The organism is Macrococcus sp. S115 (assembly GCF_030067655.1).
Lineage (GTDB): Bacteria > Bacillota > Bacilli > Staphylococcales > Staphylococcaceae > Macrococcoides > Macrococcoides psychrotolerans.
Genome location: NZ_JASJES010000010.1, coordinates 1 through 57,671, shown reverse-complemented (window position 1 = coordinate 57,671; position 57,671 = coordinate 1). Strand labels below are relative to the sequence as shown.

At 30.6% G+C, this 57,671-nt stretch carries 62 protein-coding genes and 1 pseudogene (1 of these 63 running past the window's edge); 7 read left to right on the top strand and 56 right to left on the bottom strand.

The genetic code is table 11. The features are described 5' to 3' along the window. Positions 1 to 401, top strand: partial view of a hypothetical protein gene (locus QNJ52_RS10550; protein WP_283722558.1) — the 3' portion only. The gene continues 160 nt to the left of window position 1, outside the view; only the last 401 of its 561 coding nucleotides appear in the window; the start codon falls outside the window, past its left edge; its stop codon occupies positions 399 to 401. Here the strand turns inward: QNJ52_RS10550 and QNJ52_RS10545 are convergent. From QNJ52_RS10545 to QNJ52_RS10470, 16 genes are all read right to left on the bottom strand, one after another. Continuing rightward, positions 398 to 646, bottom strand: coding sequence for a hypothetical protein (locus QNJ52_RS10545; protein WP_103214524.1), 249 nt, complete (start codon positions 644 to 646; stop codon positions 398 to 400). The genes QNJ52_RS10550 and QNJ52_RS10545 overlap by 4 nt on opposite strands. Before the next feature lie 62 nt (positions 647 to 708). Beyond that, positions 709 to 1,632, bottom strand: a complete 924-nt coding sequence (locus QNJ52_RS10540) for a hypothetical protein (protein ID WP_159372541.1) — start codon at positions 1,630 to 1,632, stop codon at positions 709 to 711. 25 nt (positions 1,633 to 1,657) lie between these two features. Then, the gene (locus QNJ52_RS10535) at positions 1,658 to 1,915 is read right to left on the bottom strand and encodes a hypothetical protein (protein WP_283722557.1); all 258 of its coding nucleotides are present in this window, start codon (positions 1,913 to 1,915) and stop codon (positions 1,658 to 1,660) included. 191 nt (positions 1,916 to 2,106) lie between these two features. After that, entirely contained in the window at positions 2,107 to 2,763 is a 657-nt protein-coding gene (locus QNJ52_RS10530) for a hypothetical protein (RefSeq protein WP_283722556.1), read from the bottom strand. A 424-nt stretch (positions 2,764 to 3,187) separates the two neighbouring features. Then, positions 3,188 to 3,535 carry a hypothetical protein gene (locus QNJ52_RS10525; protein ID WP_159372551.1) on the bottom strand — a complete coding sequence of 116 codons (348 nt, stop codon included), beginning with the start codon at positions 3,533 to 3,535 and terminating at the stop codon, positions 3,188 to 3,190. 562 nt (positions 3,536 to 4,097) lie between these two features. Next, positions 4,098 to 4,577 carry a hypothetical protein gene (locus tag QNJ52_RS10520; protein WP_159372552.1) on the bottom strand — a complete coding sequence of 160 codons (480 nt, stop codon included), beginning with the start codon at positions 4,575 to 4,577 and terminating at the stop codon, positions 4,098 to 4,100. A gap of 301 nt (positions 4,578 to 4,878) precedes the next feature. Next, positions 4,879 to 6,369, bottom strand: a complete 1,491-nt coding sequence (locus QNJ52_RS10515) for a primase C-terminal domain-containing protein (protein ID WP_283722554.1) — start codon at positions 6,367 to 6,369, stop codon at positions 4,879 to 4,881. 494 nt (positions 6,370 to 6,863) lie between these two features. Continuing rightward, on the bottom strand, positions 6,864 to 7,166 hold the full coding sequence (locus QNJ52_RS10510; RefSeq protein WP_133421404.1) for a hypothetical protein: 303 nt from the start codon (positions 7,164 to 7,166) through the stop codon (positions 6,864 to 6,866). 1 nt (position 7,167) lies between these two features. After that, positions 7,168 to 7,983 (bottom strand): ParA family protein, encoded by an 816-nt coding sequence (locus QNJ52_RS10505; protein ID WP_237052239.1) that lies wholly within the window; start codon positions 7,981 to 7,983, stop codon positions 7,168 to 7,170. 76 nt (positions 7,984 to 8,059) lie between these two features. After that, the gene (locus QNJ52_RS10500; RefSeq protein ID WP_283722553.1) at positions 8,060 to 8,290 is read right to left on the bottom strand and encodes a hypothetical protein; all 231 of its coding nucleotides are present in this window, start codon (positions 8,288 to 8,290) and stop codon (positions 8,060 to 8,062) included. 63 nt (positions 8,291 to 8,353) lie between these two features. After that, positions 8,354 to 8,602 (bottom strand): hypothetical protein, encoded by a 249-nt coding sequence (locus QNJ52_RS10495; RefSeq protein ID WP_101040725.1) that lies wholly within the window; start codon positions 8,600 to 8,602, stop codon positions 8,354 to 8,356. Between the two features lie 342 nt (positions 8,603 to 8,944). Then, entirely contained in the window at positions 8,945 to 9,232 is a 288-nt protein-coding gene (locus QNJ52_RS10490; protein ID WP_159372544.1) for a hypothetical protein, read from the bottom strand. Then, on the bottom strand, positions 9,222 to 9,611 hold the full coding sequence (locus QNJ52_RS10485; RefSeq protein WP_283722552.1) for a hypothetical protein: 390 nt from the start codon (positions 9,609 to 9,611) through the stop codon (positions 9,222 to 9,224). Before QNJ52_RS10485 ends, QNJ52_RS10490 begins: the two co-directional genes overlap by 11 nt. 582 nt (positions 9,612 to 10,193) lie before the next feature. Then, entirely contained in the window at positions 10,194 to 10,550 is a 357-nt protein-coding gene (locus QNJ52_RS10480) for a hypothetical protein (protein ID WP_283722551.1), read from the bottom strand. Positions 10,551 to 10,622: 72 nt separating this feature from the next. Next, complete coding sequence (locus QNJ52_RS10475; protein WP_012655892.1) at positions 10,623 to 11,075, bottom strand: JAB domain-containing protein; 453 nt, start codon at positions 11,073 to 11,075, stop codon at positions 10,623 to 10,625. 629 nt (positions 11,076 to 11,704) lie between these two features. Beyond that, entirely contained in the window at positions 11,705 to 12,577 is an 873-nt protein-coding gene (locus QNJ52_RS10470; protein ID WP_283722550.1) for a LysR family transcriptional regulator, read from the bottom strand. A gap of 127 nt (positions 12,578 to 12,704) precedes the next feature. Here QNJ52_RS10470 and QNJ52_RS10465 point away from each other — a divergent pair, with 127 nt between their 5' ends. Next, the gene (locus QNJ52_RS10465) at positions 12,705 to 14,147 is read left to right on the top strand and encodes an SLC13 family permease (RefSeq protein WP_283722548.1); all 1,443 of its coding nucleotides are present in this window, start codon (positions 12,705 to 12,707) and stop codon (positions 14,145 to 14,147) included. A 13-nt stretch (positions 14,148 to 14,160) separates the two neighbouring features. Beyond that, positions 14,161 to 15,396 (top strand): 2,3-bisphosphoglycerate-independent phosphoglycerate mutase, encoded by a 1,236-nt coding sequence (locus tag QNJ52_RS10460; protein ID WP_101040713.1) that lies wholly within the window; start codon positions 14,161 to 14,163, stop codon positions 15,394 to 15,396. 348 nt (positions 15,397 to 15,744) lie between these two features. Here the strand turns inward: QNJ52_RS10460 and QNJ52_RS10455 are convergent, their stop codons facing one another. From QNJ52_RS10455 to QNJ52_RS10350, 22 genes are all read right to left on the bottom strand, one after another. Further along, on the bottom strand, positions 15,745 to 15,948 hold the full coding sequence (locus tag QNJ52_RS10455; protein WP_283722547.1) for a hypothetical protein: 204 nt from the start codon (positions 15,946 to 15,948) through the stop codon (positions 15,745 to 15,747). A gap of 248 nt (positions 15,949 to 16,196) precedes the next feature. Continuing rightward, entirely contained in the window at positions 16,197 to 16,637 is a 441-nt protein-coding gene (locus tag QNJ52_RS10450; RefSeq protein WP_232751419.1) for a YolD-like family protein, read from the bottom strand. After that, positions 16,615 to 16,911, bottom strand: a complete 297-nt coding sequence (locus QNJ52_RS10445) for a hypothetical protein (RefSeq protein WP_232751418.1) — start codon at positions 16,909 to 16,911, stop codon at positions 16,615 to 16,617. The genes QNJ52_RS10450 and QNJ52_RS10445 overlap by 23 nt, the downstream gene beginning before the upstream one ends. A 444-nt stretch (positions 16,912 to 17,355) precedes the next feature. After that, positions 17,356 to 18,156: a DUF5677 domain-containing protein gene (locus QNJ52_RS10440; RefSeq protein WP_283722546.1), complete on the bottom strand. Its 801-nt coding sequence runs from the start codon at positions 18,154 to 18,156 to the stop codon at positions 17,356 to 17,358. Between the two features lie 13 nt (positions 18,157 to 18,169). Further along, positions 18,170 to 18,736 carry a recombinase family protein gene (locus tag QNJ52_RS10435; protein ID WP_101041043.1) on the bottom strand — a complete coding sequence of 189 codons (567 nt, stop codon included), beginning with the start codon at positions 18,734 to 18,736 and terminating at the stop codon, positions 18,170 to 18,172. Positions 18,737 to 19,232: 496 nt separating this feature from the next. Continuing rightward, complete coding sequence (locus tag QNJ52_RS10430; RefSeq protein ID WP_283722545.1) at positions 19,233 to 20,606, bottom strand: SEC-C metal-binding domain-containing protein; 1,374 nt, start codon at positions 20,604 to 20,606, stop codon at positions 19,233 to 19,235. A 46-nt stretch (positions 20,607 to 20,652) separates the two neighbouring features. Then, entirely contained in the window at positions 20,653 to 21,690 is a 1,038-nt protein-coding gene (locus QNJ52_RS10425) for a restriction endonuclease subunit S (RefSeq protein ID WP_283722543.1), read from the bottom strand. Beyond that, complete coding sequence (locus QNJ52_RS10420; RefSeq protein ID WP_283722542.1) at positions 21,683 to 23,695, bottom strand: HsdM family class I SAM-dependent methyltransferase; 2,013 nt, start codon at positions 23,693 to 23,695, stop codon at positions 21,683 to 21,685. The genes QNJ52_RS10425 and QNJ52_RS10420 overlap by 8 nt, the downstream gene beginning before the upstream one ends. Before the next feature lie 131 nt (positions 23,696 to 23,826). Next, positions 23,827 to 24,471, bottom strand: a complete 645-nt coding sequence (locus QNJ52_RS10415) for a class A sortase (RefSeq protein WP_283722541.1) — start codon at positions 24,469 to 24,471, stop codon at positions 23,827 to 23,829. Positions 24,472 to 24,777: 306 nt separating this feature from the next. Then, positions 24,778 to 24,996 carry a hypothetical protein gene (locus QNJ52_RS10410; RefSeq protein WP_143935715.1) on the bottom strand — a complete coding sequence of 73 codons (219 nt, stop codon included), beginning with the start codon at positions 24,994 to 24,996 and terminating at the stop codon, positions 24,778 to 24,780. An 82-nt stretch (positions 24,997 to 25,078) separates the two neighbouring features. Then, a complete protein-coding gene (locus QNJ52_RS10405; protein WP_101140997.1) occupies positions 25,079 to 25,402 on the bottom strand; it encodes a hypothetical protein in 324 nt (107 codons plus the stop codon). Between the two features lie 60 nt (positions 25,403 to 25,462). Continuing rightward, on the bottom strand, positions 25,463 to 25,921 hold the full coding sequence (locus QNJ52_RS10400; protein ID WP_283708261.1) for a restriction endonuclease: 459 nt from the start codon (positions 25,919 to 25,921) through the stop codon (positions 25,463 to 25,465). Beyond that, on the bottom strand, positions 25,918 to 27,216 hold the full coding sequence (locus QNJ52_RS10395) for a DUF3991 and TOPRIM domain-containing protein (RefSeq protein ID WP_283722539.1): 1,299 nt from the start codon (positions 27,214 to 27,216) through the stop codon (positions 25,918 to 25,920). The genes QNJ52_RS10400 and QNJ52_RS10395 overlap by 4 nt, the downstream gene beginning before the upstream one ends. Positions 27,217 to 27,362: 146 nt before the next feature. Continuing rightward, positions 27,363 to 27,803 carry a CPBP family intramembrane glutamic endopeptidase gene (locus QNJ52_RS10390; RefSeq protein WP_012655858.1) on the bottom strand — a complete coding sequence of 147 codons (441 nt, stop codon included), beginning with the start codon at positions 27,801 to 27,803 and terminating at the stop codon, positions 27,363 to 27,365. A gap of 48 nt (positions 27,804 to 27,851) precedes the next feature. After that, a complete protein-coding gene (locus QNJ52_RS10385) occupies positions 27,852 to 29,990 on the bottom strand; it encodes a type IA DNA topoisomerase (protein WP_283722538.1) in 2,139 nt (712 codons plus the stop codon). An 86-nt stretch (positions 29,991 to 30,076) separates the two neighbouring features. Beyond that, on the bottom strand, positions 30,077 to 30,808 hold the full coding sequence (locus tag QNJ52_RS10380; RefSeq protein WP_025785303.1) for a hypothetical protein: 732 nt from the start codon (positions 30,806 to 30,808) through the stop codon (positions 30,077 to 30,079). After that, entirely contained in the window at positions 30,801 to 32,648 is a 1,848-nt protein-coding gene (locus QNJ52_RS10375; RefSeq protein ID WP_283722537.1) for a site-specific integrase, read from the bottom strand. The genes QNJ52_RS10380 and QNJ52_RS10375 overlap by 8 nt, the downstream gene beginning before the upstream one ends. A gap of 5 nt (positions 32,649 to 32,653) precedes the next feature. After that, positions 32,654 to 35,284, bottom strand: coding sequence for a helix-turn-helix domain-containing protein (locus tag QNJ52_RS10370; protein WP_025785301.1), 2,631 nt, complete (start codon positions 35,282 to 35,284; stop codon positions 32,654 to 32,656). Further along, positions 35,262 to 36,617, bottom strand: coding sequence for a hypothetical protein (locus QNJ52_RS10365; RefSeq protein ID WP_025785300.1), 1,356 nt, complete (start codon positions 36,615 to 36,617; stop codon positions 35,262 to 35,264). Before QNJ52_RS10365 ends, QNJ52_RS10370 begins: the two co-directional genes overlap by 23 nt. 388 nt (positions 36,618 to 37,005) lie before the next feature. Then, positions 37,006 to 37,914 carry an Mph(B) family macrolide 2'-phosphotransferase gene (locus tag QNJ52_RS10360; RefSeq protein WP_104844537.1) on the bottom strand — a complete coding sequence of 303 codons (909 nt, stop codon included), beginning with the start codon at positions 37,912 to 37,914 and terminating at the stop codon, positions 37,006 to 37,008. Positions 37,915 to 37,925: 11 nt separating this feature from the next. Next, positions 37,926 to 38,789, bottom strand: a complete 864-nt coding sequence (gene mle / locus QNJ52_RS10355; RefSeq protein WP_025785298.1) for an alpha/beta fold macrolide esterase — start codon at positions 38,787 to 38,789, stop codon at positions 37,926 to 37,928. Between the two features lie 43 nt (positions 38,790 to 38,832). After that, entirely contained in the window at positions 38,833 to 39,441 is a 609-nt protein-coding gene (locus tag QNJ52_RS10350) for a TetR/AcrR family transcriptional regulator (RefSeq protein ID WP_025785297.1), read from the bottom strand. 503 nt (positions 39,442 to 39,944) lie between these two features. On the opposite strand from QNJ52_RS10350, the gene QNJ52_RS10345 reads away from it, so the two are divergent. Together QNJ52_RS10345 and QNJ52_RS10340 are read left to right on the top strand one after the other, a co-directional pair. After that, positions 39,945 to 40,691 carry an ABC transporter ATP-binding protein gene (locus QNJ52_RS10345; RefSeq protein WP_025785296.1) on the top strand — a complete coding sequence of 249 codons (747 nt, stop codon included), beginning with the start codon at positions 39,945 to 39,947 and terminating at the stop codon, positions 40,689 to 40,691. Further along, on the top strand, positions 40,688 to 41,995 hold the full coding sequence (locus QNJ52_RS10340) for an ABC transporter permease (RefSeq protein ID WP_025785295.1): 1,308 nt from the start codon (positions 40,688 to 40,690) through the stop codon (positions 41,993 to 41,995). The genes QNJ52_RS10345 and QNJ52_RS10340 overlap by 4 nt, the downstream gene beginning before the upstream one ends. Before the next feature lie 30 nt (positions 41,996 to 42,025). Here the strand turns inward: QNJ52_RS10340 and QNJ52_RS10335 are convergent, their stop codons facing one another. The 17 genes from QNJ52_RS10335 to QNJ52_RS10255 form a co-directional block, all read right to left on the bottom strand. Continuing rightward, positions 42,026 to 42,949 (bottom strand): sensor histidine kinase, encoded by a 924-nt coding sequence (locus tag QNJ52_RS10335; protein ID WP_283722532.1) that lies wholly within the window; start codon positions 42,947 to 42,949, stop codon positions 42,026 to 42,028. Positions 42,950 to 43,014: 65 nt separating this feature from the next. Then, the gene (locus QNJ52_RS10330; RefSeq protein ID WP_101152101.1) at positions 43,015 to 43,689 is read right to left on the bottom strand and encodes a response regulator transcription factor; all 675 of its coding nucleotides are present in this window, start codon (positions 43,687 to 43,689) and stop codon (positions 43,015 to 43,017) included. A gap of 403 nt (positions 43,690 to 44,092) precedes the next feature. Further along, positions 44,093 to 44,896 (bottom strand): lincosamide nucleotidyltransferase Lnu(G), encoded by an 804-nt coding sequence (gene lnu(G), locus QNJ52_RS10325; protein WP_025785293.1) that lies wholly within the window; start codon positions 44,894 to 44,896, stop codon positions 44,093 to 44,095. A gap of 590 nt (positions 44,897 to 45,486) precedes the next feature. Further along, entirely contained in the window at positions 45,487 to 46,977 is a 1,491-nt protein-coding gene (locus QNJ52_RS10320; RefSeq protein WP_101040780.1) for an ImmA/IrrE family metallo-endopeptidase, read from the bottom strand. Between the two features lie 2 nt (positions 46,978 to 46,979). Continuing rightward, a complete protein-coding gene (locus QNJ52_RS10315; RefSeq protein WP_041636563.1) occupies positions 46,980 to 47,168 on the bottom strand; it encodes a hypothetical protein in 189 nt (62 codons plus the stop codon). A gap of 32 nt (positions 47,169 to 47,200) precedes the next feature. Further along, complete coding sequence (locus QNJ52_RS10310; RefSeq protein WP_012655855.1) at positions 47,201 to 47,494, bottom strand: hypothetical protein; 294 nt, start codon at positions 47,492 to 47,494, stop codon at positions 47,201 to 47,203. 59 nt (positions 47,495 to 47,553) lie between these two features. Further along, positions 47,554 to 48,969: a MobP2 family relaxase gene (gene mobP2 / locus QNJ52_RS10305; RefSeq protein ID WP_283722530.1), complete on the bottom strand. Its 1,416-nt coding sequence runs from the start codon at positions 48,967 to 48,969 to the stop codon at positions 47,554 to 47,556. Positions 48,970 to 48,986: 17 nt separating this feature from the next. Continuing rightward, positions 48,987 to 49,337 carry a hypothetical protein gene (locus QNJ52_RS10300; protein ID WP_012655853.1) on the bottom strand — a complete coding sequence of 117 codons (351 nt, stop codon included), beginning with the start codon at positions 49,335 to 49,337 and terminating at the stop codon, positions 48,987 to 48,989. A gap of 24 nt (positions 49,338 to 49,361) precedes the next feature. Next, entirely contained in the window at positions 49,362 to 49,628 is a 267-nt protein-coding gene (locus QNJ52_RS10295) for a hypothetical protein (RefSeq protein ID WP_041636562.1), read from the bottom strand. A gap of 320 nt (positions 49,629 to 49,948) precedes the next feature. Further along, entirely contained in the window at positions 49,949 to 50,791 is an 843-nt protein-coding gene (locus QNJ52_RS10290; protein ID WP_101143434.1) for a hypothetical protein, read from the bottom strand. Positions 50,792 to 50,812: 21 nt separating this feature from the next. After that, a complete protein-coding gene (locus QNJ52_RS10285) occupies positions 50,813 to 51,487 on the bottom strand; it encodes a hypothetical protein (RefSeq protein ID WP_101143433.1) in 675 nt (224 codons plus the stop codon). Between the two features lie 17 nt (positions 51,488 to 51,504). Continuing rightward, the gene (locus QNJ52_RS10280; RefSeq protein WP_101143432.1) at positions 51,505 to 52,656 is read right to left on the bottom strand and encodes a lysozyme family protein; all 1,152 of its coding nucleotides are present in this window, start codon (positions 52,654 to 52,656) and stop codon (positions 51,505 to 51,507) included. Positions 52,657 to 52,710: 54 nt separating this feature from the next. Then, complete coding sequence (locus tag QNJ52_RS10275) at positions 52,711 to 54,684, bottom strand: VirB4 family type IV secretion system protein (protein WP_159372549.1); 1,974 nt, start codon at positions 54,682 to 54,684, stop codon at positions 52,711 to 52,713. Between the two features lie 88 nt (positions 54,685 to 54,772). Then, complete coding sequence (locus QNJ52_RS10270) at positions 54,773 to 55,492, bottom strand: hypothetical protein (protein ID WP_159372528.1); 720 nt, start codon at positions 55,490 to 55,492, stop codon at positions 54,773 to 54,775. Between the two features lie 31 nt (positions 55,493 to 55,523). Further along, entirely contained in the window at positions 55,524 to 55,667 is a 144-nt protein-coding gene (locus tag QNJ52_RS10265; RefSeq protein WP_159372529.1) for a hypothetical protein, read from the bottom strand. A gap of 17 nt (positions 55,668 to 55,684) precedes the next feature. Further along, on the bottom strand, positions 55,685 to 56,272 hold the full coding sequence (locus QNJ52_RS10260) for a hypothetical protein (RefSeq protein ID WP_159372530.1): 588 nt from the start codon (positions 56,270 to 56,272) through the stop codon (positions 55,685 to 55,687). A gap of 3 nt (positions 56,273 to 56,275) precedes the next feature. Next, positions 56,276 to 56,608, bottom strand: coding sequence for a DUF5592 family protein (locus QNJ52_RS10255; RefSeq protein WP_101143429.1), 333 nt, complete (start codon positions 56,606 to 56,608; stop codon positions 56,276 to 56,278). A gap of 143 nt (positions 56,609 to 56,751) precedes the next feature. On the opposite strand from QNJ52_RS10255, the gene QNJ52_RS10250 reads away from it, so the two are divergent. After that, a complete protein-coding gene (locus QNJ52_RS10250) occupies positions 56,752 to 56,844 on the top strand; it encodes a type I toxin-antitoxin system Fst family toxin (RefSeq protein ID WP_159372531.1) in 93 nt (30 codons plus the stop codon). Between the two features lie 132 nt (positions 56,845 to 56,976). Continuing rightward, positions 56,977 to 57,069 (top strand): type I toxin-antitoxin system Fst family toxin, encoded by a 93-nt coding sequence (locus tag QNJ52_RS10245; protein WP_133453477.1) that lies wholly within the window; start codon positions 56,977 to 56,979, stop codon positions 57,067 to 57,069. 219 nt (positions 57,070 to 57,288) lie between these two features. On the opposite strand, the pseudogene QNJ52_RS10240 reads toward QNJ52_RS10245, so the two are convergent. Continuing rightward, positions 57,289 to 57,671: pseudogene (locus QNJ52_RS10240) on the bottom strand (pLS20_p028 family conjugation system transmembrane protein); the annotation flags it as partial.

The window sequence follows — 57,671 nt, the reverse complement described above, 5'->3', positions numbered from 1 at the left end:
TGAAAGACATTATATATAGACAGTACTCAAATGGTGACATTTATATTAATAAACAATGGAATCCTGATATGCTTTCCCATGCTATGTTATTAATTGAAGGTATTGGTAATAGTAGATCATTTGACCCTTTTTATGAACGATTAAAAGAATATATCTTACAAGAACAATTATATATAAGTAATAAACGAAATATATTAGCTGAAACTAATTCTACAGTTAGAAACAAAGATAACTATATTTACTACAAAACACACCGAAGAACTAACATGTCTTCTAAACAAGAAGCAAAATGTTTAGATATATTAGGTAGTTCAGCTACTAATTATTTAAAATCAAGACGATGTACTGCTGTATTTACAGATAATATATTTGATAAGAAAGATTTTAAATTTGATTTCTAATTAAAATTAACCGGTCTTTCCAGTTCGTAAAATAATTGTGTTTCATCATCAATTAAAATTAGTGAATCACTTGTTTTTTTAGTCACTTTATCTTTAGATATATTTTTAAACCAAAAATTATTATCTTCTCCAAACGAGACAGCTATTTTCATATTTTTATCTTCTTCTGTCCTGGTTAATATATTATATCTATTGATACTTTCATATTTTATTGCATCATTTGTTTTTTCGTTGATATTTTCCAATACCACCACTCCTTTCAATAGTAATAGCCCTTAGAATCTATAATAATTATCCTAAGGGCTTTTTATTCAAATATTGGTACCATACTTATAAGCTTATGACTAAGTTCACGATGATTAACCTTGTATATCTGTTCTTCATAATTAAAAAACTCTAAATCATTATGATTAATTGGTATTAGAATCATCTCTTGAATCATAACTTCATCATCATATATGTTTACACTTGTTGTTAGTTTATCTTGATAAACATGACCCAAAATTGTATTTTTAACATTTGATTGATATGAATCACTTGCTGTTGCTACTTCTAAAATAGGTTTACTGGAAATAAAATTTTGTATATATTCTCTTTTATATCTAAGTACATAAATAAAATAATTAATTTCTAACCCATTTGATACTAATTCATCATATTGTTCATATCTACCTTTAAGTTTCCAGCACTCTGTTATTTTATATCGAGCTATTTCATATTTTTCTTTTAATTCTTTATTATAATCATCAACCCTATTCTTTCTATCATCATCATCTTTTTTAGAAACAAAAATATTATCATATAATGAAGATTTGCTTCTTTCTATAACATTAAATTCTTTGCAGTTAATTCTATTAATAAAGTCATCATATGGTGAAAAATCTTCATCATCTGGTACAAATGATATACCTTCTTTTACTTTACGATTAATTAATGTTCCAACACATAAATATCTTTTATTTGGATAAGGCGTAATAATTTTAACCTTATTTGCACTTAGACACTCTTTTTGTGTTTTTAAAGAAGTAACTTTAATTTCAAAATGACTTGATCTTGATTTTATCTTCAAGTCAAATGTTAAATGATTGATATATAAACGAGGACAAAGCGTTATAATTTTATTAATATCTTCATTATCTGATATATTTAGTTGTCTCATTCTTCGTTCTAAAGGTGGATCAAAATAAAATGTAGTATTTTCATCAATGAACTTCGCTTTATTGATATTCATTTACTGCACCTCCCATTTCTATTATTTATAATTTCTTCTTATTATTAAATCCACTTGTATTCCATAAATAATTCGCATAGTCGCTGCGCTGACACGTATGTCTCTTATACATCTGATCTACAACGATATGTATATCTTTTCTACTTCTACTACAGACCATCACAATTTCAAAACGATTCCATGTAGTCATACTAACAGCCATTTTTTCAGTAAACATCTTGTTTGACCTTATACTCTGGAATCGTTCTTGCAAATCAATATTTGCAACTCCATTTAGCTTCATACCATATATTCACCTCCTAATAAAAAAAGGGATTTAAAATCATTAATTGATTTTAAATCCCTTTTTTACTGCTTTATCTATAATATTCATTGTTCTTTCTAATTCATATCGACACGTTAAAAGTTTTTCCTGAAGACGATAATTTTTATATAGCAAGTAAAATATGATTAATATAAGCACTATAATGATTATCATGCATAACTCAACCTGTAATCATTATTACTTTTAGCATTTAGTATTTTGTCATTTAACATGTCATAAACAATAATCTTACTCGTAAAAAGATTAAACAATAATTCTGAATCAGGCATCTTCGTTAATCCTCTAATAAAACGATAAGTATTATCTGTCGCCTTACACTTTGTCCCACAACTCAAATCAATATCATAATCAGTACAACATATGATATCTCTATCTTTTTGTATCAAGAAACCAGCATTATTTACATGATCAACCATATAATCTTTGATATCCTCCTTTATTTCTTCACTGATACCAGGTATTTCATTCTCTAAAACAGCTATATCATTTAATACAACAATATAACTTGTTGTCACTGAAAAAGTTAATGACAACTCACCATAATACACTTTATTCAAATACTTAAATTTGTTCCCTTTATTTTCTGCACATCCATATTTAATTGCAGCTTCAAATAATGACATTACTGTAGTAATTGATACATCGTCTAATGATAATGTATTAAACTTCAATCTTTCTAATAGTTCTATCGCTACATTTGTTTCATTTTCAAGAATATATAAATTATCAAATCTATCTAGTAAAGTTGATACAGCATTTTTAATTTCAGATATATCTTCTAAATACATGTCTTTCATGATTATCATTTCCTTTCCCTTAGATTTTTTATTGTTATTTCTAGCAGATTGATTTGTGAACACTTATAAGTCTCATTATGATAAAAAATTATTTTACTTTATTAGGTCTGTTCTATAGAATTTATGGCTTTGAATTCTAAACCTTACATATCAACATCGCTACTTTTGATTATCGCAATGACGAGATTTGCTCCCTTTTCAGATCCTGGCAAACTAATATGAGGATGAACGCTTTTTAGATAAACGATAACTGTTACCCTAATGAGTAACTAAATTTATAGACCTTCTTCTACACTAGCATTTTCGCTTTTATGTGGCTGTTTCCAGCTCATCATCCTTAGAAGTTAAAGAATGAACACAGAGTCATGTTATTTAGTTGTCAAAGTACTATATTGTGTCTACATCACATTGAAAGTATTCACAAATCAATCTGCTAGAATTGATTCTTATGAATTTTCAATCTATCTTTTCTTACATAGTTCACTTTTCTAATATGTCTATCACGATTCGGTCTCTTATAAATAATCTGACCTTGTAAATTTCTTACTGTCTTGATCTGACTGAGTAACTCAGCGAGTGGTAACATTCTTACAGTATTATTTAAAAAGTTGTTGTTATCTCTATGTCTTCTAATCACAATACCATTTCCAACGTTTACATAATCCTCATTACTAAAAGTTCTGAACATATAACCGTTTTCTTCTAATTCTGTAATATCGACAATATGATTAAAGTTATACATCAATCTAAATTTTCTTGTATTAATATTTGCTGTTTTCATAATCAACAACTCCTTTTTATTAATCACTTTGGGAATGATTAATTGACTGTATGGGAATAACGCTGCCTGGTTTGACAACTAAAAAAGAGGACCCACCAACAGCTATTTTCAGCTATCAGCAAGTCCTCTATCCTCTAAATTCATCTTTATCATAAACTAATAACCCCTCCCCTCTATTTCTTATTAACAACGTAAAGAAAGAAGTAAGGTTTATAACTCTATAATTGTAGACAGAACGTCATACAATACAGATTTACTGTATTGAATAAAACACAGTTATAGTTTATTATTGAGATACTGTGCATAACAAATATATAGCTGGTATCTATATATTTGTAGCACAGGATTTAGAGGGGATAAGCCAATAGCTATTTCCAGTAGCTGTTGGTGATCAGGATAGATAAGTGTTGGAGCACTTATCCGTCCGTCCCCTTTTTAATTGTCAAAAAACAGGTTTTGTTATATTCGATAATAAGTTACATTTATCTTTAAGTCAACATAATACACCAAAGTTTTTCCACAATTAAAAAATTTATATAAAATTAAATTTATATAACACAACTTATTTTTCTTTTAAATACACATCTTCTGAATCATCTAATTCATCATATTCTACCTTTTCTTTTGACGGTAAATAGTTTACACAATCATCATCACTTTTATCAGTTACATCTTTGCAATAAGTATTAACTGATCTTAAAACTAGATTTCCTTCTTTATCCTTATCTAAAGCCCAATATCCTGCATCAGGTGTCTGATCTACATATCCTGCTTTTAATTTATCAAAAGTAACATGGTAATAACCATCTTTTGATTTCTCCTCAGAAACCTTGTATTCACCTTCATCTGTTCTACCTAAGTTACCGTTCTCTTTTACCTGCAATGTACCATCATCTCTGAAAGTTAAGAGATATTCATTATCTCCTCCTTGTGTTGCTTCAAAAGTTTTACCCTTCAATGCAGCATCACCTTCCTGATTAGATCCACATGCAGTTAATATTAATGACAATCCTAATAGACCACCAATAACACTCTTTTTCATGGACATTTCCTCCATCAGTTATAATACTATTATACCAATAAGCTATATATATGAATAGCATAATGTATAATTTTATTCTAAAAAGTTTTTTATGGTAACTATGATACTAGAATATACTGGGAATACAACTATTTTCTTTACATTAACAATATTAACATAAATGCTCCCAAAACACAAACGTATGTTCGTACAAACAAATGTTCGTATAAAGTCGAAAATATTTATATATATTTCATAATATATAACTACACAAGTCTATATAAATATATATTTATGTAAGGGACAACGGACAAAATGTATTTTATTCTAATTTTACACCTAAATCGTTGATTTCATCGTGTTTCAACCCATCACTGGCGATTGTAAAATGTCTGATGATCTGTTCTTTTTCTTGCAGGTTTAAATAAGGCATCACCTTTGTTAAATACATACGATATTGAGCCTTCAGGTTCTTATTCTGTTCGATTAATGTCTGAATATAGTTGTATAGGGATGCTTTTGTTGCAAGTACAACCTTACTTCCTTCTTTGCCTATTAATACTGTTTTAGTTAGCTTCAGGACATCATAATACGTTGATCTTGGTATGTTTAACGCACTTATAACCTCTTTAGGACGCATTACAACCTTACCTTTTTCCGCATTCTCATTGATAAAACGAATCATATCCCCTTCCCACTCATACCAATGGGATCTTTCACGCTCTTCTCTTGGTTTTGCATGGTGTCTGAAGAAGTAATTGTTCTTGTCATTGTCTGTAATTTCGCACCAAGTATACAATAATAGGTCAATAAATTGCTTTTTAGCACCTTTATATTGCCCTGAATAAGCGCTGTTTACTTTCTGTACAACAATATTTTCGTCTAATGGTTCTTCAAGATTACTGTTAAATTTCTGCATCATTAACAGAGCCTCCTCTTTTTCAACTTTTCCAGCATAGAGTTGAAGGCTCATAGTAAATATTGCATTGTCACGTCCGATTTGTCCGTTACTACCCTTAATGTGGGTACAGTTAATAAGCATGTGGAACCATGGTTCATGAATGCTTCTTAGAGATGTGAAATCATAGACCTTTGCTGTATCTTTAGTCAATTTTCTACTCTCGATATTTAATTTTTCAAACTCCATAGAGAACTCAATAAATTGGTCTAATGAATGAATTGAGTTCGGGCTGTATGACAAAATATTTTCCTCTTTTGGGCATCTGAAGAATCCAAAGTGATTACATGCCATGTCAACTTCTTCAAACACCTGTCTGTAGTGTTCTCTGAGGTTCATGCTGATTCTCTTTGCCATCTTTACTGCTTTATTATCATTCTTTTTAATAAAGATTGGGTTTTTAAGATAATACTGTACCTGGTAACCGTTAGGCGTATCTAGAATGATTGTTGGCTGTAAACCTGCTTCCATCCCTCTGAATACGATATCCGTACGTTTTACCTTGTTTTTATCAATCCCATCAATATCAATTACAAATGCATTTATCTGTTTTAAGTTATCTTCTCTATGACCTATTACCTTATCATCACCAATATATTTCGCTGAACGAAATACATTTGGCGTAATATGAGTAAACGTCTTATGATTATCTACTAATGCCTCTACTGAGCCGATGATTAAGCCTTTTGCCCCTTTCAGACCGGACTTTGTATTGATACCAATCACTTTTCCAGGTCTGAAGACAGAAACAGGTTCACTGAATGCGAACTTTGACCCTTTAGGACGCTTTACAGATAGTCCCCCATTCGTCATCTTCTCAAAGATCTCTAGCATATTCAGTTTTTCTACATACATAAAAAGCTACCTATCCTTTCCTCGAATATTGTCATGAAAGAAACATATGATCAATATTCCAGAGGAAAAGACGGTAGCATAAATCAGGGTAGGTCAAAGAAAATACACTAATCCCTATAAAATTTGTGCAAACATCTTGTCAGTCTGCCCAAACAATTATATAATAAAGTTAACAAAATTAATTATAAATAGTTTGCTTGTTTTTTGTTTTTGGGCAGGCTGACTATTGAACACTATTTTCGATAAAGAGAGGATTCCCAAAATCCTCTCTTTTTCTTATGGTCTAAAGTTTGGTTACCAAGCAAACTTTAGATTTCTTCCTGGATTCCCAGGCCCAAGAAGCTATAAGAAGAAAATTGTTTCAATCGCTATGAAGTTGTTATATTGCTTATATTTAGAATACACAAATATACAAGCGTTGTAAAACGTTAATTTTTATTAGCATAAAACATAAAACATAAATAATATTTTATGTTTATATTCTTTGAAACCCTCTAGAATAAGCCTTTTCTACGAGCTGAATCTATCTTCTGGTCTATGCTGTTTTCATAAACTTTTTCGTATGTTTCCTTATCTTCACCTTTTAGCTTGTCTGCAAGCTTCGATAATGCGAAATCTACAAGCTCTGCTTTATTCATATCTACATAGATTTGATCTAATGCCGTAAGTTTTGCATGTGTATCTCCAGTTACTTTAATAGAAGTAGCTGCAATCTTTTTTATCTGCATCTCTCTGTTTGCGAGTGGATTCTCTCTTAAATGTTCCTTGTTATTCTTTAAATCATCTAATAAACTCATATTATTTGGCCTCCATTTTTTCTAAACGTTCTAAGAATTCGTCTGTAAGATTCTCATATTCTTGAATCGTCTTTCTGTCCCAGTGATCTTCTTCAGTAATGCCATATTCATCCCAGTACTTCACGCGTTCCATATGTTTGATGATATGTTCAAAAACATGTTCCTTATATGTAGCAGTCGCGTCTTCTAATGTCGTCATATCTGTTTTTGTCTGCTTTGAGAACATAACAGGTACAATTCCTAGAATTTCAAATTTATTTTTATAAGCATCTCTGAATTTTACTAAGTGCTCTGCAAACTTATCAACCGCTCTGAACGATCTTCTGTGTGTCTGCATCACAATTAATGAATAGTCACATGCGTAAATAGCATTATTGCTAAAATCTGAAATTGTTGGTGGTGTATCGATAATGATTAAATCATACTCTTTTCTAACACCTTTTAAAAATTCATCTAGAATTTTTACCTTCTGATAGCTATCTAGCTGAATTAAATGATATGGTAAGCCTACCAGGTTAAAATCTGCTGGAATCAGATCCATATTATCACTCAATTTAATAGTGATTGCTTTTCTATTTGTTTCAGTGATACCTTTATAAATAGATAATTTCTCTAAACCAGCAACATCCTCTAACATATCTTTTCTGAATGTTCTAAGTAGAAGTTCTGTTGCATCTGCCTGGGGATCAAAATCAACGACTAATACTTTTTTATTTCTTTTTTCAGATAAGACATAAGCGAGTAAACATGCTGTTGAAGTCTTACTGACACCACCTTTAAAGTTATTGATGCTAATTACTTTACCCAATACTATCACTCCTTATAGTTACTTGATTTTATTATAGCATAAAGCATAAAATATAAAACATAATTTATTAAACATAAAACATATTTTAAAACATCATAAATGTGCGTAAAAGTACAATGAATATAATAAATACTACGATCCACACTAAGCATCCTGAAAACAATAACCATATCAATCTTAATGCAGCTACGATGACACCTGGCAATAATATAACCATCACACCTATTATTAATATACCTAGAACACCTGAAGGACCAATCGTTATAAATGCTAATATACTTAGAACCATCATTATTCCAAAAAAAATTAATCTCATTTTTTCACATCCAGTCAATAGATAAGGGATATCTATCTATATTATTTACTTCATAACAATACACTACCATCCTTTAAGCTGAAGCTCCTTCATCTGATATTCAACTAAAGCGTCTTTTAATGTTTCAAACGGAGGTGTACATGATTTATGCGTATATCCTTGTCCTTTCTCATAAGTATATACATAGTATTCACCTTCAATTTCACTAACTATCAGATAAGTGAACACGATTTCTTTCCCTCTCACAAAATTTCCTGGAATCATCTCTTGGGGTATCTCTTTTCTTAAATTCTTTAAACTAATTTTTGTCATTGTGGTACGCTCCTTTTTTCAAATACACGAACTTGTGCAGTTATATATTTATGTTATTAATTTTTATAGTTCAGAAATAACAGTAAGGTACTGATGATGCAAGGGCAACTTGTTGAACGTAGTGATCCCTTGCATCATTAGGCTAGTTGAACATTAGCTTCAGCTGATAGTGAAACTTTATTGTTAGTCTGAAAACTAAAAAATTATATAAATATATAAATGCAATTTGTGTTTTAATCTTTAATTTAATCAATAAATCGAGTGAGCTTATGCGAGATTTATTCCATGCACTTATCACGCCACTAATATAAACGCTTTTCTTATATTAGTGGCGTGATGCAGTCAATAATTTTCAATGACTGCACACGCATTAATTAAATTTTTATATGTTTTAACTCCTATCTGTTCATAGGCACTTTCAATTGTTTCATAGCTATAATCCGTATGTGTATAAGCTAGTGCTTGTATTTCACTAGAAAACACTTCTACAAAACATTCTCCTGAACGGTTATCAATAGCTACATATTCTTTTTCATCTAAATAATAATATCTGTCTTGATGAGATACATTTCGAGATGGCTCTTTATAATTATCGATAATAGACTTACCAAATTCAGAACTAACTTTCATTGAATACCTCCCAACTCACGATAATTTCACCTATGTTATATATCCAGGTATCTTTCCATATCACCTTATATCCTAATGGCTCCAAATCGTGACGCAATATCGCAATTAAATTGGGTACATATATTGGTTTAGATTTTAATGATTCACCAAAACGCTTTGTGTTTTCGTTTAAGTATCCATCAGCAAAGAATCCTTTACCAAAATCCCACGTAACTGTATTTTCGATATTAAGAGAAGTTGTTGAAAATAATACAAAGTGCGATTTACCTTTTTCTACTGCATTATTTAACTTGTATTTTAACAAATACTGTACAAATTTCTGTTGAAACTCTGTTAATTCGGGTTTTGCGATACTCTCTGTAGCTTTCAATTCAAACATCACTAATCTCTCCTTTTTTCAAATACACGAACTTGTGCTTTTGAATTTATGTATTTAATTTTTACGGATTAGAAATAGCATTGACTGAAAAATAATACAAGGGCAATGGAGCGTAGCGGAATTGCAGCGTTTACCCTTGTATTACTTTTTCTAGTTGAACACCAGTTGGATCTTTAACTGGTAGTGAAACTTCGGTGCTAGTCTAAGTAGTTAAAAATTATATAAATTCGGTAAAAGCACGTGAGTGTTTGAAAAAACCTTAATTAAAAAGGAACTTATCTTCAGATAAGTTCCTTCAATGCCTTTACAACGATTGATTCATCAATCGTTACTCAATCAGTTAAGATTGTGCAGATTTAGATTTCATTAGACAATCACTGCAGAACAGCAGAAGATTGCAAGGGCAACTTGTTGAACGGAGTGATCCCTTGCAATCTTCTGTTAGTAGAACGTCTGCTTTAGCTGACAGTGATACTGTTCTGCTAGATTGTAGAATGATAAATCTGCACAATTCCAAACACGCTAGTGTTTGTTCCTTGCACTGTAAGCCGACAGAAGCCCCCTGGGCTTTGTCGGCTTACTTTAATAATCTGCCATATAATAGTAGTTTTCCTTATCAACATCTATCTGTTTTAATTTATGAAATGTCTCAAATGCTTCTGCTATATAATGATAATATATATCATCATAATCATAACCACCAAAAAATGGTCCCATGTAAGTTGGTAACAAATTACTAGCTTTTTCAGGTACCTCTATTATTTTTATCAATCTATCGTATACATCTTCTACCATATAATTATCAAGTTTAACTCTGCCAGGATTACCTAGATAATATCTTTCATCAAAATAACCATGTAATGCATTGAACTTTCTAAAATATGCTATTTCATCTAATCTGCCATCTTCTTCTTTTACAATATACATATCTAATCCCATTATATACCCCACCTTTTTTAATTTTGCATAAAGAATATAATATGTTTTATATTATATTCTTTATGTTTTATGCTAAAATAGATTGTTTTCTCTAAAACTAAAATAACTACTTTCTGTAACAATAATATGGTCTAATACAGGTATTCCTAATAGTTCTCCACATTCTTCAAAACGTTTGGTTGCCTCTCTATCTTCACTGCTTGGTGTTGGGTCATCAGATGGATGACAATGTGCTAAAATAATACTTGCACATGAATTTAAAATTGCTACCTGGAAAACTTCTCTTGGATGTATAGGCGACATATTTATTGTTCCGATAAATACTGTATAGACAAAAGTAATTTCGTTTTTTGTATTTAAACCTACTAACAAAAACTTTTCTCTTACTGAGTTGCCAATCAACTTTTTACAGAAGTCTGCCACATTGTCAGGACTTTTCACTTTAATGCGTTCATCACGTGTTTTTCTGTAATACTGTTTCACATCCTTAATCTCATAAATATAATTTGTTTTGTCAAAATTCATACTAATCTACTCCTTTTTTTCAAATACACGAACTTGTGCTTTTGAATTTATGTATTTAATTTTTACGGATTAGAAATAGCACTGACCGAAAAATAATACAAGGGCAATGGAACGTAGTGGAATTGCAGCGTTTACCCTTGTATTACTTTTTCTAGTTGAACACCAGTTGGATCTTTAACTGGTAGTGAAGCTTCGGTGCTAGTCTAAGTAGTTAAAAATTATATAAATTCGGTAAAAGCACGTGAGTGTTTGAAAAAACCTTAATTAAAAAGGAACTTATCTTCAGATAAGTTCCTTCAATGCCTTTACAACGATTGATTCATCAATCGTTACTCAATCAGTTAAGATTGTGCAGATTTAGATTTCATTAGACAATCACTGCAGAACAGCAGAAGATTGCAAGGGCAACTTGTTGAACGGAGTGATCCCTTGCAATCTTCTGTTAGTAGAACGTCTGCTTCAGCTGACAGTGATACTGTTCTGATAGATTGTAGAATGATAAATCTGCACAATTCCAAACACGCTAGTGTTTGTTCCATAATTTGAAATATTTAAGACTTCTAACTATATAACTATTTTCTTAAACTATTTCAATAAAGATCTTCTACGTTTTTTAACTAAGAATTATCTCATATAACGAAGTTAAAAGATTTTGTTATATGAGATAATTGATTACTTCTTGACTTTTTATATACACACAGAACTTGTCTAGATAAAGAAATTTTGTCTAATTCAAAAACTACTATGCTATCTAGTGTTTCTATCAGTAACTCCGAAACTATCGACACACCTTGTCCATATTTAACACTTTCTAAAATACTTTTTTGGGACCCTATTTCTAGTATATCTTCAAATTCAAAAGTGCTTTGAATTTGTTTTAGTTCTTTTAAAATAAAGTGATATAAAGATGAGTGCTCTGATTTTATAATAAATGTTTCTTTCTTTAACTCATTTAATGCAACAGGTGATTGTGGCCAATATGCTTTTGGCGCCACGAGTTGTAATTGATCTTTATATATGACTTTTTTTATAAAATAGTGGGCATCTATCTTGATGTAGTTAGATACAAAAGCAATATCAATTTGATCTGCTGATAACTTGCTCATAATTTCACTTGAGCTGCCTATAATTAATTTAATCTTTAGTTTATTATTTCTTTGATAAATATCATTGATTAACTTTGGTAATAATCTTTCTCCATACAAAGGGGTTGCCCCAATAACAACTTTTGTAGTTTGTTGTGCTTCTTTTTGACCTAGTGTTTCGATTGCTTGATCATACAAAATAACAATTTCTTTTGCATATTTATAAAATAGTTCCCCCTCATCCGTCAGTTCGGTGCCCTTTTGTTTTCTTTCAAACAGCTGTTTATTTACATGTTTTTCAACATAATCCACATGCTTTGAAATTGTAGATTGATTTAAAAATAAACTTTCTGCAGCTTGAGAAAAGTTATGATGCTCTGCTACTTTTATGAAACTTCTTAACTTATTAATTTGCATACGAAACATCACCTCAATTATTATTCCAATTTGGAATATCTTTGATTTTAAGTTGAATTGCTCTATATATGCTATTATATTACGCTTTAAGTAAGTTATCGATAACAAATAGAAAGGACGGACAATTATGAATGACAAAAAAATGAGCAAAAATGAAAAAATAGGTTTAATTATTGCCGTTATTGCACTTATCCTTTTATTCTTTATGCCTACACCACAAGGTATGTCACCACAAGCACAAAAAAGTTTAGCGATATTCGTATTCTCGCTAATCATGTGGATTTCAAAACCTATTCCTATTTATTTAACCTCTATTATCGCTATCTTATTACTCCCTTTAACAGGTGCTGTAGAAGATCAAGAAGTCGCTTTTGGTACTTTAGGATTTGATATTATTTGGTTGATGATTGCTGCATTTGTATTGACTTCCGCGATGAGTGAAACAAATCTTGGTAAACGTATTGCTTTAAAATTGATTACGAAATATGGGAAAACGCCTAGAAACACTTTAGCAGTATTAATCATCATTAACTTTATATTAGCGTTCTTCGTACCATCAACAACTGCACGTGCATCTTTACTTGTTCCAATATTACTTGTATTGCTTGAAGTATATAATGCTACACCTGGAGAAAGTAAGTTTGGTAAATTTATGATGCTTCAGGGCGTTGTTAATAATGCACTTTCTACAACAATGGTTTTAACCGCAACTTCTGCTCAAGTAATTGCCATTGGTTTTATCAATCAACAAACACATGCAAAATTAGGGTATATGGATTGGTTGTTAGGTTCATTACCACAAGCAGTATTTTCAGCAATCATTATGTTTTTAATTGGTCTTAAATTGTATAACTTTGAATCAGAATTACCTAGTGGTGAAAAAGCAGATAAAATTAGAGATATTTTCAAGAAACAACTAGAAACACTCGGTTCAATGAGTATAGAAGAAAAGAAAGCTGCATTCATCTTTTTTATTACATTAATTTTATGGGGTACTGGGGATTATCAAAAGCAATGGTTTGGCTTTGAAATCACTACTGAACAAACTGCAGTCCTTGCCATGCTATTATGTTTCTTACCCCGCATTGGTGTCCTAAAATGGAAAGAAGCAAATATTAAATGGGATTTAATGATTTTCTCTGCAGGTGCGTATGCCGTTGGTAATGCATTAAATGATTCTGAAGGTGCAAGTTATTTAATTAATCATTTAGTAAAAGCAATGCATTTAGATCAATTTAACCATGCACTTGTTGCAGTCATTCTTATATTCATTACTGTTTTTAGTCATTTAATCTTTACAAGTAAAACAGTAAGAACAACAATATTAATTCCTTCAATTATTACATTAACAACACAACTTGGTATGAACCCTGTTCCAATCGCATTAGCATGTTCATACGGTATTGCTTATACAATCACATTACCACCACATTCTAAAGTCAATACATTATATTTTGGTACTGGTTATTTTTCAGTATTAGATGAATTAAAATACGGATTGATTGGTTGTACAGTAGGTTCAATCATGATATCTATCATATATTTTGGTTGGTTAAATATTGTTATTTAAGGAGTGACATTACATGGCTAATAAATTATTAATCGCAATCGCCGATGGACTTGGTGACCGTCCAATCAATGCATTACAAAACAAAACACCATTACAATTTGCAAAAACACCTTACCTTGATCAACTCGCAAAAGAAGGCGTCACAGGCATGATGTATCCGATAGGTCCAGGTATTCCAGTAGGTACAGATATGGGGCATTTAGTTTTATTTGGAAACCATCCATCAGTATATCCTGGTAGAGGTCCGATTGAAGCTGCCGGAGAAGGCATGGACCTACAAGAAGGTGATATCGCATTTCGATGTAATTTTTCTACACGTATAGACAATAATGTTATATTAGATAGACGCGCAGGACGTATTCGTGAAGGTACTAAACTTTTAGAGCAAGCCATTCATAACATGCATATTGAAGATGTTACCGTTTTATTTAAAGCAGCAACAGAACATCGTGCTGTGCTCATTTTAAGAGGTGAAGGTTTAAGTGAGCAAGTCAGTGATACAGATCCTCATGCACCAAATGATGGTCATCCATTTCACGAAGCAAAACCACTAGATAACTCTAAAGAAGCAATGAAAACGGCAAGAATTTTAAACATTTTGCTAGAGAAAATTTATCAAACATTAAAGGTACATCCAGTAAATATAGAAAGACAAAATAATAATTTATTACCAGCAAACTTTATTATTACAAGAGGTGCAGGTAAGATGACAAACCTGAAACCTTTTACCGAACAATTAAATTTTAAAGGGGCTATTATCGCTGGTGAGAGCACTGTACTTGGCATTGGGCGAATGTCTGGACTGACACCTATTACAAAGTCGTCATTGACAGGGAATATGGATACGAATATAAAAGAAAAGGCACAACTAGCAATCGATGCATTAAAAGAAAATGATGTTGTATATGTACATATAAAAGCACCAGATATACAAGGGCATGATAATCAACCACATCAAAAAGCAAAAGCAATTGAACTTTTTGATACATTAGTACATGATATACACAAGAAAACACGAGAACAAGTGTATATTGCATTAGCAGCAGACCATTCAACACCTTGTGCTAGAAGAGAACATAGTGGAGAAGCTGTACCTGTGTTGATTCATGGTTCTGGAATTCGAACCGATCACGTTACAACATTCGATGAAATTGCTTGCGCTACTGGTGGACTAAGCACATTAACCGGCAATGAATTCATATCACTCCTATTAGATTATATTGAAAAAACTGTAAAGTTAGGTAATTGATACAATAAGTAGACACCCTCCACGTTTTTCAACGTGGAGGGTTCTGATGTCATGATAATATTGTTATACTCACTAATATAATCATGACATATTTTTATATACTGTTACAATTATACTTTATAATCATATTAATACTTATTAGAAGTAGTATTATTCAATTTTTTTATTTTTATTGCAACCTTTAAATATACAACGACAAACATTATTTTCAAATGATCCAAATAATGTAATTATGTTTAAACCAAAGTACTTGCTTGTAGCACTTAATGATTTTACTCCATGACCTACTTTTAAGTGGTTATACATTGCGCCGATTTTTGAAAACTTTTTATTAAATACTGATAACATCTAGAAGATTGAACCGATTAATTCAAAGTATACTGCGATTTTCATCATACTCGGAGATAGGTTGAATCCTTCTTTAAATTGCTGAACCATCGCCCTTTCATTTTTCACTTTCAGTAAACTACTTTTAAGAATGTCTTTTGCTACGTATCCATTTACAATATGTTTATGCAGTCTATTGCCTCCTAAAACTAATATAATTAACATACTAGAATATACTTAGTGCACCAGAAATCCATTAGACTGATTTTCACTTTGAGGATAGCGTAAAGATAAAACTAATCCAAATAATGAAAATAAGAACATACTTATATAAGTAATATTCATTTGAAATCCCGATTGTACTGACAAATTCATTATCGTAATAAATATTGCAGTTCCGATAGCAGCCGATATTTGTCGTATCATATCTTTCATTGACTTATAGATTTAAAAATTCGACTTAATAACCAAATTTATATAATCTCTATAATCTTATTAAATTCTAAATCTTTAAACTCTTGCTGCACGACTAGAAAGACATTTACCCTCATATTATATTCATCTAATTTATTTATAACTGTCTGAAGTAAATGAATTTTTTCATCTTCATAGTAATATATAAAACATGCTGATGGCTTATTACTGTAATGATTTAGTTTATTGTTGATATCGTCTATTTGTTCCTGAGATAAATCAGGCATAAACTCTTTAGTTTGTTGTTCAATTTGTTTTCTTATGTCTTCGAATTGTTGTGGCATCGTTGCAAATGGGGCCCATTTTATCATTTTTCGACCTTCTGGAATGTTCCTGGATAAATATTCTCTTGGTATCTCTTTATAATTTGTCACTGTCTCTAACTCAACCGGGACTTTTGGATGCAGTGGATTTAGATTATGGGCTTTCAAGTGATTCACCTGCTTTATATACGATACAGTATGATATATCTGAACTATCAAATCCATCTGATTCAAATAAAGTTCCTACAGGAACCATCGTAGCTTCAGCTAAAACTTGTTCGTCTGATATATCAAAATTGCATAGCATATTTACGATATGTCCCTTCTTAGTCTGAAGATCCTCTAGTCCAAATTTACGTTCATGATATAAATCTTTTAGAATCTCAAATGTTATTTCATCAATTATTACACATTCGTATTTTTCCATAATGTCTTTATGGCTAATCATCATAAACCACCTCTTTCGCCTAATTATAGAACATACGTTCGCTATTTTCAAGCATTTTCAATGCTGAGAAAGCGATTTTAACGCCTCGAAATTGATTTTTGTGGACCGTAGTAAGTTAAATGTCTTAAAATCTACTTTAGAATTATAACTTAAATAATCTTTCTATTTATATTAATAAAAATTCTAATAATTTTATAATTTAATGTATAGCACCATACTTTTCATATGGAAAGGAGGTGCTGGTGTCATGCTTGAAGTTGTTATATCCGTTTTAACAGTACTGATTTGTCTTATTATCACAGGTCTAGCAGTAAACTACATCTATGTTAAGATAAAAGGATAGACAAAACCCCACGTCGGCCAACGTGGGGTTTTCTGATGTCATGATGATATTTGTTATATTCGTTAATACAATTCTAACATATTTTTATATAATGTTAGAATTATTCATTTTCTTTTTTTAATTATATCATCAGCTTTATATTTAAGATTTATATTAAATAATGCGAGTTCATTTTTCATTTTATATTTTAAATATATCATCCTTACTATATCTATAGTTAACCTTTGTACAGATTTAATTATTAAATCTGTTTCTATTGGATCATATTCTATTAATTCTAAATATGCGTTATTGGAGTCAATATTTGTAAGATTAAAGTTCTTATTACCTCTAACATGAACGTCTAAAGACCATGACTGATAAAGAATTTCATATAATATTGATTCGTTTAGGTATTCACATAGTTTAGCAAAATTATTTATATTACCGTTATGATTATACCAGTTCCTTTTATTTTGTAGTATTTTTTTGTATTCAATAATAAATTCTTCTTTTTCTTGCATGTAGTTTGTTTCTTTAACAAATTTTTGTATTTTTTCGTAATCTAAATTAAATTCTTTCCTTATTTCACTGCCTCTATCATTATCAAGATAGATATTCTCATATATCTTTCCACGCTCATATCGAGCATGAAATAAAAATTTTTTTGCTCTTGTTTCTGTATCAGCTTCTAGTAGATATTTAATATATATATAATGTTCAAATAAAACTCTAGTAATAATACTAATTGAACTATAAGTGTTATTTTTGATTAACACTTCTATACATTTATAATGTGAAGCATAAGAATCAATCAGCTGGATAAATGCGAGATCTTGACTACTAAGTTCCCTTGGTTGAACTTTTTCTATTAATTGTAAAGGAATTTTGTTTAGATATTTACATTTAACAATTATTTCATTCATACATTGTCCTTTCCTACTTATCATTGTGTTTCATTTCTTTTATAATATTATAAATTGTGCCTCTACTCACACCAGCCATTCTTGCTATTTCTTCCCCAGTATAGTCTTTACTATTATATAATCTTATAATTAAATCTTTTTTCTCTTCCGAAATAGATGGTCGGCCGCCCAATCGCCCTCTTGATCTTGCAGCTGCTAAACCTTTTTTTGTCCTTTCACTTAGTAGATTTGCTTCTAATTCTGCAAAAGCTGACATCATAGTAAAAAACATTTTGCCCATCGCATCTTTGGTATTAATATTATTATCTATTATAAATAATTCAATTCCTTCATTTTCTAGATACTGTGCTAGTTCGATTAGTTGTTTGGTTGTTCTGCCTAGTCTGTCTAGTTTCGTGATTACCAGCATATCTCCTTCTCTCATATAATCTAAACAATTATCAAGCTCAGTTCTATTTATTTTTCTACCACTGGCTTTCTCTGAAAATATTCGGTCACATCCGAACTGTTCCAATGCATCTAACTGATGATCTAACGACTGATCCTTAGTACTTACTCTTGCATATCCAATTTTGGCCATATTTATACGCTCCTTATTTTGTCTTTAAAAGACTATCTATCACGAAATCATTTAAAGTGTGCTTAAAATCGACTACGATATGTAAAAAAACTCAAACACTTTTTTAATAATATACATAGATTATTATACAAAGTTTTTATACAAAATGAATATAAAAATATCCAGAAATTTTTATATTCCTGGATTGTATAAATAACGGTCGTTTATTGAACTTTCATAATAAAATTATTTAGAAGACTTTTAATATATTATTCATTAATATCTGCAAACCTACGAATATCTATAATGTAATCGTTAAATTTTACTAAATGGTACTTTTCCAATTCATCCAAGAATTCTTTGATTAAGTTTTCATATACTAATACTCTAATTGATTTATAATTATCGAGTTTTTTTATAATCAGTGTGATTTTTGAATTCAATATAGTATAATATTATACTATCATAGATTTATAAGTTTTTTAAATTTCATTTCGTAGGTGTAAATAGAAATACGCTAACTTTTTATACCACAACATTTTTTATATTTAATATTGCTACCACATGGGCATAATGTGTTTCTACCTATTTTATTAGATTTAACAGGATCCTTACTATTTAAAAACTTATTAATCTCTTTTGTTGTAGTTGCATATATTTTATTTTCTACTAATTCCATTTTCCTAAAAGTATATATAATTTCTAATATATATAGAATCAATTTTATATTCTCAATACATAATTTAGCAAAATCCATTAATGAAATATTTAAATTCCGAGTCCTACCTCCATAATTGTCTTCAAAGTGGATAATTTGATTACGATAGTCAATAGACTTACTAAAATGTTGAATTGCGTTTCTTTGAATATTATCAATATTATCCATTGGAAGACTAAAATGTTCATCAAAATTAATGAACATTTCCATTTTTTTATACTTACTTCTGATTTTTTCAACATGTTCCTGGTAGTTTTTATCTTGAATACAATCTTTAAAATTTCCTCTATGATAAATATTATTTAATCCAATTATTAAGTTAATATTATCTAATATCCATTCATAACTTTTAGCATACAAATTTGTTAATTGTTCGTAATTTGCAGTAGTGATTCCATAATTTTCTTGATTAATATTCTCATAAGAATTATCAATAAGCAAAGATGCAACGGGGATAAATTGGTAATAAATATCACCAAATTCTTTAATTATATTTAAAGCCTGTTTTTCTATTTTATCAATATCTTCTTTTATATAATTAATATATTCTTTAATAGCTTCTTTATTTTTAGTATCTATTATATCTCTAGCAAGATCTGAATATCTCTTTAACTCATCTTTACCGAGAATATAACTTATACCAGTAGTTGTTATCAACAACTGATGTAAAGCCATAGCTGCATCTGTTCTATTATTAATTTTTTGAATATACATATATGGTTGATATTCTTTACAAAATTGTTCTAACTTAGTAAATAAATAGTCATGTTTTTTGTTCCAGAAAAGATTATATAATTTTAACAATTCAATCATATATCCCTTATTATTATACAGTGCAAATTTCATCGCCTTTGGAACAGAATTAGAATCTGAAAAATGAATTGAAGATTGTATATAGGGAGTAAGATTAATCGCACTAGTTTTTTTATAAAATTTGCGTGTAGGAAATTCAGCAGATAATTCTATACACCATTTATTTTTGTTTTCATATTCTGAAACTAGTGATGCATTTTCCAAATCAATTCTAAAATCATCAAAATTTACTACTCCACTTATATGTGTCTCACATTTAGGACAATTTATATTAAATGGCGTTTTAAATTCTCCCATTTGTATCCTTAGATTTATTATTTCTTCACATGTGCTACATTTAATAAATTTGTTATCAACCATTTAGTCACCTCTTTCAATTATATATTCAGTCTCTAATTACACATGTTCATTTATTTAACAAATAAGATTTTAAATATTTTATTTTTTTTAATTCTAATTGCATTGTATATTGCTCCATAAAATCCCAATCAGGTGTCAAATCATTTTTTACTGGCAATTTTAGCTTAGCTTTTCTTAATCTATCTCCATTTAATTGAATCGCATAAGATGTCTTTGATAAAGTTGCGTGTTCAAGCATTTTTACAATAAATAATCCAGTATATTTATTTAAATATTTAGAATGTAATTCATTTATGGATGAACCAGCATTTCCTCGTCCAACATACTCATAGGTTTGATAGAATACAGCATTAGTGATTGGATTAACTGTTAAAGTATTTGATTCACTAATATCTTCGTCATTAGCGTCTATAAAACCAATAACACCATTATTACTTGCTGAAGTGGATACATAAGGTATATTACCTTTATTGTATTTTTTTATAGACTTTCCTTTTACTCTTCGACATTTAAATAAATCTTCAATTTTAAATTCTTTCCACTGTACATTTTCTAATGTTATTAACTTATTAGATAGTAATTCCTCAATACTATCAATTCTTTTTCCCAAGTATTCAATCAATCTTTTTTCTTTTGTATATATAATATTTCTACCTTCAGATTCTAAAGTATTCCAATCTATTTCCTGTCTATCTGTTACAGGAAGCATTATTTTTTGATACTTTAATCTATTTGAAAATGCTTTTCTATTAAATCCATATTTTGTCGCATTTTGTGTAATTAGTTTCGTAATTATTAAAGCATTGTATCTATTTAAATTCTTATGACTAATCAATGTCATTTCATCACTTGCAGAAAATTCATTTTCTGCCCAAAAAGCATGACAAAATGTAGATATTACTATGCAGTTTTTTTCTATAAACGATGGATTAGATACATAATCTGTAACACCATTGTTTGTTTGTGAAGCTGAATAATAGGGAATGTTCCCTTTTTTCCTAGATACTTCAGTTTGTCTTTCTCCTCTTCTCATATTAAACACTTCTGCTAATTCGAACTCTTTCCATTCGCGATTTTTAATCATGAATGTTCCCACCCTTATTTATTTCCATTTCATTACGTATCTCTTCAATAATTTCTTCTTTTTCATTTATCACTTTTGGATGTTCTCCCGTAAATAAATATTCTCGGTTATGCAAAACCATATCCAATTCAAATGTAAGATAATCTGAGATAGTTTTTTCAAAATCTTCTTCAGCAGGAATTGTATCATTAAAATAATAAAACGAGTGTAACCACTCATCATCATGTCTTACAGTTGTTTCGACACAAAAATCAGTTGTAGCCTCAACACGGTTATACCATACATTTAAAAGATTTTCTTTTTTATCAACTGCTGAAACAGTTTCTACTAAGCCTATATGTTTATGTACTACAAAACCATCATCCTCAAAATTGATGAACTTTGCTCTATGATTTCTTGAATGAGGTATACCTGCCGTAAATACCGCAATACATGGATTTACTCCCACACCATAAAAAGTGTTTTTGTTTAAGGTTATAACACCTTCTAAAGTATGTTTCTTTAGTATATTTTCTTTAAATTCTTTTTCATGCTTCGTCTTACCTGTCATTGAAGATTGAGGTACAATAATTGCCACACGTCCATTTTTCACCATCGAATCTAATAAATGCTCTGTAAACGAAATTTCATATTGCTCTGGTGCATCTTTAGTTCCTTGTGAATATGGTGGATTAATCATACCAACTGTAAATTGCTCTTTTTGTAGTTCAAACGGATTTTGTATTAAAAAATCTTCATTTAATAGATTAGATTTTCCGTCTCCTCTTAAAATCATATTAGTAGTCGCTATCGTAAACATTCTTGACTGAGATTCAATACCATGTAATTGATTTTGACGTATATTCCTTGAAACAACTTCTAATTCTTTTTCTTCTATTTCTTCTTTTGCATTCTCTAACATGTAATGCATTGCTGAAACTAAAAATCCACCTGTACCACATGTTGGATCTAATATGATGTCATCATATTTTAAATCCAATAATTCACAGAATAAATCTGTAATATGTCGTGGTGTTAAAACTATACCTAAAGATTGTCCATCTCCCCCTGAATATGACATAAATTCTCCATAAAAACGTCCCAGTATATCTTCACTCGATTTTGCATAACGAATATTAGTATATATATTGTTATATAAATACTCTGTATAATATTTTAGAGGGGTCATTCCCAATGAATTATGTTTAACATTTATTTGTCGATTATCAGTTATAATTGTAAATTGATTTAATATTTTATCTAATTTTGTTGCAGGAGCAACTCTTGATCTCTTTAAACTTGATTCAATTGCTTCATAAATTTTCATGCCATCCGTTTTTACTTTATCACCTGTTAATGACTCAATAGAAAAATTCTTATATTCAATTTCATTGAGAGCCAAAAGTATCCCAGATACAATTATTGGTTTATCTTGGTCACCTATGGAACCATAAGTTCTTAAATATTCATGCAATTGTGCAGCATCTTTCAGTATCATAGAAAGCTCTTTTTCTTTATCGGTTTCAACTTTTAAAACTTCTCGAAGATAATAAGTTTGTATATTTTCATGAGAAAATTGAATAAATGTTTCAACATCATCTAATTTCGTATATCTTCCTCTTTCATCAATAAAATATGGTGTTATTTTATGGTGTTTTTCATTACCTGATACACCAACACCAAATATTTTCTTAAAATTTGTTTTTTTAGCAAGATTTTGTGCATACCATACTGCACCATTGACTGCAAAGTTTTCAGTGCCTAGTACTGACATGTCTAATATATCATTTTCATTACGAAATTCATGTCGATCTGTTGAAGCCTTATTCTCTATCACAACAATAAAATCATTAACTACCCCTATATATTCTGGTTTTCCCGAATGTCCTGTCTGCCTTTTAGATGAAGAAGATAAAGCATTTTGAATTTCAAAAATAGAACTTTTTTCGGGCTCTAGTGCACCATTAAGATTAGCTTCTTTAATTAATTCCCAAACCCACAAATCTGTTTTTCTTTCTATATTCATTAGACGTACTCCTTATGATTTAACTCAATTTTTTCTCCTTTCAATTATATCCTTGTTCTATTAAACGTACCATAGCACTCACGTTAATATTATGAGAAATTTTAATATATATATTAAAGTTATAATAATTTCTAATTATTAATATTCTTAATTAACTTTCCTCTAACCATCCAACGTGCTGTTCCTTGTATATCAGTACAAGTAATTAATGTAATAATTTTATCTCCTTCTGCATCTTCAACTACATCTCCTCTATTAACGTCTAGTACTTCAGTTTTAGTAACTTCGTAAACATACGTTCTATCCTTATCTGTTAGATATACTAAGTTTCCTTTTTTTACCTTCAATAATGGTGAAAACAGTAAATTTTCATTCGGCATATGATGTCCTGCAATCGCATAATTACGTTTCCCCATCTCTTGACCTGGTTTCATTGTTCCAGTTGCAACATTTAGATTTTCATTTGTTAAACCTTCTAATACAGGAAGTTCCAGGTTCACTTCAGGTATCTGAATATATCCAACAAGAAAGTTCATATTCACTTCTTGAAATTTGGGAATTCTGCTTAATGACTGTATAGCACTTGGGTCATATGATATAGAATCATAAATCTCTGTGTTTTCTTTATGACCTATATTGTTTGTGTCGGCAGTACCATTATTATTAGTCGATGATCTACTATCATCTGTCACTTGCTGCATTGCATTGATTTTCTTTTTATTTTCTTTGATCGTTTCTTTAGATACATTGAGTGTTTCTTCATGAATTCGATTCATATGATAAGGTTCTATAAAATTATTAATTACATAAGGGGTAGCACTTATCAGTAAACCTACTATTATAAATAGTATAAATAAGAATTTTATTTTTTTATTTTTATTCAAAATTGTTCCTCCATTAAATAAAAAAACTGCCTAAAATGATTGAAATCATTTTAGGCAGCTCTTAGTTTTTATAAATCTTCTTGGATTGTAGATACTGGGATTTCAAAGTTCTCACCATCATATTCAATCGGCTCATTGTCTATGATTGTAACGCCATTTGATATATTTTCTTGTTCATAATTCATTTTATTTTCCTCCTTACTTTTTCTTTTTTTGTTCCAGGTGATCCTTATAAGCTAACAAATCGCTTTTCAAATACAGATGTGTGGGCTTTGTGGATTCTGAATTAAGATTTAACGTTACAAATGGCTTGATGATACCTCTATTACATGAAGATACAAAAGCTGTTCTTGATTGACCTGTTATCTTATGGGCATCCATACCCCTAATAATATTTTCTTCTATCCACTTTTTCATGTTTGCATCACTTTTATTCATATGTTCACCTTTTATTAAACTATTTTAATAAAGTTTAACATATAACATTTAACATATAAAATTATAGATAATGTTCTTTCATACTCTTTATGGTCTTTTTATATTCAGTCAATCTTTTTTCTTCAGATTTAATAAATATAAGTTCTTGTTTTGCTAGAATATCTAAAAAATAGGAAATAAGTTCTTTATTTTTAGTAAAAGCAACGGTCCCTCTGCCATTTGAAAGTCTAATGATTTTATCTATATCAGAGTGGTTAATATGTCCTTTTGCTAAACAAGGGTGATATTCTATCGTATACATATCTTTCAATTCTGCCTTAATATTTAATTGAAAAACATCAAACGTATCTTTCTTATTACAAAATACACAATATATCTTTTCCATAGTACCTCTCCTACTAATATAATACTATAAGCCTTACAAAATAGCTATATATATGAATAGCTATTTTGTAAGTTTTTTTATTTCCTTTAACTTATCTCTGTCACATAAATTAACTCCAATTGATTCAGCTAGTTTCTTTGCACTAGACGTAAAATAAGAGTTTGTAAATACAAATGCCTCATCTGCCCTATAGTACCCTTTTGCTGAATATACTTCTTGGACTGCTTTAATTCCAACTTTCCCTTTATATCTCTTAGCTTGAATTACGATAATATCTTTTTCACTTTTTAACACTAAATCAGCACCAAAATCATTTGATGACTTTGTAACTATCGATCTATATCCCATTTCATGAAAAAGTGATTTTAAATAGTTCTCAAATTCTTTGCCAGTCATATGATCTATCGCAGATAGACCAGAAGAAGCTAATCTTTTATTAGCTTTTTTGTGTCTCGATTTCTTTATAATAAAGTAAATACAGACTATCAAAAATCCTGAAAAAATGATAATCTCTATCATCTTTCAATCTCTTCAGCTTTATTTTTTACTGGATTAATATCTATATCTTGTGCACTTGTTCGTACTAAAGGTCTATTTAGCTCTTTAATATTATTTTCTTTTATATACTTTAATACTTCATTCCAATCTTTCGTTGTTTCAATATAACTGATATCAAATTTGATTTCTGACATAGCATCTTTAATCTTCTTTTTACTATGCGCTTTGCCATCTAAGGTATAGTCCAGATCATTATAGTTCAATACATACTCATCTTTAACATTTCTGTACAGCTTAATACCTGTATTGTTAATTATAATATTAGTATTATTATCATGTTCTAAAATCTCTAAGAAACTTTCTATATCCATATTTGAATTGGTTATTTTATTTTTTTCAAATCTTGGAGGCAGAGAACTATATGTTGTCGTCTCTTGATTACCTATTTGTACTGAAGCTGATTTTTCACTTACAAACCTATTACCAGCTTTATCATTATCTACACATAGAACGACATTTTCTGGTAATTTACCTGTATTATCGTGAATATCTTTCATAGCCTGATACATTGTATTTTCTTTCAATCCATTCATGCTTATAAATCTAGAATTTATTGGTTGATAGATTGATGCGTATGATAATGCATCAATTGATGATTCAAATACGAATAGATTTTCAGGTTTACCGAATGTGACTGAAAAACCTCTATGTTCAGGTACTCCTGAAGCAATTTTCATAAATCTTTTATCCCCTGTACCTCTTTCTTCGTGACCTATAATTTCACCATTTTTATGCCACATAAATGCAACATTTTCATATTTAGCAGTTTGTCGGATTATACCTTTATTTAGTAGCTTTTCTACTAAATCAGGATTTATTCCTCTCTGTTCTACTAAATATTCTTCTGCTTTTGATGTATTATCTCCCATATGATTTCTATCATACTTATATGGTTCTTCTATCTGTTTATATTTGCTATAATCAACTGATTTTATCATTTCATCTGCATTTTCTATGACATCTCTTACAGCACTTCTAAAATCCATACCAAAGTATACCCTAGCAAATCCTACAGCACCATAACCACCTTCATCACGACTATACCAGTTAAATACATTTTCAGATGGTGTTATTTTTAATGAATCATGTTCGGCTAACTGAAATGTCCCCTTAGAAGATTTTTGGACCATTAATCCTTTTTTCTCGATATAATCCATAATATTAACGCTATTTGCCTGTTTTACCAGTTCGTCAGGTAACTTTCTATTTTTCACTGAATAAATTTTTGCTATTTCTTCATTAGAATATTTTTTCATAACATCTCTCCTCAAAATAAAAGAAGCTAGATCCTATTTTTAGAATCTAGCTTCTTAATTTATATATTTTTGGTGGTCTATAAATTTAGTAAAGTACTTTCGTTATTGATCCCTTTTTACTGATAATTCGTATTCTGTCATAACAATCACCTTGTATTGATAAGTAGTATAGTGAATATAAAGATGTTAAAAATACTATGTGTGATGATAGATACAAAAATACTATTAGATTTATGATAGACTAAACAATAAATTAGCCCATTAATTATAAGAGGTATTGTTAGTATCATATCTTTACCATGTACTAACCCAAATACAAAAGAACTTATAATTGCAGTCACAATATTTATAGGGTATTCGGCATCTTTACGAAATAACAAGTATCTAAAAATAAATTCTTCAATTACAGGAGCTGCTAAAAAAGTAATAAACATCGCAGATATATTATTTAACAATTCTCCTGTTTTATTTATATCATTGTTTACGATGTCTATATGTAATAGATTAAATATTATTCCACATATTAGCTGAGTAAAAATTAATAACAATACCCCTATTGTGCACCATCTGATATATTTATTAATCATAAATCCCCTCCTATAATAAAATAAATAACGCTATATATAAATATAGCTTTATTTATTAAAATTGAAAACTGTCTTGTAATCTTTATCTAGCATTAATTCTGTATCAAATGTCCCTTTCTTCCCTTTAAAACCTTTAATTTTTGTTGTTTTACCTTTATTTATTAGCTGTTTTATATTTGATTCACTTAGTTTTTTAGATGCAATAACACTATTTATGGTAAATCCACATTTTTCACTACACGCATAGAAATCATATTTATTCGTCTTGATATGCTTGATATAACCCTTATTACATTTCGGACATATTCCTAATCCTTCACCTTCACTTTGTTTAACACTTTCTAAAGTTGAAGTCTTTACATTTTCATTCAGCATATCTGGTATATCCTTAAACAGTTGCTGAATAAATAGTTCGATGCCTTCTATAAAGTTCTGTTGAGTTTCTTTGCCATCACTAATGAATTTTAATTTCTCTTCCCATTTCCCAGTCATCTCAGCACTACTTATCAATGATCCTTCCAGGGCACTACATAATAACCTACCTTTCTCTGTTGTTCTCAACTTTTTCTTATCAACTGTAATATAACCTTTATCGATTATATTCTTAACAATAGCAGAACGTGTAGCCGGTGTACCTATCCCTGCTGATAGACTTTCTCTTAGTTCTTCATCCTCTATTGTCTTTCCACAAGTTTCCATCAATCCTCCTTCTCCTCCAAGTGTTGCTTCTGTTAGGTATGATGGTGGCTTTGTTCGTCCTTCCTTACCATATATACTAAGTTCAACTTGTTCACCTTCTTCAAATGACGGTAAAGTTGTTGTCTTTTCTTCTTCAGTATCGTTACTTAAATTTTTCCACCCTTGAATTTTTGGTGTATTACCACTAGTTTTAAATATAACATCATTCACAACTATCTCTACTTTAGTTTGTTCATAGTGATAATCATCTGCAAAGATGGCCAGAGTTTGTTTCACTACTGCATCATATATATTCTTTTCTTGAACAGATAGGTCATCATATTGTTGCTGAGATGGTATTGTTTTTGTAGGAACGATAGCATAATGTTCTAACACCTTATCGTTATCTACATATGACTTACGTGGTTCTGTATATTTAACATCAAATGTAAGATTCAAAAGACTTTTATAATCATCTAAATGATTCTTCAAATACTCGAACTCTGCTGTTGTAATTAAACTGCTGTCTGTTCTAGGGTATGATAAGAACCCTTTATCATATAATGACTGTACATAGCTTAGTGTCTGATCCAAGCTATATCCCCATTTATTGTTTCCGACCTTTTGAATACCTCCTAATTTAAACAATTTTGGTGCTTTTGTTGTTTTAGGAGTAACTGTAACTGATTTAACTTCTCCTGTAACACCACTTAATCCATGATTATTGATATATTCATTTATTTCATTATTACTATCTAACCTTACATCACTTTTTAATTGATATTTAATACTGTCTTTCTCACCATCAGCGACTAAATCAAAGTATATTTTCTCTTTGAAGTTCTCAATTTCTTTTTCTCTGTTATAGACCATAAATAATGTTGGTGTCTGCACACGTCCTACAGAAAAAGCACCGTCTGTTCTAACACCTTTATTTTGAAGTAGTAGAGTAATCAACCTTGTTAGATTCATGCCTACTAAGTAATCGCTCTTTCCACGTGCTTCAGCTTCTACATAATATCTATATGTTTCTTTTCCATCCTTTAATTTCCTGAAGAAGTTCTTTAACTCAGTTGGCTCTTGTGTATTTGCCCACAATCTTTTAATAGGAATATTTTTGATGCCTAATAAATTTAATACATAGTACGCAATAGCTTCTCCCTCTCTATCAGGATCTGTAGCAATGACAATTTGGTCACTATTAGTCAGACCTTTCAACAGTTTCTTCATAGAATTAAACTGGTCCTTAACTGAATACTTCGATTGATATTTAAATTGTTTAGGTAAGAATGGCAAATCCTCTAAGTTCCATTTTGCATATTTTTCATCATATTCTTTCATCGGTGCAAGTTCCACAAGATGACCAATACACCAAGTGATATAAACTTCACCTGGAAATACATCCGTTTTACCTTCTAAATAACCTGTTTTTCTACTAAAACTGCCTAGTGCTGCTCCATATTTTTTCGCTTGATCGGGCTTTTCTGCTAACACTAATACGTATCCCAATTTTAGGTCAATCTCCTTTTCTACACGTTTTCATTGGTATAAGTCTTGTTCGACTTTTTCATAAAGTCGAACAAGACTTATGGTTTTTAATAATCATAATCATCTTCCTCCAAAACATCACTTTTGGGTTGGAACTTAACGACATTATTTGTCTGATCGTCTATAGTAAAATTACCTATCTCTAAACGTTTGCTGAACTCGTCAATGTATGCAGCAGGATTTCCGAAAGTTTCAGACAATGCATAATTCACTATATCTGATTTCGTACTACCCCTTTTCATTACTTTATTTAATTCTTTTTCAGATCCTATAATATTGTAGAATAGCCCGTCCAATAAAGACTGTTGATTGCTGTTTTTTTGTTCTAATATTTGAATTCGTTCATCCTTTTTTACAATCTGTTCTGATAGGCTTCGGGAATTACTTTGAAGCTTATTAATTTTATTGACAAGCCTATCTAACAAATCATTATAAGGAAGGAGATATTTAATTAACGATTCTTTATCTCCATAATTCTTTTCTATCACATCAAGGATGTCAAAAACGTCTAAGTCCTCTGTTTCGGATAAGGGTATGGTTCTTTTTTTTACTAAATTGTATTCGTCTACTAAATGTTTTCCTTTTGTTTTCCACCACGTATATCCAGGATAAAAATCAACTTGGCCATTATCATACTGCGATTTAACGAAATCATAGATGTCTTTATATGTGATTTTAGATTTGATATTATGGTTTTCATCATATTCAACAATCAGTTTCCTCAATGAAGTCTCTTTTTCTATATCATCCAAAATGCCTTTAGTACCGATTTTATTCATTATCTGAAACCCCTAACATAGACCGTAATTTTGCAATCCGTTTAATATCTAATTGAATTTCCTTTGACGTTGAAGATAAGTCTCGTTTTGTATTATTATTGACGTTTTCTGTGTTATCGAATTGCAGATCAAATAGCGACTGTATAAACTTGATTTTCCCTCTTGTTTCTTCATAAAGTAAATTCAAGTCAAAAGCAATTTGATTTCTTTTTTCTTCTAGTTCTTGATTGGAAATAGACCAATGTTTACAAAAATAACAACCTCTATGTTTCCAATTGAAACTAGGACAGGGCATAGTTTTGTCCATACAAGAGCCTAAATCTAATTTTAAATATTCCTTTTCCTCCACATTCTTGTTTATGTAATTTTTTTTGCTTTGATTCTCAAAAATATCTTGGGATTTTGGATGTAAAAGTGAAATTTCATTGTCATTAAAAGTTGAATTTATTGGTCTATACTGATTGAATTCCTTCTCCATTTTCTGTATTTCAATGTCCATCCAGTTTTCCATATGATTGAAATAACTATATTGTATATCCTCTGTAATATGTCCTGCCAATCGCTGAATCTTAACCTTGTCATATCCCTGCATCATCATATTAATAATTGCGATGTGTCTTAAATCGCCAAGGTTAATCATTGTATCTATACTACCGATTGCTGAATCAGATATAAATGCCTCTTTTGATCTTGTTGAGTAATTTCTCCGGTAATGCTTATTTATAGAAATAATATTGATTTTATATTTCTCGTGTACTATTTCTTTGAAAAAACTTGCTATTGTATTATTGAAATTATGATAGTTAAACAAAGAATTATCATCATATGTTTTTTTATCATCGCTGAAATAATGACGATAAACCTTATGTGAAATTAAATAATTCGATAGTCCATACTGTTCCGAGCGTATTAAATAGTTTTGAAAAAGGTCGTACAATTCTTGAGGGATAGGTAACGTGTCGTATTCAATGTCTGTTCGATGTGTACTAATTCGATCGTACTTCATTCTTGGAAAGGTGATGAAATAATTTCCATCCTTTAATGAAAAACAATTTCTTTTAATGTGACAAAACTCAATTACCCTCATAGGGATAATAGTTGTTAGATTCCACCATAAAACAAGAGGAAAATATTTAAGTAATTTTTCACTATCGTTTTTTACCGCTTCTTCGTACCAACTGTCTAGACATTGTTTTATGGTTAAAATATCTTTGAAAGACGGCAACTTTCTGTAGTTTTTTTCCAATTTGATTTTCGCTTTATGTTCGTTTAAATCATTTATGAAATATACAAATTCATCTCGATTATAAAATTCTAAAAAATTGACAAGATCCGATATAAATCTATACATAACATTGTTAGACACTTTTTTGACGTTATATTGATTTTTTGAACCTCTACGGATAAGATTGCTTTCCTGAATCATTTCCAATAATTCACTATGTTCCCTAAGACCCTTTGTAGATAGAAAAGCAGTAACAAGGTTTAAAAGCCTAGCCTTTGTAACCGTTATAGAGCTTTCATTAAGTTTTTTGGCCATCCAACATTTCACTGCGATAAATAATTCCTCTTTATTTTCAGTTGTACCAAATTTTAAAGAGTGGGAAATCATCGTGTAATCAAAAACCACGTTACTTCGCGTGAACTCTTCATTAAAAATCCATTTACTATCTTCAAAATTTACACTAACTTTTTTAACTCTATAATCATGAAAGCTTTCTAAAGACTTCTTTGCCTCTTCTACATTCTTGCTAATATCAAACCCAGCACCTCTTATATCCCCTGGATTAATACTGCTGAAATCAAGCATTAATGATCCTACATTCCTTTTGCTTGCCACACACGTCACCCCCCTAGTATTCCTGAAGTTCTAAAACTCTTTAGTCCTTTTGTTGATAAATCTAGACCTAAGTTCTTTATTCGCTCGGTATTTCCTTCTACAAATCCATCTACAACCTCTCTGCCAAATCTACTTCTTGCTTGATCAACAACGTTATGCAGTAGAAAAAACTGGTTTGCAAGCTTCTGTTTTTCTCCGATGGTTGCACTATCAAACTCTTTTGCTATTTTTTCCATCATAAAGATATAATTGTCCATTATATTTTCTAGCGCATACACATTAATCATTGATGCTGCACAAGTATCACACGATGGTCTTTCACCGTATTCATTCTCATATTTACATTCAGCATAGATACATTGATGGTATCTCTGTTTTGAAGGAAGCGATCCTGTTAGGGATTGGTAAAAAAGGGCACGAAGTCCTTCCATATCAAACTCTGCGAGGTATTTTAATACATGCTCCCTTTCTGTTGTGATTCTGTTAATTAATCCTGCGGTCGCTTCAATTTTAAAAACATCACCGAATTGCTTATTTACCTCTAACATTCTTTCCGTTTCGATACTTTTGTTTGTTTCAGTGCCAAAAAGTATATTCGTTAAGGTTTGTGTTACAAATCCAAATTGATTTCTTTCAAACAATTCATCCACAAGATTCTTCACTTGTTCGTTAGATAGCTTAATATAATGGTTAATGGTTGTTTGATCTTGCAAGTGGCTTCTTGATACTTGTGATTCTTTTAACCCTTTCCCCATATGTCTAAGCACTGACCAGATTAGAGTGTTAAGAGTTCTATTCATCTTTCTGTTTTCAAATTTAAATCCATTAGTAAACTCTGAAAAGAAATCTTTATGTGGATTATATTTTTTCACTAAATGACCTGATAAATCTATTAAGGTAGAACTACTATCCAATGTTGCTCTTCTACGAAACTCACAAATACTTATCGCAGTTGCAAAAGCAACTTTGAGTGGCTCACCAATAGTAAATATTCCTTCAGCACTTACATCTGTTTTATTTATTTTTGTTACATACCTGCTAATTTGATAAATGATATTGTTTGCATCCTCCACCGAAGGATCATTTCTCTTTAACCACTCCAAGTTTTCAATTGAGGTAGTTGATAGATCAATTCTTGGAATTTGTGATAGTACGGTACTATGTCTCCAATTATTTGTTAATTGAACTAGAATATATAACCAGCAACTGTCGTATCGTTTATACTTTGTATAATTCATGCTTTGGATTAACTCAGTAACATCTTGTATTGCTTTCTCTTTATGAAATCCTACACGATTGGTATATTTGTATAGCTCATGATATTCCTCTAAAGAATAAATATCCGTGGCTACTTCCTTAATTCTTTTAAAGGTTCTTGGGTCATTTAATTCATCTACGCTATACGGTAAAGGTAATCCTTCCATAGTAAAAGTTTCAAGCATTTGTTTTAAGAAATAATAGAAATCCCCTTGATAACTTCTTCTAATATTAGGTGTATCGTTAAGAAATTTACTATTGATTTCTTTTCCAGAATAGGAGTATATTTCTTTATTAAAAGTAGTGAATATTATTTCCGTACATCTGGCAAATTGATTAGTTAGAAATGTAATTCTATTCTTATCAGACATCCTAGTCCTAAGAAGGTATTTTTCAACATACTGATACCATAATAATTTTGTGTTTTGCTGAGTTTTTGTAAATTTAATATTTAACACTTGCTCAACTTTGAAAAGAAAATCTTCAAAAGGATCTTCTATCGACATAGAATTCATATCCAAATAAAGCTTATAATCCGCCCATAGATTATCAATTTCGTTTTTTTCATAGAGTTTCATTTGAACACCAAAGTGTGAGATTAATAGCAGTGGGGGATCAACTTTTGTTACCTTTATTCGAACCTTATCTTCTCCGCCTTTTATATATTGCGCAAAAGCATTACTATATTTCGCTTGAATTTGCTTCGCTGTGTAATAATTGTTGCTATATTTTTCAATAAGCCTTGCTTGTTCAGAAAACAATTCGAATACGTGCTCTTTTTCAAAAAGCATTCTGTCTCCATATTTATCTGACACGAATAACAACTTTTCTTTAATTAACCTTTGAGTAGTCGCATAAGAACAATTTAATTTTTTCATAACCTCATCAAGTGACAAATAGTTGTGTTGATTTTTATATTTTTCGAAAGTATGAGTTCTCCACCCCCATTGTCCCTTGCCTGCCACTGTGTTTATTATCTCAGTTAGTTCTTGTGCTATTTCTATTGAAACAAAAACATCTAAATTTCCACCAAGTATAATTTCAGTTGGGTTTAGTTTTTTATAATATTTGTGAATTGTAGCGTCGCTAACAACTTTTTTTAGTTTTGCCTTGAGAGATGCCTTTGGTACATAATTTCTAAAAAAACGTTTTACATCTTCTTTCAAATATAAGTTTTTAATATTTTTATCATATTTTTCAACGTAATATTTTTCTCTGAATTCGACCTTTGAAATCTTACATTCAGCTGGTAATTTTGATATGGATTCTTCTAATTTGTAAATAAAATAGTAATTATTGGGCTTCTTATTAAACTTCTCTTCGGCTATCTCGTAGATTGTCATGTAATCGTTAAAGTTAATTTCTAAGTCCTGACCCAAATTCTTGAACCTCCTTCCACATTTTATTATTTATTGGCATATTTAAGTTTGCTATATTACTAGATTGATCTGGAGAGAGTAAGCCTAAAGCCTTTCGAATATTATAAGTGGCAGTTATAATATCAAAATATGACTCCATTGATTGAGTAGATCTATCACCTCGTAATACGGCCGTCTGTTTTTCATTAAATCCAGCATCTAAACACATGTTTGTAAATACTCCTCTCCCTATATGAGAGCGCCACTTTGTTTGAGAGAAGTCTAAATAATCCTGATATCTACCTTCTGTACCTAATAACATCCCTAAATAAGCATTCTTTAATTTTAAAAAGCGCTTATCATACGTGTCGGCAGACATTGAATTTCCTTCCGTATTATAAAACAATGCATTAGGCTGTTTAGGTCCTTTCACCTTTTTAAGTACCACTTCCATATGATTTTTATATAGATAATTTAAAATTGGATCAATAAGACATGATTGGTCTCTTGGATTTTTCACCTGCATTGTTGAAACATCCTCAAACCTATTAAATAAATCAAGTTGACGATCCCTGACAAGTATCACTAATCCTTCAACACCATAATCTTGCCCATTTTGCGACTTTAAAGCTGTTCTAGTCAGGTTTACGACTTCACCTTTACGTAACCCTCCAAAAATTTGTAAAGCCACTCCAAATGCTATATCAGGTACTTCATGCTTTGCTACGTAAAGTATCTCTCGAATATATTGCAAACGAATAAAGATTCTGTTCTCGTTAGATTCATGATTTTGAGGAACTAAATCTTTTCTTTTAATCTTCTCACGTAAAAGAGTTTCATCTGTCTTCTTGTAGGTAAAGTCTATTTTATAGACTTTTCTGATTTCTTTTCCTGTTCTTACTGAAACTAACTTGAATCTGGGCTTATGCTTTAATACTTTTTCATCCCATAAGTACTTATAAAACTTGGATAAAAAGTTCTCTTTCATTTCTAAAGTGCTATTCTTATTTGATTTTTCATCTACACAATATTGTAAATAAGCATTAGCATGACACTCTTGTAAGTCAACCAATCCTTTGATTGCAGTATAATTTAACGCTTCTTGATTCACTTTATCTAATACAAAGTTCAAGAAGGGAACAATAATTTGCGCCACAGTTAATTCAGTATTTACTGAACCCGAGTTTCTATGGTATTTCTTATACAAAAAATGGCTTATGGGATGAGGGAAAACTTCTTTTGTTTCTCTATCCTCTAGACCAATAATAAATGAAGGTGTACTTACAATTTCTCCACCTTGTTTTCTATTGTATTTTATCGCCTTCCAGACGAATCGATATTTTGCATTATACATTTTATCCCCTCCTCCAAACCTTTAAACCGAACGTTTATTCTTGTTTTTAATTTGGACGATTTCTGTTTAAAAGTCAATCAAATTCGGGTTTAAAATAATATTTATTCAAAGAGAACTCACTTTTTAATTTAAACACAAAGAACCTGTTTTAAAAAAGTCTAATTTAAAACAGGTTCTCTCTTCACCAAATGCTATAGGATTTTTATAAAGCGATTAATCATTTCTTCCGCCTAAGATTAGATAATGATTAATTCTAACATCTAATTGAACTAATGCACCCTTTAGTTAAAGAGTAATCCTTCACAATCTCTCTTACTGCTATACAAGCGATTTTTACTTATGTGGAAACCGAATTATGTGGGAACGTGTCAACGAAGGCATCAACCACCTACGAACTTATCACTCCCAATGCTTCCTTTGCCATATGTTCATATTCCTCGATGCCTGACACTAATGCAAACTCAGCAATTGAAACTGGGTATGCTGCGTCAAGTTCAATAATATGCTCTTTCATCTTAGGCCAGTAATACCCACCAGCTTCTTTATAAGCAAGAATTAGGGCATCTAACCCTTCTTCACCAAAAGCTTTAAAGTTGAAAATAAAGTCATTCGAAATGTCTGTAACTTTAGCTTCAGTCCAGTCGATTAATCCGGTCACATTAGCATCTTTATCAATCATGGTATGTCCGGCATGTATATCTCCATGAATCAGACCAGTTTTCTTAGGCCACATATCGTCATCATTCACCCATGTTTGCCATCTGTTCCATAGATTCTCACCTACACCAAACTTTGCTCTTACCGCATCCATACGCTGCTTCATTGACATTCTTGCTTCTTCTGGTGTGTGTACTACTAAGTCAAGTTCCACGGCTTTATCACTCGGTATGCTATGAATCTCTGCTAACACTCTTCCAAGAGACTTGTGAAAAGATTCTGGAACATTGTTAATATCTATTTCCCAAACATAGTTCCCTATATTATGATCTATAGTTCCTGCTGGTACGCCATCTAGCTTCTTGTAAGCTATTAGCTCATCTGAGTAAATAATCCAATTTGGCGCCTGAAAAGATTTTCCATACTTATTAACCAAATCTAATGCTTGTTTTTCTACCTTTGTTCTAGGCATAACATCTTCCCGCCTAGGCAATCTAAGAACCCACTCCGTACCACTTTCATCTTGGGCAAATACAACTTGAAAATCCAGTCCGGATTCATTAAACTGTATTGTTTCTTCCTTTAAAATTAGATTATATTTTTTAGCTATTTCCATAACTTGTTTCATTTCTTTACCCATTCAAATCACTCCTATCTAATTTTTAAAAATTTCGGTAATAAATTTGCTGCATGCTTTGATATAGAATTAATAATTTCATCCCAATCATTATAGTTAAGCTCATGTCCAGAACCATCTAAGGTAACTAATACAGCATTTGGTATAATCTTAGAGAGATGAACTCCATGCTCGTATGGAATAATAGGGTCTTCTATTCCGTGAATTACCAATGTAGGAGCGTTTATTTCAGCAGTTCTTGATAAATATGAACCCCATCCCCTTATAATTCCGTGATTATCCCTACTCTGTAAATTACTAGCCCTATCAAATTCTTCTTCATTCAGTCTTCTTATTTTTTCTTCATCAAATATATGTTTAGAGCCTATAAGAACTTTGCTTTTTTTAATAAAGCACTCTATCACTTCATCTTTGTTTTGCCAATTTTTGATTTTAAGCTCACCTAAAGCTTCTGTTACTTTACTATCCTTTTTAGGAAGGCTAGGGTCAAAATTTGATGTCATAACCAATGAAATAGTAAGCACCCTGCTTGGGTGTTTAAGAGCTACTATCTGCGTAATAATCCCTCCCATAGACATACCGACTATATGAGCCTTATCAACCTTATACGCATCTAGTACCTGAATTGCATCATCAGCCAAGTCCTCAAAAGTATACTCTGGATGGCCATACTCGTAAGTAATTGATTTACCTACATCCCTATTGTCATAGCGTATAACATGAAACCCTTGATCGCTTAATCTCTTACAAAACTCTTCCTCCCACCAAATCATTGATGTAGTAGCTCCCATAATTAACAAGATAGTTGGATTATTAATATCTCCAAAACTCTCAGTACAGATATGAACATCATTAAAACGAATTATTTTTTCTGTCATGAATTATCACCTTTTTTAGTACTTTCATCTGATTAATACTTACCTAGACCAAATAAGACCGAGTAATTCGATCAGCAACAGCTTCGAATAATAACTCCCTAATCATTTCATAATTGTATTCCAGTAAATCTCCCTTTTGTGAGCCTATTAATAAAGCTGCTCTTAAAACGCCAGCAATTACGCTTGGTTCTTCGTCGATAATCTCCTTAGAATCTTGACGTGACCTGATAAAGTCCATAAGAGGGGTGATACTTCTAAGATTCTCTGATCCAACATACTCTGGATTTAGCTTTCTTGATACAAGCTTGTACTCCTCGAGATCGTAAATCAGCCTTTGAGTTAAAATCTTATTTTCTAGCTCCAAAGCCATCTCATCTAAGTATATTTTTATAGCTGAACGTATATCCTCAGCAGCTAAAACCTTTGGCCAAACCTGATTTTCAATTTGCTCTCCCTCATGTGATAACAACTCCATATATAGCATTTCTTTTGATTGGAAAAATACATAAAAAGTACTCTTCGCAATGCCAACAGACGAAGTTATATCCTCAAGGGAAGTACTCTTAAAACCCTTTTCAACGAAAAAACGATATGCCACTTCAAATAATTCTTTTTTAATCCTTTCTTTTTCTAATTGTGTGAATTTAGCCATAGTCCTAAACCTTCTCTTATAAAAACATAAAAACAAGTTTTTCATTTGTTTTTATGTTAGCATAATGTGCATTAAGAAATCAAGGCATACTTAATTTGATTATTCTCATACAGTAAAGTAATGGAATAATATTTTCAGTAAGCTTCATCAACTAAACTGCCCCTATAGCGAAATGGTGCTCTCCTTTATTCAAGATAAGCACCTGTTACTTCAATAACCCCCCTTCGTTATTTATATTAACTCCAAAAAGTCAGTCGTGACCAATAAAAGATAATAATATAAATCATGGTTGTAAAAATAAAATCATATCCACAGTCCTCTCATGATGGTTATAACATATTTTAATAAGATAACGATTATTTTAGTAATTCTAATCTTCCAACCGAGAGTTCTACTATGCAATTTTTTATTTGTGACAGATTTGTCATGTTGCATTATATTACATCGATGGTTGGTAATCCTATTCAGAGGTATAGTATTGACATTGAAAGGGGACTAAGCAAATGAATACAATTATTCAAACGAAAAACTTATCTAAATCATACGGAAAGACTCAGGTCTTAAAAAATATAGATTTAGCTGTTGAAGAAGGTGAGTTTACCGCAATTATGGGTCCATCTGGATCAGGAAAAACAACATTAATGAATACATTATCCACGATTGACACATTTAATGGCGGGAACATTTGGATTGAAGGGACCTCGCTATTGGAAGTAAAAAAGAAATCATTACGTGAATTTCGTCAAAAGCGGATGGGGTTTATTTTTCAAGACTATAACCTACTAGATACGTTGACAGTAAAGGAAAATATTCTTTTGCCACTCTCATTACAAAAGACACATGTTGAGGAAATGGAGAAACGACTATCCAATATCATTCAACCGCTAAACATTGAATCGATCTTAAATCATTATCCATCTGAAATATCTGGCAGGCAGAAACAGCGTACTGCTTCGGCACGTGCTATTATTACTAACCCAGCGATTGTCTTTGCTGATGAACCTACAGGTGCACTTGACTCTCGCTCTGCAACACAGCTACTGGAACAAATTGAATCACTTAATCAAACATTTAAAACAACGATAATGATGATTACACATGACCCCTATGCTGCAAGTTACTGCCAACGTGTCATTTTTCTACGAGACGGTAAGATTGTAAATGAGCTGTTCAAAGGAGAACAAACCCAAAAGGAATTTTTTGATCGCATCCTCACCTTTCAGAGCACTCTAGGGGGAAATCGCAGATGAAATTATTGGATTTATCGTGGCGCAATGTCAGACGGAATTTTAGAATTTACTCCATCTATCTTATTTCGATGATTATTGGAGTAGTTATTCAATATACTTTTTCATCTTTAATCTTTAATGAGGATGTTTTAGCTGCATTAGAAAATGAAGAAAATTTTCAGGTAGGGCTTATAGCAGCATCCATTGTGGTGTTTTTATTTATTATTTTTTTCATACTCTACGCTAATACATTTTTTATGAACCAACGTAAAAAGGAATTTGATTACGCTGTTCAACTCGATGGGAGTACTAAAAATTTCCCAAATGATATTGCTTTCGAATCTCAGGATGAACATATTCAGCATCAAATTGAAACATTGATTCATGAATCAAACCACCCAGTTATCACTCATGAAACGATTGAAGGGATCTTAGTAAATCCCGTTACAAACAGAGATGTTGCCTTTGAACAATCGGATTATCTCACAGAAGATATCCTTTTATTTTCAGAGACCCAATTTAACGATATAGTTGCCTTACGCGGTGATGACCAGGAAGTTAACCTGCATGGCCAAGAGGCTATTGTTCTTTCAAAAATAGATACACCCAAACAGTTCACACAGGATGATCAATCAGAATTCACAGTAAAAGTAGGAGATGAGTCTACTTTTCACCTTATAGAAAGAAAAGACTATGCACTACTTGGCCCTGCCAGTAATTTGAGTAACACCAATGTTTTTCTTCATCTTGCTATATTCATTATCTCGGATGAAGCGTATGCCACTATACAAAATAGTCAGAATACCCAAATGTATGAACTATACCAAATTGAAAATGCTAAAGATGCGTCAGCTTTATCAGCACAAATACAAGCGATTGTTTCGCAATCACCTGATATCTATTATTCAGCTTTTGCGGACGGCTATGCTATTCAAGCTGAATCTTCAGCATTATTACTGTTTACAGCAGCTTTTCTTGCCGTCATCGCTGTATTTGCTTTAGGAAGCATTATATATTTCAAACAATTACGTGAAGCAACAGACGAACAAAAACAATATGCTATCCTGCGTAAAATTGGTGTTAGTAACACTGAAATGAAAAAAGTCATCCGTAAGAAACTGCTTTTTGTCTTCTTGCCTCCACTTATACTGGGAATGCTGCATAGCTTGTTTATTATGAATTACTCTATATTCGAGGAAGTGAGAGACTTCCCACAGCTCACTTCTATCATGTGGGCAATACTAATTATTTATTTTGTTATCTATTTCTTGTTTTACGTGTCGTCAACCAATCTTTACTATAAGATTGTTAATCAACAAAAGTGATAAAAATAAAGCAATGACTGATATTATTAGTCATTGCTTTTCCTTATTCATAAACAAAAAAGGATCATCATCTTTTGGAAAATGGATAATATATTCTGTGTAGGAACTAACTTCAGATGTACAAGTAATATAGTGACCAAGTTTATTGGATAATTGTTGTGCTAAATATAGGCCCATCCCTGTTGATTTAGAGTATGTTCGCCCCGTTTCACCTGTAAATCCTCGGTTAAATATTCTTGGTAGCTCTTGTGGTGTAATTCCGATCCCATTATCTCGGATGATGAGTTGTTTTTCTTGTGGGGTTTCATTGGTACCAATCAAAATTTCTCCACTGTTGTCCGTATACTTCAAGCTATTGGTTAAAAGTTGATTTACTATAAATTTCAACCATTTAGAATCACTTTGTACGCTCATCGATTCAGAGGGCAAGAGGATTCGAACTTTTTTAGAAATAAAAGTTTTGGAATGGTCTCTCACCGTATCTTTCACAATGCCAATCATATCGCAACTCCCTATACTATAATCTTGATTAAAACTATCTAATTTAGCATAATAAAGAGCTTGATCAACATAATTTTCAATTTTCTCGATTTCTTCCCTTAAACTATTCGCATCTATATCCGTTTGTTGGATTAAATGGAGGACAGCAATTGGCGTTTTGATTTCATGAAACCAAGAAACAATAAAATCATAATGTTCTTTTTGTTTCTCTTGAACAGCATTCATTTCTCGTATATGCTCTTTTCTCATCTCATCCATTAATTGTTGCATCTGCTCAGCTTCTAGAGATAATCTGTCAAATGCCTCATGATCAATATTGTGGATTGCTCGTACATTTTGTTGATAGCGAAATACTAAAAATCCAATCAATACAATCGTGCATAAAGCAAAGGCATATAAAAAGGTTCCCCAAGTGAAATTTATATTAACATCAAGGAAAAACACAGTAGCCATGAGCATGAAACCTATTAAATAGACGCATATATAAGACTTTTCATACCGTAAAAACCGAAAAAAAGTCATTCGATAATATACCCCATTCCTTTACGGGTAACTATAAAATCATTCAACCCAAGACTAGCAACCTTTCGACGTAAACGATTCACATTTACTGTCAGTGTGTTATCATCAACAAATTGCTCTTCATTCCACAATGCCTGCATTAAGTCATCTCGTGATACGATTTTCCCAATCTTGCGCATCATTAATTGTAAAATAATAAATTCATTGCGAGATAGCTCTGCGCTCTGTCCCTTATATTCAGCCACCGAATTGCTTATATTTAATTTCAAACCCCGATGGATAAGTTGTACAGATTCTTCATCTCGATAGGAATAATTTCTACGTAAAAGTGCTTTTACTTTGGCAACAAGTATATCTAAATCAAACGGTTTTTGCACAAAGTCATCCCCGCCCATATTAATAGCCATAATAATATCCATGTTTTCGTTTCTAGAAGAAAGAAATATAATAGGGACTTTGGAAACTGAACGAATCTGCTGACACCAATAAAAACCATCCAATGTCGGTAAATTGATATCCAATAATACTAAGTGTGGCTGGACCTGTTCAAACTCCGTTAACACTTGGTCAAAATTTGTAACCTCAATCACATCATACTTCCATTTGTGAAGCACATCGGAAACGATTCTTCTAATTTTTTCATCATCTTCTACCATCATAATTTTATACATGAAATCACCCATCAGTGCTTTAAATTATAGCATGCCACTTTATAACTGTATCCATTTATATTCTTTAGAATTTATGTACCTTTTCAAAAGTATATCATAATTAAAATAGCGTTACATAAAAGTCGTTTTTATTTAAAGTTTACCATATGTAAATTCCATAGTATTCATCAAGGTAAAGAATATGAAACACTAAAAGAACTTGCTTAACAAAATCCCTGCCTTACGACTAACCCCTTTACTACTATGCTCTTATATTCTAATTGGAATCCAAGTATATCTATATAAAACCATTTCGACTTCTCAATGTACTTAACTGAAAACTCTGGAATTAAAGAGTTGAATTTTATTCTCTCACTCACCTTCCTTTTTGTATTAAGCACCCGATAGCACAATAAGTTTTTTTCTATTCATTCATATAATGTAACAGTTTTTCGAAAAAATCATTGCTAACGGTTAACTGATACTGTTTTTCAACAAGATTTCGAAATTCCATAACGAGAAGCAAAGAGTTCTTATAGGCTTCATATAGTTCTAATTCATTTAATCGGGCAGTAGTCTTTTTAAACTTTTCATAGTTTTCAGGACTAATTTCTTTTTCAAGATTCTTTGTCATATTAAACCAATTATCGGCATTTTCTTCCGCAATTCGAATGAGTTGCAGTATATTTTTTTGTAATTGAGATAAAATTTCCAGTGAACGTGCATATTCCCCTCTTTTAAGAACATTAATCCCCATTAACCATAGGTTGGAAAAATTATTCAATAAAAAATTTACGTTTTCTTCTGTAAGTCTATTTGGTCCCGAACCTTCCAACCCTGATAAATACAATTCTAATTGTCCTGTTTCATCATAAATAAACATTGCTTTTGTGTCAGGAATGTAGCCTGATTCTTTGAATGAAGGAATAATATTCATTTCGCTTTCGGAAAGGAAATGAAATTCACCACGTATTAGATTTTCAAAAATTACTACTTCCGTACCGTACTCATTTTGATAGAGTAAATGGTAGGAAGCGACTTCATTTAGCCATTTTGCTGAATCAAAGGTGGAAATTGTATCATCTTTCAGAAAAACATAATATTCTATATCAGAGTATTGATCTCCCTCTCCTTTTGTAAAAGACCCATACATCATACAAGCAGATATTCGTTCATCTGACTGGACAAGTTCCTTAACCCTTGCCATTAGTTCTTTTTGTTTTAACAATTCGATTCCTTCTTTCTTTATTTTGATTCTGGGAGAATAATAAAAAATCCTCCCATATAATGTTGGAAGGATTAGTCATGTCACTCTTTACGATACTCAAATAAAACTAAGTAGCCTTTTTAGCTATTCAGTCTTACATTTATTTAGTATATGAAAAAATGGGCAAACTAATCCTAAGTTTTTAAACTGAAATATACTATTTCAATTGTTAAAAATTAGATTAGTTCTTCATTGTCCACCCATCTCTCCTTTCGATTAATAGTATATTAACACTTCATAGTTCAAAGTACAAGTTGTTGTGAAGAAATACACTTAAACTATCCTGCCCGTTTAGCTTAAGTACATTTTTTCACAAACCCAAGAAAAATCTTTAACTTTATACCTATTATTCCTTTTTTATTCGACTTTTCCTTTCATATAGTCGAACATTTATATGTCCTATTCCTTCTTGGCAAACAAGGTGTTAGAATGTTTTTTCAAGTCAAGAACCTACTTTGAACAATATTATCCATATAAAATTATGACTGTTTTCATTAATAATCCTACTTTCTATTCTAAAATTTACTTAGCCCCTGAATTGGGGCTAAATATTAATTTAATTCCATCTTCTTTTCGTGTGTGCTTTCTCTCGATATATTACTTTCTTTCATATTATCAATAGATTTTTGATATATATCAGGAACACCATTTAAATCTGCATCAATTTTCACTTGTTCCATAACTGTCTTATTATTAAATACATTAAAATCCCCATCAAATAATTTTTGATGAGGATTAGTATATACTTCATAAGTAAATGCTTCTATATCAAAATCATTACTCTTTATATTCTTTGATAATACTTTAAGAGGCATCACTTGGTTAGTTTCTTTTATATGAATGATTGGTTGTTTAAAATTCCCATCTATATCTAACCCCACTGTTTTAGTCTTAGATAGTTCATCCAATCTTTTTACTAAATACGATGGTTTAGATATTTCTGTAGTCTTTAGTGCAATCCCTGTTTTAGTATTTGATTTAATAGGTAAATATGATTGAAGTTCTTTAAATTCTTCAAAATCCATAGGGTAGTTTCCATCTAATGAAATATTATCAATAACCGTTACATTTTCCATTTCTTTTAAAAACTCCTTAGAAATATTTTCTTCAATTCCATTTATAATACGAGATGACGTATGCTGTATATCCTTTAAAGATGATTCTACATCTTTTATGTTCTTTAGATTATCAGTCCAGCTAGCTATATATGGAATTGTTTGTTCAGACGTATCAATACCAAAATGTTTATTAACAACAAAAGATGTTAATTCTGCTTCTAATTCTTTTACGTTTAGTCCCTTATATTCTTTAGCATAGGTACTTTCTTTGTTATGCATTAGTGCATGTGCTGTTTCATGTACTAATGTCATTATATTTTCACTTTCAGTATTTAAACTATTAAGTGCAATCTTATGATTGAGTGGTTCATAGTAACCTTTTGCAGTACCTAAACCATTTACGCTGAAATTTTCAACGCTAACAGGTATTCCTAATTTCTCTAAGTATTTTATATTAGCTTTTTTAATTTCTAATGCTAACTTTGGATTATCTAATTTCAAATCTATTCGAGCATTTGGATATACCTTCGGATAATCTTCTGGTTTCGCATTAGTTTGTGTTAAATCATAAACCGGTGCTAGTTTATAGAAAGTTTTTTGCACTGTTATAATTTCTTTATTTTTTACTTTCTCTCTTTCTTCTTTAGTAGCATACTTCAATTGTTTTAAATTATCATTTCCAAGTTTCATATAAGTAACTTTATTTGGAGCTAGTATTTTTATCGGCTTTTGATTTTCAAGGATATCGAAACCTAATTCTTTAAACTTCTCTTTTGATGCTACAAATTCTGCACCTGGATATTGATTTTTCATCATTCCTATATTTCTAGGCGAATAATCGTACATATTTGACATAAACTCAAAATATTCTTTGACATCTTCTACATTCATTTTATGAAATGATATTTGTTCAAGTGCATCATCAGCCCATTTTTTCTTTTCTTCTTCTTTTGCTTTAGCCCAGGATTTTTTATTATATGCCATAACTAGTCCTCCACTATTTTATTTTCTGATAAATCAACTGTTACAAATATTTGTTCTTCAGATTCATTGATAAGTTCATAATATTCTTTAGTAGTACTCACAATAATTTCTTTTTTTAATAACGGACTGTAGACTTGAACTTTAAGTTCTTCGTCACTGACAGCAACAACTAAACATTGATCTAAATTCATCTCACATACCTCCTGTCAAAAAAATTTTAATTTTAATCAATATAAAAATCTCGTAAATCAAAATTATCAAATAACCAATCTGTAGGTTCGCTGTTGCAATATTCTATCCAGCACTCATCTATTGAATTATTTTGGTCTAACCTGTAATGCACAGCTAGAGCTTTATCACCTTTAATCAAATCAATGCAAGTACTATTTGTTAAATGCTGAAGGATTACTATTAGTCCAACTAACCTTTCTTTTTCATATGATTCTTGAAATTCTATAATTGTTTTTTCATCTCTGTTATTTTCATAGTTGGTATAAAGTACATAACGTTTTTTCATTGTCCTCACCTCCTTTCAAATAAAAAAATTCTTTTAGTTTAATCCAACTAAAAGAATTTTTATCTACCATATTCACTTTCATATCTCTGTCTTTCTAAATCTCTCTGAATATTACTTTGTAATTTATCATGTTCAAACTCTAACTCTCTATTCCTACGGTAACTTCTAAATGTACTTCTGACAGCTTGATTAACTTTAACAGGAGTAATAGGAGGTTTAAACTTTATTGTTCCATTAGATTTTGTTTTTAAATTTCCATCAATATATTTATTCCTATCAACTAATCTTGAATTTTTCACTTTAGTTTTTTCATTGTTTATATTTCCATTATAATTTTTATAAGTCATACTCTTATTCTCTTTTTTTAATTCTTTAAGTAATGCATTCCCCATTCTTCCTTTTAAATCTTCTAATTTATTTTTCGATGGGTCTTTATATCTATTATCTTTTCCTTCACCATATAGATCTTTGTAGAAATCTTCCTCATCTTTTAGTAATTTAGTATATACCTGATAATCTTTTTTATTATTAGTTTTAATATAGTTCATTGTATAGTTATCTATTAAAGGTCTTAAGTTTTTCATTTCTTTATTATTATATTGCCACTTACTTTTTTCTTTCGGTAAGTTTTTTCTGATTGTATTTAGCAATTTTATTTGAGATGTTTTTGAATCATCTAACTTTATTGAATGATGTAAAGATGTTCTTAAGTCGCTAATAGCTTTCATATCTTTAGAACGATCTATTAATTTATTTGCAAATACACTTTTCATATTATCAAGCGTTTTTTTCTTCAGCTTTGCTTTAGGCTGTAATTCAAACTCTCCTGTAGGTTCGTAATGTTTACTACCAAGTTTTTTCATTTTCTCTACCATAACAATTGGTCTTGTATTTTTCATTTCGACGATTGAAGTATGAACATGAATATTGTCTGTATCATAATGTATCTCACCACACCATACAGCCGAGCTATCTATTTTTTCTTCCTTCAACATAGTTCTAATAGAAGATCTTACAGCTTCTTTTATTTTTATCTCGTTTAAAAAACCTGTTTCTTCATCATAGAGTTTATGTTTTTTTAAAAATTCATTATCAAACGAATAGACATTCCCCCAGAGAACACTACCGTTTTCTTGGCCTTTATTAAATGCTTCTTTCATTACTTCTTTTTCGTCAGAAGTAAAATGATTAGTATCATCTCCAAATAATCCTGAAGATTTTATATTTTTATTCATATAATTTATATAATTTCCAAAATTGATATTAGGAGGATTATCATAAGTATTATTGATAAACTCAAATAATGTTTCATCTCCACCATTTTGTTCATAATCATAAAATTCAGATAATACTTCTTTTTCATTTTGTATTCTTGTATTTTTTTCTTCATACCTCTCATAATAATCAATAATTCCGCTGTAGTTCTTTTTATTATTTCCAACAACAAAATTCGAAATGACTACGATACCAGCCATTCAATCACCTCATTTTTTTAATCAAAAAACATTTCCTCTTTTTTATTTTTTGTTTGTTCTTCAATTGCATTTTCTACTAATTGTTTAGCTGCATTGTATGATGTTGACAAATTTTCAGTATAAGAAAAGTTAGGTACTAATCCCTGAGTATCTAACTGCATCGTTAACATCTCTAATACAATACATAAATTTTTATCCATGATATTCATTTTCTTTTTAAAATCATAGTCTTCATTGTTAAAGGAATCACTCTTAAATAAAACATATTCAAGAACTTCGTTCATGGTTTTTAAATTTTTTTCAGCTTTTATTTTATGCAAAACTTCATCAACACGATCATCAATATACCAAGTTCTTCTGACACCCATTTCATTTCCTCCCCGTATACTTTTTCAAAATATTTTTTTTATTTCTTCTGTATAACTATTAATTTTATTTGTTTGTTCTTCAATGACATCAATTAATTTATTATTACTAGCTACGACATTCTTTAAAATCTCATCAACTTCTTGTTCTCTCAATTTAAAATTGTCGTGTATCAATGCTTTCTCTAGTATGATATTTATTAATTTATTTTCTGAAATCTCTTTTTCACTACTCAAACTTTTTAACTTTGCTATTACTAACGGATCTTCTATTCGTATTGTTCTTTTAATCATCTCATCTCTCCTACGCTAAAATTATTTTTAGATTTATTTTTACGTATGTATACTGTATGCATACGTACGAGTTATGCATACGCATATTGTATGTATGCATACAGTATGCGTATAGGTATGTTTTATATGCATACACTATACATATAGTGGTGGCACAAAAATTTAAGGGTAAATAACTCGGCACTGCCGAGTTCACCACGTTTTGGCACAGCCAAAACATCAAAGTGGTGGCATTACCCCTTATGCTCATGTTTTAAATTCTTAAAAATCAGTAGAGATTTACACTCCACACAAAACTTCAACCCCTTTGATGTTGCGCTTTAAGATGATATCTCTGAAATGTCATCTTCGATTTTTATCATTTTGTTTCTCAGGTTTAACAATTCTTCGTTATAATTTGAGATTTCTTTTTCTTTTTCCTGAATAGAATTCTGCAATTCACTGATCTTTGCTTCAGCATTTATTTTTTCATTTTCATCAAGAACATTGAGTTCTTTTTGTATTGAAGTGATTTGCTTTTCAGTAAGTTTAATCTCTTTTTGCTGAGTATCTATTTTCTTTTCAACACTTTTTTGTTCATTTTTGTTAAAAGATAAATGTTCATTCAGACCTTCTTTTACATAAAAAGATTCAGATTTTAATTTCAATTTATCATCAAATATTTTCTTTGGTGTATCAATATATAATGATAATTCACTAGCTTTATTTTCTTTGTCCTGTGTAATAACATCTTCTTTCATTTTTAAAACAGTCCTTACAAGATGATTTCTCTCTACATCTTTAACTGAAACAACCAGGTAATTCTTTGTAGGTAAATGAAATTCTGTTTTTAATTTTGTTGTAATATCATCTTGATAGTTAGCTTCTGTTTGAAAATTTTCTTTAGCAATCGGAATATAATTTTCATTACTTTTATTATTTTTAAAGTATACCTTTGCAATTAATTCTTTAGTATCTGGATTATATTTCTTTTCAACAAGATAAAATGTATAATCATTTAAACTTTGGCCTTTATACATCTTTGTAGCCAGTTTATTTCCATCTTCTTTAGTAAAATAGCTATAAGCCCAAAAACTAATGTAAACTGCTATCAAAATAAAAAGGACCTTTTTATAAAAAGGCCCCTTATCTCTACGAGATTTATTTGCGCTAAATAAATTCATACTATAATCTCTCCTATACATTTAATTAAATATTTGTTCAGCTTTTATATCTGATACTGGTGATATTGATACTATTTTTTCAATTTTCCATTCATTATTTTGTTTAATATATGTCGCTTTCATTAAAAAATTCCCGACGGTGCTATCTTCACCAATATGTGATATTGTTTGATAAGTTGTTATACCTTCAGCTTGGTTTTCTCCGTTCTCTTTAATATATGTTCTAATATTTTCTGTATCAATACTCACTTCTTTTTGAATATATCCTTCGGTTACATCTTTATTCTTTTGTTGATCTATATCTTCAGTACTCAACTTACTTATATCATGAATATAGTGATTTTCAATTAAATAATCTTGTGCTTGACCCGTTGTATATGATTTTAATCTTTCATTTGTTTTTTCAATATCTGAGCTATCATTTAAAGTTTTTATAAAATCTTCAGTAAATGATACCAAATATTCTTGTGCATCATTTTTGTTTACAGTTGTTGGTTCTTCGATAGTATTTTTTTCTTTAGTAGCTGAAAAATTTTTTTCAGTTTTTTCATTAAGTTTTTCAAAATTTTTGATTTTATTTTGAAGTATTTCATTTTCTTTTTCTACATTATTTATTTTAGAATGTGATATGAAGTACCCGATACACAACACGATTGATAAACCTATAATTATAAATCCTGATAATTTGTTATTCATATTAAACATCTCCTTTTTTATAATCCACAGCCGAGACTACCTTTGACATTAAATTTTTTCTCCAATGGACTGAACCAATCAACAGCTGCACTTATAGTATATTGATTATTTTTTAGTGCATCTAAATGTAAATGTGGACCACTTGTATAACCTGTATTACCAGAAAGTCCAACTTGCTGTCCTGCTTTTACAGTATCACCTTTTTTTACTAACACGCCATTTAATTTTAAATGTCTATAGTTCATATATAAGGTTGGATTGTCTTTAGAGATTACAGTGACGTGATTATCTTTACCTAATAATGAGCTTGACAATCCACCAACCGTATATCCATTTACTGCCTCAACTACCTTACCGTCAGTGATTGCGTATATTGGTGTGCCTTCTGGCAATGCTATGTCTATTCCTGGATGACCAGGATATCCTCCGATTTTACAAGTAACACGATTCAAAAGTTTTGGATCAATGGGCGAACCAATTGCGTTTCCATCTAATGTTCCACCAGATGCCTGTGATAAATATCGCATAACATGTTCAACATATTTAGGATCACCATAACTTGTCCATCCTGTTTCTTTTGCCATTTTCTTTGAAAACTGTTGTGCAATATCTTCAGAGAACTTTGAGCCTTTCTCAAAAAAGAAATCTAAAAATCCTCCACCAAAATTGTAACTTTGTAGTGCTGCTTTCCAATTGTCATCTCCAATTTTTTTTGCTTTAGATTTATTTAACACTTCTTTATATGCCGACACTCCTGCTTTAATTGATTCCGTCGGACCTATTGTATTTGGTGGTAGTCCTTTGCTTTCTGATGCTTGGAATATATCTGAGACACTTCCTCCACTTTCCTGTGCACAAATTGCTAGCATGACATTTAAATGACTTTCATCTACACCTTGAGATTTAAGTTCTTTTTTTATTCTGTCTGAATGTTTGGTACATCCTTCAGGTAAAGCTACTCCGTCAATCGTACCCATAGATGATGATTGTTCTTGTTCATATCCTTCATTTGATCCACCTAGAAATAAGAGCATACAAATTAGAACTATCGGGACAGCAGTTATCAAAGCAATTGTAAAAGGTGTAGATGACGTTGCAATTCCTGCAATCCATAGCATTATTTTTTTTCTTGTTGCTTTCTTCAATTTATTTTTTAGAAATTCTATCATTTAATATCCTCCAATAAAAAAAGACACCCTTAATAATAAGAGTGTCTGTAAATTTTATTGCCCCCCACTGAATCGACGCAATTGTTCTTCTGATACATCATTGTGGAAAAGCGTATTGTTTGCACCTTGTATGCTTACGATTGCTTCACCTTTTCCTAGCGTTGGAATGATTTCGTACTCACTTTCTTTTATTGTTTCTCCTAATACATCTCTTACGGAATCAATATCTGATCTATCAATCTGAAAGAAAAATTTATATTGCGTTAAGGCAAATATTTGTTTCAGTTGCGTTGTTGCATCATTATTACTGTTTTCAGGTAGTAACTGCTTAGGCGATTGTGTCGCAAAAATAACTCCTGCAAGATACTTACGCATTTCTTTCATAAAATTAACAACGAATTCAACTGTATTTAAGTTATTTACATTTACGATATTTTGACATTCATCAATGAATACCATAAATCTTCTAGCGTTACGAGGATCAATTTTACCGTCTTCTATCATCTTCTTATATTTTTTCCCGTTCTTTAAAGCTTGTGACCAAATTAAAGATAAGGCTACGAATAACTGACATCTAAATACGTTTGGTGATAACTTTTCAAGCTGCTCTATGTTATAAAATACAATCTGTTCTTCGTCCATGTTAGGGACAGTCGTGTGGCCATCAAAAACACTACCATAAACATTAATCATATTGTCTAAAGTTGTTAATATTTTTTCTTTAGTTACTCGTTTTTGACTTGTCATCTTAGATTCATCCAGGTTATGAATAAATGCTCTAAATTCACTCAGTATTGGATATTCTTCTGGTTTGTGCCCTGTAACTACCATTTGCTTTCTTTTACTTCTATCAGCTGTCCATAATCCTACGTGAATATAAAAATCATTAAAGTAACCTACACAATCCATTAAATCTGTATCTGTTAAGTCACCATTCATCAATGACATCTGCATTTGAAGTTTTGATAAATGTTGAGTGTAACAGGCTTCTTCATTAATCATAAGATCATAACCTTCAATATCTGGATTATCTTCTTTGTCATACGTTGCTGTAGGCAATATTTCAAGCATGTTAATCATGCCTTGTGAACCATCCAGTGATATAATCTTTCCTCCCTGTTCACGTACAACTTGTCTGAAGTCTCCTGCTTTATCAAAACCTCTAATGAAATGATTTCTAGCAAATTGTTCTTCTTCAATCACTTTTAGAAAAGTAGATTTACCACTCCCCATCATCCCAAAGACAATCGAATTAAATGACTTTCGAACGTTATCGACTTTGAATAGGTCTAGGTATACAGGACCACCTGTTTCAGTTGTACCGATAAATGCACCATGTTCATCGTTGATTGACGTATGGTCAAATGGATAACCACCTCCAAGGGTTGATGCTGGAATATGTTGTCCTTCTTTAAAATTCACACCATGCACTTGTTCTTGTCTCCCATACTTCATAATCAAGCTTTGCCAGTTTTCTTTTGTCTCAAAGTTCATTACTTGTGATTTTATACCTCGTGCCTCTAAATCAACACGTATACGGTGAATCTCATTATCTAACTGTTCAAGTGTTGGTTTATAAATAAAAATTCTTACAGTTACTTTCTTAATCTGTTCTCCAAGATCATTAATCATGTGTGATATACCTAAAAGTGTCTGATACTTATCTGTAGATGAGCTTTTTGTCATCGCATCTGCTTTTTTATCCTGGATACGTGCTGACTGTTCAGAAATTGATCTCTTTAAATTTTCTATTACCTGTTCTCTGTTTGCTGTAGAGATATCTTGAATAGCGATAACACCTTCACGATTTACGATGTGACGCATCCAGTTGTCATATACTCTTGATGGATATTCATATATCGTTAAACATGCTTCATACCCATCACCCTTTTTGATATAGTTTTCATGAAATGATATCCCCCCTTGGGGTTGTGTTTTAGCAATAAGTTCTAAATCATAATTATCTTCTACAAAATCATCAATTTTTTGTTTAATAATCTGTTCATCTTTTTTCTTTAATCCAAACATTTTCATTCTCCTTTAATTAAAAAAGTCGTGCACCTCTAAGAGATACACGACTTTCATTTATTATGTTACATAAAACATATATTATACTTTATGCTTTATGTGAAAAGTATTTTGTTTTATAACTATTATTTATATACCTCTCGATATATTTATCATTAATTTTAAGTCCATTCATCAAGATTAATTCTAACTCATTTATATCAGCGGTATATGCAAGTATTAATATATCTAACTTATGTTGTATAAGGTTATTTTTAATAAGTTCATCTAAAGTTAAACTAAATACTTCTATTTCATCTTTATTTAAATACTTAGCATTTGATATTCTGTGATTACCATCAATAACTGTACTGACTGGAATCATCAAACCTTTCTTAAAGAACATAGATCTGGCTGTGAATAAGTCTTCAACTATAATTATCGGATCTTGTTTTACTTGAATTATATTCTTTGCTGTATATGTAATATAGTCACTATAATTTGTTCCAAATAATTTTGTTGTGATTTTTAAAGTTTTTTTATTGCTAGATTTTATATATTCTTTTATTGTTCCTATATTAAATTCAAAATCATAAATAATATTTCCATATTGATCTATTCGATCAATATTAAAATACTCTGTCTTTTTAAATTTATTCCTCCTTATTTTAAACCGTTTTTCTTCCTTTCTTATTAACTCATACCACTGTCTAATAAATTCATTCAATTTTAAATTAGAAGTATAATTATGATATTGTAGTCCCACATTATAGTTTATAGACGCTTCATCTATAATATATTTTTCTTTGGTCATATAATGTATTTTCATAATAAAATACTCCTTTTAGGAATATTATACATTATTTATAAACTTTATTAATTGTTTTATAAGACTTAAAACTTCCAAATAGTTTTAAATTTATACTTTTTTTCTTTACTTTATTATTTTTTTCTTTTTCACTTACTTCTAAAAAATAACTATCATAAATATTATCCTTTTTCATATTAATAACTCCTTGTATTAAATATATTGTGTGTTCATATTATTCAATTGAAACAGTACATTCGTTTTTTTCTTTTGTGATAGAGGATTCTTCCTTAATAAGCCTCCTGAAGTCTGTCTGATATTATCTTTAACAACAGACATCCCTTTTTTAGTATCTGCATATACAAATACATAATGATCCATCTCTTTATGTGTTTTTGCTGAAATTTGTAAACGTCTGATGTTATCCTGTTGATATGCACGTTGTAACGGATTTGTAGTCGTTTCATATTTATGTAGCCAATATAGCTGTTGAGCTTCAGAGTCCGAAGGATATTTAAATGAAATGACTTTGATATCTTCTATATTGATACGATAAAATGATGCAAGCTGTGTCATTAGCTGCGCTTTTTCATCTGCGTTGATTGTATTTAGTGCATGTGTTTCAAACTGATATATTTCTGCATAAGTGTTATCTTCTAATAAAAGATAACCTTCTTTTGTTATCTGTTTATAAGGGATAACATGTAATATATTTAAATCAATCGTTCTATCTTTATTTTTCTTTCTTTCATTTCTATCTCTCTTAATCGCCACTTTTTTTGGATCGACAAAACCTGACATTCGTTACTTCATCTCCTTTTTAATATATTTCGTATAATCTAAACTTCTGTAACCATTCTTATCCATCCTGAACATAGACGCGATTACTAAATACATCGGTTTATCAGGATTCGTTTTAGGCTTTGCAATTGCAATTCCACCTATAAGAAATTGAATAATTACAATAATAGTTGTAAGTATTGGGCCACCATCTATAAAGTTTGCTAACATGAAACCCAAAATAACGAATATAATAATGACAACAATATCTTTTAACGTTGTTTTTCCGATGATTAAAATATCTGCTTTCATATCCTTTGGTATTGTATATCCTTGATTTTCAATATTTTTACTCATTTTTTCCTCCTATTTATTTCAGATAATAAAAAGGCATTTGCTAACGCATCAGATAGCAAATGCCTTTTAAACATTTTTAATGATATAATATTAAAGCCGTCTTTACTTCCATAGGCGAGTTCTTATGGAAGGAGGTGATCTCTGTGGAAATAATCTTTGTTGACATTATTGCACCGATTATTGTCGGTGTCGTCCTTGCGTTGTTTTCTCACTGGTTAGAGCAACGTAAGTCGTAAGACGGCATACCAGCACCTAAAACCAGCACCTAAAAAACCCCCTAACTGGGCAAACAGTTAGGGGGTTCGGCGTTTCTGTGAAAATAATCTTTGTTATCATCATTATATCTTAATTAATAGATATTTACAAACATGGATTACATCTTTGTAAATATCGTTGTACCGATTATTGTTGGTGTCATCCTTACGCTGTTTTCTCACTGGTTAGATCAACGTAAGGGGTAAGGCGGCATATCAGAACTTAAAAACCCCCTAACTGTTCACAGCAGTTAGGGGGTTCGGTGGTACTATGGAAATAATAATTGTTAATATTATTATAGCTTATCCAGTCTTATTTTACAAACCCATACTAATCCATGGACTATATCCTTGTTAATAATATTATACCTATCAAATTTTACAATAGCATAAAGTATAATATATGCTTTATGTTTTATTCTTTATCTATTCCTTTAAATAAGTGTTTGTACCATGTTTTTGAACAGTGACTTTTTCAAGTTGTTGATTTACATGTTGAAATGCTGTTCTCTGCTCTTGTGTAAAGGTTCCTGTATTTTGCTGTATCACTTTTTCAAATACTGCTCGTTCCTGGTTAGTCACTTTTAATGGTGATGATATTACTTTCTCCATAATCTGTCTTTCTTCAGTGTTCATATTTGATCCCTGTGATTGAACGAATGACTGCATAATTGGTTTTACATCAGATGATACTGTGCTTCCCAACTGCTGATTTACTTGCTGAAACGCTGTACGTTGTTCTTGATTCATATTACCTGTATTTTGACTGACAACTCTTTCAAATACCTGTTTGTCTTGACTTGTCGCTT

Bases quoted from the DNA above. Each gene is read 5' to 3' on its own strand.
- QNJ52_RS10525 (WP_159372551.1), bottom strand. From the start codon at position 3,535: ATGAAAACAGCAAATATTAATACAAGAAAATTTAGATTGATGTATAAC.
- QNJ52_RS10270 (WP_159372528.1), bottom strand. From the start codon at position 55,492: ATGAAAATACATTATATGACCAAAGAAAAATATATTATAGATGAAGCG.
- QNJ52_RS10480 (WP_283722551.1), bottom strand. From the start codon at position 10,550: ATGGGATTAGATATGTATATTGTAAAAGAAGAAGATGGCAGATTAGAT.
- QNJ52_RS10285 (WP_101143433.1), bottom strand. From the start codon at position 51,487: ATGAATAACAAATTATCAGGATTTATAATTATAGGTTTATCAATCGTG.
- QNJ52_RS10470 (WP_283722550.1), bottom strand. From the start codon at position 12,577: ATGCAAATTAATAAGTTAAGAAGTTTCATAAAAGTAGCAGAGCATCAT.
- QNJ52_RS10265 (WP_159372529.1), bottom strand. From the start codon at position 55,667: ATGAAAAAGGATAATATTTATGATAGTTATTTTTTAGAAGTAAGTGAA.
- QNJ52_RS10440 (WP_283722546.1), bottom strand. From the start codon at position 18,156: ATGAATGAAATAATTGTTAAATGTAAATATCTAAACAAAATTCCTTTA.
- mobP2 (WP_283722530.1), bottom strand. From the start codon at position 48,969: ATGGCTGGTATCGTAGTCATTTCGAATTTTGTTGTTGGAAATAATAAA.
- mle (WP_025785298.1), bottom strand. From the start codon at position 38,789: ATGACAGAAAAAATAATTCGTTTTAATGATGTTCATATCTGTACTGAG.
- QNJ52_RS10465 (WP_283722548.1), top strand. From the start codon at position 12,705: ATGAATGACAAAAAAATGAGCAAAAATGAAAAAATAGGTTTAATTATT.
- QNJ52_RS10410 (WP_143935715.1), bottom strand. From the start codon at position 24,996: ATGAAAAAGTGGATAGAAGAAAATATTATTAGGGGTATGGATGCCCAT.
- QNJ52_RS10360 (WP_104844537.1), bottom strand. From the start codon at position 37,914: ATGGGTAAAGAAATGAAACAAGTTATGGAAATAGCTAAAAAATATAAT.
- QNJ52_RS10310 (WP_012655855.1), bottom strand. From the start codon at position 47,494: ATGAAAAAACGTTATGTACTTTATACCAACTATGAAAATAACAGAGAT.
- QNJ52_RS10260 (WP_159372530.1), bottom strand. From the start codon at position 56,272: ATGTCAGGTTTTGTCGATCCAAAAAAAGTGGCGATTAAGAGAGATAGA.
- QNJ52_RS10500 (WP_283722553.1), bottom strand. From the start codon at position 8,290: ATGAGATTAATTTTTTTTGGAATAATGATGGTTCTAAGTATATTAGCA.
- QNJ52_RS10345 (WP_025785296.1), top strand. From the start codon at position 39,945: ATGAATACAATTATTCAAACGAAAAACTTATCTAAATCATACGGAAAG.
- QNJ52_RS10485 (WP_283722552.1), bottom strand. From the start codon at position 9,611: ATGTTTGAATTGAAAGCTACAGAGAGTATCGCAAAACCCGAATTAACA.
- QNJ52_RS10495 (WP_101040725.1), bottom strand. From the start codon at position 8,602: ATGACAAAAATTAGTTTAAAGAATTTAAGAAAAGAGATACCCCAAGAG.
- QNJ52_RS10295 (WP_041636562.1), bottom strand. From the start codon at position 49,628: ATGATTAAAAGAACAATACGAATAGAAGATCCGTTAGTAATAGCAAAG.
- QNJ52_RS10350 (WP_025785297.1), bottom strand. From the start codon at position 39,441: ATGGCTAAATTCACACAATTAGAAAAAGAAAGGATTAAAAAAGAATTA.
- QNJ52_RS10445 (WP_232751418.1), bottom strand. From the start codon at position 16,911: ATGATGATTAGCCATAAAGACATTATGGAAAAATACGAATGTGTAATA.
- QNJ52_RS10340 (WP_025785295.1), top strand. From the start codon at position 40,688: ATGAAATTATTGGATTTATCGTGGCGCAATGTCAGACGGAATTTTAGA.
- QNJ52_RS10530 (WP_283722556.1), bottom strand. From the start codon at position 2,763: ATGATAATCATGAAAGACATGTATTTAGAAGATATATCTGAAATTAAA.
- QNJ52_RS10395 (WP_283722539.1), bottom strand. From the start codon at position 27,216: ATGAAAAAATATTCTAATGAAGAAATAGCAAAAATTTATTCAGTGAAA.
- QNJ52_RS10330 (WP_101152101.1), bottom strand. From the start codon at position 43,689: ATGTATAAAATTATGATGGTAGAAGATGATGAAAAAATTAGAAGAATC.
- QNJ52_RS10400 (WP_283708261.1), bottom strand. From the start codon at position 25,921: ATGATAGAGATTATCATTTTTTCAGGATTTTTGATAGTCTGTATTTAC.
- QNJ52_RS10290 (WP_101143434.1), bottom strand. From the start codon at position 50,791: ATGAATTTATTTAGCGCAAATAAATCTCGTAGAGATAAGGGGCCTTTT.
- QNJ52_RS10300 (WP_012655853.1), bottom strand. From the start codon at position 49,337: ATGGGTGTCAGAAGAACTTGGTATATTGATGATCGTGTTGATGAAGTT.
- QNJ52_RS10435 (WP_101041043.1), bottom strand. From the start codon at position 18,736: ATGGCCAAAATTGGATATGCAAGAGTAAGTACTAAGGATCAGTCGTTA.
- QNJ52_RS10540 (WP_159372541.1), bottom strand. From the start codon at position 1,632: ATGAATATCAATAAAGCGAAGTTCATTGATGAAAATACTACATTTTAT.
- QNJ52_RS10245 (WP_133453477.1), top strand. From the start codon at position 56,977: ATGGATTACATCTTTGTAAATATCGTTGTACCGATTATTGTTGGTGTC.
- QNJ52_RS10515 (WP_283722554.1), bottom strand. From the start codon at position 6,369: ATGTATGTAGAAAAACTGAATATGCTAGAGATCTTTGAGAAGATGACG.
- QNJ52_RS10535 (WP_283722557.1), bottom strand. From the start codon at position 1,915: ATGAAGCTAAATGGAGTTGCAAATATTGATTTGCAAGAACGATTCCAG.
- QNJ52_RS10275 (WP_159372549.1), bottom strand. From the start codon at position 54,684: ATGTTTGGATTAAAGAAAAAAGATGAACAGATTATTAAACAAAAAATT.
- QNJ52_RS10510 (WP_133421404.1), bottom strand. From the start codon at position 7,166: ATGAGTTTATTAGATGATTTAAAGAATAACAAGGAACATTTAAGAGAG.
- QNJ52_RS10390 (WP_012655858.1), bottom strand. From the start codon at position 27,803: ATGATTAATAAATATATCAGATGGTGCACAATAGGGGTATTGTTATTA.
- QNJ52_RS10320 (WP_101040780.1), bottom strand. From the start codon at position 46,977: ATGGCATATAATAAAAAATCCTGGGCTAAAGCAAAAGAAGAAGAAAAG.
- QNJ52_RS10335 (WP_283722532.1), bottom strand. From the start codon at position 42,949: ATGGCTACTGTGTTTTTCCTTGATGTTAATATAAATTTCACTTGGGGA.
- QNJ52_RS10420 (WP_283722542.1), bottom strand. From the start codon at position 23,695: ATGAATATAGAAAGAAAAACAGATTTGTGGGTTTGGGAATTAATTAAA.
- QNJ52_RS10520 (WP_159372552.1), bottom strand. From the start codon at position 4,577: ATGAAAAAGAGTGTTATTGGTGGTCTATTAGGATTGTCATTAATATTA.
- QNJ52_RS10425 (WP_283722543.1), bottom strand. From the start codon at position 21,690: ATGATTAAAAATCGCGAATGGAAAGAGTTCGAATTAGCAGAAGTGTTT.
- QNJ52_RS10430 (WP_283722545.1), bottom strand. From the start codon at position 20,606: ATGGTTGATAACAAATTTATTAAATGTAGCACATGTGAAGAAATAATA.
- QNJ52_RS10460 (WP_101040713.1), top strand. From the start codon at position 14,161: ATGGCTAATAAATTATTAATCGCAATCGCCGATGGACTTGGTGACCGT.
- QNJ52_RS10455 (WP_283722547.1), bottom strand. From the start codon at position 15,948: ATGTTAATTATATTAGTTTTAGGAGGCAATAGACTGCATAAACATATT.
- QNJ52_RS10315 (WP_041636563.1), bottom strand. From the start codon at position 47,168: ATGAATTTAGATCAATGTTTAGTTGTTGCTGTCAGTGACGAAGAACTT.
- QNJ52_RS10280 (WP_101143432.1), bottom strand. From the start codon at position 52,656: ATGATAGAATTTCTAAAAAATAAATTGAAGAAAGCAACAAGAAAAAAA.
- QNJ52_RS10365 (WP_025785300.1), bottom strand. From the start codon at position 36,617: ATGTATAATGCAAAATATCGATTCGTCTGGAAGGCGATAAAATACAAT.
- QNJ52_RS10255 (WP_101143429.1), bottom strand. From the start codon at position 56,608: ATGAGTAAAAATATTGAAAATCAAGGATATACAATACCAAAGGATATG.
- QNJ52_RS10380 (WP_025785303.1), bottom strand. From the start codon at position 30,808: ATGAATAAAATCGGTACTAAAGGCATTTTGGATGATATAGAAAAAGAG.
- QNJ52_RS10415 (WP_283722541.1), bottom strand. From the start codon at position 24,471: ATGAATCGAATTCATGAAGAAACACTCAATGTATCTAAAGAAACGATC.
- QNJ52_RS10490 (WP_159372544.1), bottom strand. From the start codon at position 9,232: ATGAAAGTTAGTTCTGAATTTGGTAAGTCTATTATCGATAATTATAAA.
- QNJ52_RS10475 (WP_012655892.1), bottom strand. From the start codon at position 11,075: ATGAATTTTGACAAAACAAATTATATTTATGAGATTAAGGATGTGAAA.
- QNJ52_RS10405 (WP_101140997.1), bottom strand. From the start codon at position 25,402: ATGGAAAAGATATATTGTGTATTTTGTAATAAGAAAGATACGTTTGAT.